General features: G+C 36.7%; 40 protein-coding genes and 7 tRNA genes (2 of these 47 cut by a window edge). 34 read left to right on the forward strand and 13 right to left on the reverse strand.

Annotation, left to right across the window (positions count from 1 at the left end; all coding sequences use genetic code 11):
• The 7 genes in view from rimO to NZ923_04680 are tightly spaced (at most 17 nt apart) and all read right to left on the reverse strand, a layout consistent with a single transcriptional unit that may run on beyond the window.
• Nucleotides 1–68: the beginning of a 30S ribosomal protein S12 methylthiotransferase RimO gene (gene rimO, locus NZ923_04650; GenBank protein ID MCS7229311.1), read on the reverse strand. The gene continues 1,231 nt to the left of window position 1, outside the view; 68 of the gene's 1,299 nt are visible here — the first part of the coding sequence; the start codon lies at nt 66–68; the stop codon falls past the left edge of the window.
• Nucleotides 69–80: 12 nt separating this feature from the next.
• The gene (locus NZ923_04655) at nt 81–902 is read right to left on the reverse strand and encodes a phosphatidate cytidylyltransferase (protein MCS7229312.1); all 822 of its coding nucleotides are present in this window, start codon (nt 900–902) and stop codon (nt 81–83) included.
• Nucleotides 903–919: 17 nt separating this feature from the next.
• A complete protein-coding gene (locus NZ923_04660; protein ID MCS7229313.1) occupies nt 920–1,477 on the reverse strand; it encodes a DUF2007 domain-containing protein in 558 nt (185 codons plus the stop codon).
• A gap of 1 nt (nt 1,478) precedes the next feature.
• The gene (locus NZ923_04665) at nt 1,479–2,363 is read right to left on the reverse strand and encodes a CPBP family intramembrane metalloprotease (GenBank protein MCS7229314.1); all 885 of its coding nucleotides are present in this window, start codon (nt 2,361–2,363) and stop codon (nt 1,479–1,481) included.
• Nucleotides 2,364–2,371: 8 nt separating this feature from the next.
• On the reverse strand, nt 2,372–3,325 hold the full coding sequence (locus NZ923_04670; protein ID MCS7229315.1) for a hypothetical protein: 954 nt from the start codon (nt 3,323–3,325) through the stop codon (nt 2,372–2,374).
• Nucleotides 3,325–4,119 (reverse strand): DUF3108 domain-containing protein, encoded by a 795-nt coding sequence (locus tag NZ923_04675; protein ID MCS7229316.1) that lies wholly within the window; start codon nt 4,117–4,119, stop codon nt 3,325–3,327. The genes NZ923_04670 and NZ923_04675 overlap by 1 nt, the downstream gene beginning before the upstream one ends.
• Entirely contained in the window at nt 4,112–5,131 is a 1,020-nt protein-coding gene (locus tag NZ923_04680) for a glycosyltransferase family 9 protein (GenBank protein MCS7229317.1), read from the reverse strand. Before NZ923_04680 ends, NZ923_04675 begins: the two co-directional genes overlap by 8 nt.
• A 256-nt stretch (nt 5,132–5,387) precedes the next feature.
• Between NZ923_04680 and NZ923_04685 the strand changes: the two genes are divergently transcribed.
• Entirely contained in the window at nt 5,388–7,142 is a 1,755-nt protein-coding gene (locus NZ923_04685) for a LysM peptidoglycan-binding domain-containing protein (GenBank protein MCS7229318.1), read from the forward strand.
• A 94-nt stretch (nt 7,143–7,236) separates the two neighbouring features.
• Nucleotides 7,237–7,707 (forward strand): YbaK/EbsC family protein, encoded by a 471-nt coding sequence (locus NZ923_04690; protein MCS7229319.1) that lies wholly within the window; start codon nt 7,237–7,239, stop codon nt 7,705–7,707.
• A gap of 7 nt (nt 7,708–7,714) precedes the next feature.
• Here NZ923_04690 and NZ923_04695 read toward each other — a convergent pair.
• A tRNA-Ser gene (locus tag NZ923_04695) sits at nt 7,715–7,803 on the reverse strand.
• Nucleotides 7,804–7,981: 178 nt separating this feature from the next.
• Between NZ923_04695 and uvrA the strand changes: the two genes are divergently transcribed.
• Nucleotides 7,982–10,750, forward strand: coding sequence for an excinuclease ABC subunit UvrA (gene uvrA / locus NZ923_04700; protein ID MCS7229320.1), 2,769 nt, complete (start codon nt 7,982–7,984; stop codon nt 10,748–10,750).
• Between the two features lie 197 nt (nt 10,751–10,947).
• Here uvrA and queC read toward each other — a convergent pair whose 3' ends face one another.
• From queC to sprA, 3 genes are read right to left on the reverse strand one after another with little or no spacing between them, the layout of a single operon-like run.
• Nucleotides 10,948–11,649, reverse strand: coding sequence for a 7-cyano-7-deazaguanine synthase QueC (gene queC / locus NZ923_04705; protein MCS7229321.1), 702 nt, complete (start codon nt 11,647–11,649; stop codon nt 10,948–10,950).
• Between the two features lie 21 nt (nt 11,650–11,670).
• Nucleotides 11,671–13,107, reverse strand: coding sequence for a pyruvate kinase (gene pyk / locus NZ923_04710; protein MCS7229322.1), 1,437 nt, complete (start codon nt 13,105–13,107; stop codon nt 11,671–11,673).
• 23 nt (nt 13,108–13,130) lie between these two features.
• Nucleotides 13,131–19,739 carry a cell surface protein SprA gene (gene sprA, locus NZ923_04715; GenBank protein MCS7229323.1) on the reverse strand — a complete coding sequence of 2,203 codons (6,609 nt, stop codon included), beginning with the start codon at nt 19,737–19,739 and terminating at the stop codon, nt 13,131–13,133.
• 640 nt (nt 19,740–20,379) lie between these two features.
• Here sprA and NZ923_04720 point away from each other — a divergent pair.
• The 26 genes from NZ923_04720 (at nt 20,380) to topA (ending at nt 48,707) form a co-directional block, all read left to right on the forward strand.
• Nucleotides 20,380–22,386 carry a cellulose biosynthesis cyclic di-GMP-binding regulatory protein BcsB gene (locus NZ923_04720; protein ID MCS7229324.1) on the forward strand — a complete coding sequence of 669 codons (2,007 nt, stop codon included), beginning with the start codon at nt 20,380–20,382 and terminating at the stop codon, nt 22,384–22,386.
• Nucleotides 22,383–23,477: a hypothetical protein gene (locus tag NZ923_04725; GenBank protein MCS7229325.1), complete on the forward strand. Its 1,095-nt coding sequence runs from the start codon at nt 22,383–22,385 to the stop codon at nt 23,475–23,477. The genes NZ923_04720 and NZ923_04725 overlap by 4 nt, the downstream gene beginning before the upstream one ends.
• Nucleotides 23,467–24,288 carry a hypothetical protein gene (locus tag NZ923_04730; protein ID MCS7229326.1) on the forward strand — a complete coding sequence of 274 codons (822 nt, stop codon included), beginning with the start codon at nt 23,467–23,469 and terminating at the stop codon, nt 24,286–24,288. Before NZ923_04725 ends, NZ923_04730 begins: the two co-directional genes overlap by 11 nt.
• Nucleotides 24,248–26,179, forward strand: coding sequence for a glycosyltransferase (locus tag NZ923_04735; GenBank protein MCS7229327.1), 1,932 nt, complete (start codon nt 24,248–24,250; stop codon nt 26,177–26,179). The genes NZ923_04730 and NZ923_04735 overlap by 41 nt, the downstream gene beginning before the upstream one ends.
• On the forward strand, nt 26,176–27,753 hold the full coding sequence (locus tag NZ923_04740; GenBank protein MCS7229328.1) for a hypothetical protein: 1,578 nt from the start codon (nt 26,176–26,178) through the stop codon (nt 27,751–27,753). Before NZ923_04735 ends, NZ923_04740 begins: the two co-directional genes overlap by 4 nt.
• A 107-nt stretch (nt 27,754–27,860) precedes the next feature.
• On the forward strand, nt 27,861–28,379 hold the full coding sequence (locus NZ923_04745) for a type 1 glutamine amidotransferase (protein ID MCS7229329.1): 519 nt from the start codon (nt 27,861–27,863) through the stop codon (nt 28,377–28,379).
• 61 nt (nt 28,380–28,440) lie between these two features.
• Nucleotides 28,441–29,499 carry an AmmeMemoRadiSam system radical SAM enzyme gene (gene amrS / locus NZ923_04750; GenBank protein ID MCS7229330.1) on the forward strand — a complete coding sequence of 353 codons (1,059 nt, stop codon included), beginning with the start codon at nt 28,441–28,443 and terminating at the stop codon, nt 29,497–29,499.
• Nucleotides 29,466–31,937, forward strand: a complete 2,472-nt coding sequence (locus NZ923_04755; protein MCS7229331.1) for a TonB-dependent receptor — start codon at nt 29,466–29,468, stop codon at nt 31,935–31,937. The genes amrS and NZ923_04755 overlap by 34 nt, the downstream gene beginning before the upstream one ends.
• Nucleotides 31,938–32,001: 64 nt before the next feature.
• Complete coding sequence (locus NZ923_04760; protein ID MCS7229332.1) at nt 32,002–33,186, forward strand: cysteine desulfurase; 1,185 nt, start codon at nt 32,002–32,004, stop codon at nt 33,184–33,186.
• Nucleotides 33,187–33,240: 54 nt separating this feature from the next.
• The gene (locus NZ923_04765; GenBank protein MCS7229333.1) at nt 33,241–33,837 is read left to right on the forward strand and encodes a hypothetical protein; all 597 of its coding nucleotides are present in this window, start codon (nt 33,241–33,243) and stop codon (nt 33,835–33,837) included.
• Between the two features lie 78 nt (nt 33,838–33,915).
• Nucleotides 33,916–34,386 carry a hypothetical protein gene (locus NZ923_04770; protein ID MCS7229334.1) on the forward strand — a complete coding sequence of 157 codons (471 nt, stop codon included), beginning with the start codon at nt 33,916–33,918 and terminating at the stop codon, nt 34,384–34,386.
• Between the two features lie 81 nt (nt 34,387–34,467).
• Nucleotides 34,468–34,540 (forward strand) — tRNA-Thr (locus tag NZ923_04775).
• Nucleotides 34,541–34,548: 8 nt separating this feature from the next.
• A tRNA-Tyr gene (locus tag NZ923_04780) sits at nt 34,549–34,633 on the forward strand.
• Nucleotides 34,634–34,645: 12 nt separating this feature from the next.
• Nucleotides 34,646–34,718, forward strand: a tRNA-Gly gene (locus tag NZ923_04785).
• A gap of 7 nt (nt 34,719–34,725) precedes the next feature.
• Nucleotides 34,726–34,798, forward strand: a tRNA-Thr gene (locus NZ923_04790).
• Nucleotides 34,799–34,831: 33 nt separating this feature from the next.
• Nucleotides 34,832–34,996 carry a 50S ribosomal protein L33 gene (gene rpmG / locus NZ923_04795; GenBank protein ID MCS7229335.1) on the forward strand — a complete coding sequence of 55 codons (165 nt, stop codon included), beginning with the start codon at nt 34,832–34,834 and terminating at the stop codon, nt 34,994–34,996.
• Between the two features lie 7 nt (nt 34,997–35,003).
• A tRNA-Trp gene (locus NZ923_04800) sits at nt 35,004–35,076 on the forward strand.
• Nucleotides 35,077–35,111: 35 nt separating this feature from the next.
• Entirely contained in the window at nt 35,112–35,294 is a 183-nt protein-coding gene (secE, locus tag NZ923_04805; GenBank protein MCS7229336.1) for a preprotein translocase subunit SecE, read from the forward strand.
• Between the two features lie 7 nt (nt 35,295–35,301).
• Nucleotides 35,302–35,832, forward strand: a complete 531-nt coding sequence (gene nusG / locus NZ923_04810) for a transcription termination/antitermination protein NusG (protein MCS7229337.1) — start codon at nt 35,302–35,304, stop codon at nt 35,830–35,832.
• Nucleotides 35,833–35,851: 19 nt separating this feature from the next.
• On the forward strand, nt 35,852–36,277 hold the full coding sequence (gene rplK / locus NZ923_04815; protein MCS7229338.1) for a 50S ribosomal protein L11: 426 nt from the start codon (nt 35,852–35,854) through the stop codon (nt 36,275–36,277).
• Nucleotides 36,278–36,297: 20 nt separating this feature from the next.
• Nucleotides 36,298–37,005 carry a 50S ribosomal protein L1 gene (gene rplA / locus NZ923_04820; protein MCS7229339.1) on the forward strand — a complete coding sequence of 236 codons (708 nt, stop codon included), beginning with the start codon at nt 36,298–36,300 and terminating at the stop codon, nt 37,003–37,005.
• Nucleotides 37,006–37,094: 89 nt separating this feature from the next.
• Complete coding sequence (rplJ, locus tag NZ923_04825) at nt 37,095–37,625, forward strand: 50S ribosomal protein L10 (GenBank protein ID MCS7229340.1); 531 nt, start codon at nt 37,095–37,097, stop codon at nt 37,623–37,625.
• A gap of 36 nt (nt 37,626–37,661) precedes the next feature.
• Nucleotides 37,662–38,057, forward strand: coding sequence for a 50S ribosomal protein L7/L12 (gene rplL, locus NZ923_04830; GenBank protein MCS7229341.1), 396 nt, complete (start codon nt 37,662–37,664; stop codon nt 38,055–38,057).
• A gap of 135 nt (nt 38,058–38,192) precedes the next feature.
• Entirely contained in the window at nt 38,193–41,975 is a 3,783-nt protein-coding gene (rpoB, locus tag NZ923_04835) for a DNA-directed RNA polymerase subunit beta (GenBank protein ID MCS7229342.1), read from the forward strand.
• A gap of 29 nt (nt 41,976–42,004) precedes the next feature.
• A complete protein-coding gene (rpoC, locus tag NZ923_04840) occupies nt 42,005–46,354 on the forward strand; it encodes a DNA-directed RNA polymerase subunit beta' (protein ID MCS7229343.1) in 4,350 nt (1,449 codons plus the stop codon).
• 91 nt (nt 46,355–46,445) lie between these two features.
• Entirely contained in the window at nt 46,446–48,707 is a 2,262-nt protein-coding gene (gene topA, locus NZ923_04845) for a type I DNA topoisomerase (GenBank protein ID MCS7229344.1), read from the forward strand.
• Between the two features lie 47 nt (nt 48,708–48,754).
• Here topA and NZ923_04850 read toward each other — a convergent pair whose 3' ends face one another.
• Nucleotides 48,755–49,369, reverse strand: coding sequence for a hypothetical protein (locus tag NZ923_04850; GenBank protein MCS7229345.1), 615 nt, complete (start codon nt 49,367–49,369; stop codon nt 48,755–48,757).
• The gene (locus NZ923_04855; GenBank protein ID MCS7229346.1) at nt 49,366–50,325 is read right to left on the reverse strand and encodes a tetratricopeptide repeat protein; all 960 of its coding nucleotides are present in this window, start codon (nt 50,323–50,325) and stop codon (nt 49,366–49,368) included. The genes NZ923_04850 and NZ923_04855 overlap by 4 nt, the downstream gene beginning before the upstream one ends.
• Nucleotides 50,326–50,549: 224 nt before the next feature.
• On the opposite strand from NZ923_04855, the gene NZ923_04860 reads away from it, so the two are divergent.
• The 5 genes from NZ923_04860 to NZ923_04880 all read left to right on the forward strand — a co-directional run.
• Nucleotides 50,550–50,633: transfer RNA gene (locus tag NZ923_04860), tRNA-Ser, on the forward strand.
• Nucleotides 50,634–50,959: 326 nt separating this feature from the next.
• Nucleotides 50,960–52,630 carry a hypothetical protein gene (locus tag NZ923_04865; GenBank protein ID MCS7229347.1) on the forward strand — a complete coding sequence of 557 codons (1,671 nt, stop codon included), beginning with the start codon at nt 50,960–50,962 and terminating at the stop codon, nt 52,628–52,630.
• Between the two features lie 183 nt (nt 52,631–52,813).
• Nucleotides 52,814–53,170, forward strand: coding sequence for a preprotein translocase subunit SecG (secG, locus tag NZ923_04870; protein MCS7229348.1), 357 nt, complete (start codon nt 52,814–52,816; stop codon nt 53,168–53,170).
• Nucleotides 53,171–53,245: 75 nt separating this feature from the next.
• On the forward strand, nt 53,246–56,452 hold the full coding sequence (locus tag NZ923_04875; protein MCS7229349.1) for a response regulator: 3,207 nt from the start codon (nt 53,246–53,248) through the stop codon (nt 56,450–56,452).
• A 112-nt stretch (nt 56,453–56,564) separates the two neighbouring features.
• Nucleotides 56,565–57,671 carry the 5' portion of a tetratricopeptide repeat protein gene (locus NZ923_04880; protein MCS7229350.1) on the forward strand. It continues 381 nt past the right edge of the window, so the window shows 1,107 of its 1,488 coding nt (coding positions 1–1,107); the start codon lies at nt 56,565–56,567; its stop codon lies beyond the right edge, outside the window.

A 57,671-nucleotide genomic window follows, 5' to 3' on the forward strand; every position in this document is an offset into this window, starting at 1 on the left:
TCGGAATCAACCAAGTTTTTGGGGCAACCAAGCGTTAGAATGTGTATTTTCTTCGTTTTATTTCTCATGCGTTTTTAAATTTATTTGAAGATCACAAAGTAAATATAAACGAATGGGGCAACATAAATCAAACTATCAAATCTGTCAAAAATGCCACCATGTCCGGGGATGATGTTTGAAGAATCTTTAACTCCGACATCTCTTTTTATTAAAGATTCTACGAGATCGCCAAGTTGTCCGAGAACCCCAATTATTATCGCTATCACAATGGCATCTATTTCAGTCAAAAAATCCACGATGAAATACTTTGTGATAAAAGAAGATAAAAAGGCAAAAACTAAACCTCCGAGAAATCCTTCAACTGTTTTTTTAGGGCTGACTCTTTCATAAAGTTTTCTTTTGCCGAGCGATCCACCGATGAAATATGCTGCTGTATCGCAAATCCAGATAATTGCAAAGATTGAGAGCACGAAGACGCCAGATTTGAAATAGTCAAGATTTTTCATCTCTCTAAGTCCAATGAGCGTTGCCAATGACAAGCTAATATAAAAAATTGGAAACAAGGTCGTTGCGAAGTTTGATATTGCGGACCAATTTGGAAATTGTGGTTTCCTAAACAATTCAACAAGCCCGGTTAATAAAACTGTTGTGATCAAAATTACTAAAAGATATTGAAGGTTTCCAATGTAAAAAGTCAAATCAATCAACAGGGTAGAAAGCGCACCGATTAAAAAAATAGGCGCAGTATTTTTTCGCTTGACAAGGTTGTAATACTCATATGTTGCTAAAACTGATATAATTAAAACAAAGGCAAGAAAGAGAAGTTTACCATATATCGTTATAAAAAATATCAACGGAATGCCAATAAAAGCAACGGCAAGGCGAGTTTTTAAGCTGCTCAATTTTTCATTCTATTTTTTTATTCATAAAAGTTTTCATCTTGGTACCGAAGATCTTCAATTATCCTTAAAGCGATCTCTTTTTTGCTTTTTGGAACGAGCACCTTAACGATTCCAAATCCGATCGTCGTATAGTAAGCATGATCTTTTGTTGAGAACACGACGCATGGAATTCCAGCGCTTTCAATGTTTGCTTTTAACATTTCAGCTTCATATTCATATTGAGTGGTATAAACAACAACCCAATCTTCGTCATATTGGCGGTGGTTTCCTTCTTTACAATAAATTTTCCCATCAACTTCAACGGAACATTCTTTGCATACAGGTTTACCACAAACAACACAGATTCCAACGGCAGGTTTATCAAAATGTTCGTCGCACTCAATTTCATCCTCGGGTTCAAAAATTCGCGTGATGAAAATTTTGCCACATTCTGGGCAATAGGGAAGCCCAGGTTCTATTTCAGAACCGCAATAGATACAGATTTCTGGTTTTTCTTCAATTAAATTTATATCGCAATCTGGACAAGTAGTTACTCCATCAGGGTATGTGAATCCGCAAAGTGGACATTTCGGCATTTTAATTCTCGGATTTAATTTTGTTTAAATATATGACTTCAAAAGCATAAATTGAGCCGATGAAAATTGCTATTGAGAAAAACCCTATCATAGGCAAAAGCGAAGTTTGAGAAGAGATAATTCCTTCCTTTCCGAAGGCATAGTAAAAATAAGCGGCGCTGAAGTTATTAACAAAGTGAGCGATTATTGAAAGATATATACTGCCAGATTTGTAAACTAAATATCCGAAGTAAACTCCAAGCGCTATAAGCGGTATAAAGCTAAAAGGGTTTATGTGATACATTGCAAAGATCACTCCTGTTATAACAAAGCCAAGTTTGTAATTACTTGCTTTTGATATATTGTGTTGCACAAGCCCTCTGAAGAGAAGTTCTTCGCACACAGCGGGGGTAAATGCGACGACAAGAACGACAAATGCAAACTCAACCAATGATCTTGCTGATATTAAAATTGAATAGGTTTGTTCCATCATCTTGCGCAATGTTTCAAAAATGGGGGAAAGTTCCTCAATCGGTAGCAAAATATCTTGAATGTAGAGATAAATTTGGGCTATGTTTTGAAGCGATAAAGTTCCAACTATTGTGAGGATTATCTCGGGTAAAGTTGGAGCTTTAAGCTTGAAAATTTCTTTATATTCAGTTTCTTGCCATCGTGCGAAAATCAAGGTTGGGACAAAAATAAACATAAATTGCGAAAACATGGTTATCAATCTAAAGCCTTGGACATTTTCTTCGTCAAGTTCTCCAAATAAGAGGAGTGCAAGGCCAGCACCAAAAAATTGATAAAGGACAAATACAGTTCCAAGCGCAATCAATGTCATCGTGATTGGAGATGACTTAAGCGAGCTTTTGGGTTGAATTTTTTCTTGTTCAAAGTTTTCGTCCATGATTTATCTTAGATTTTACTTTTTATCATTGCAACAAAAAGAGGGATCATAATCTCATGATGTCCTGTTATCGTAAAACCTTGTCCGCCACCTTGGGTTGGACGCTGAACGACATTAACCGTTGGTCTGTAATGTCTTAGCATATCAAAGTTTGCAGTTGTGAAACCAAAGGCATTGTATCCAAGATTGCGGACAACTGTGAGAGCCTTCAGGAAAACCTCTGGCATTATAACTGCTGAACCGATGTTTACGACAACGCTTTCGGAATCAAGGTTTTTCAAAACATTGCATAAAATCTTGAAATCGCGGAAACTCATCTCGCCAGTGACTGCACCATTCATCGTCGGTTGTTGATGAACGATATCTGTCCCGATAGCTGCGTGAACCGTAACAGGTATATTCATGTTGTATAGTGAAGCAAGCACGCTGTAATCTTTATTTGGTGCATTAATATCATTTAGCTCTTTCCCGAGCGCTTCACCATAGCCAAGATCAGAGGTTTTGTAATAATGTTCAAGTGTGAGATTTATAAAATCACCTGTTTCTTTCGCCATTCCAAATGTTCCATCCATAATGTTTTCCGCTACATCCTCAGAGGTTTGTCCAAAAAGAGCTGTTTCAATATCGTGTATAGCAGTTGCGCTATTCATAGCGAGAGCTTTTAAAACTCCCAACCTCCCAAGCTCAATCAAAAGCGGGGCAAGCCCAACTTTTATAACATGAGCTCCTATTAGGAAAACGACAAGTTTATTTTTCCTATATGCGTTTACAATCTTATCAACAAGAATTTTTAAATCTTTTGCTACAAGTATTTCTGGGAGCGAGTCAACAAAATCAACGAAGCTTTGTGTTTTCGGATCAAATACTTTTGCGAACTCTGCTGTGTTAACTTTGCTCTTTCTATTTTTGATTGAGATCGTCTTGACCTTTGAAAGGTCAATTTTTTCATATTTTGATTTCATCAGTCTATTTTAGCACCTATCTTTTCAACACCTTCAAATGCTCTCAATTCTCCGTCTATATCTCCGATGGGTATTTCGGCGGTCATTTTTACTGGAATTTTTTTATCATCGTTCGTTATCCATAGCAAAAATCTACCTTTGGCTTTGAAAAGTCCTCCTTCTACTATAAGAGGTTCTACTACGACACACTTGAAAGTACCAGCTTTAACTTTTACAGTTTGCTCGCCAAGATATTTTATCTCAAGAGGATATGTTTTGTTTCTGTAGAAATTTTCAAGTTTCATTCTGTCGCCGGGCTTTTTATCAGAATAATCTTGTGTTCTTGCGTAGTAAAAAGCAGAGAAAACATCTTGTGCATATCGTGGGATCGGGAAAACTCCTTCAGATGTTCTCGCAATCAAGTTGACATGATCAAATTCAGCGTAAAAATCTCGTTTGTATCCTCCTTCCCTTATGCGTTGCTCAAATCTCCAAGGGAAAATTCCATCAACATCAATTAAGCTCTCGTACTTATCTTCAACTTTATAAAACACTGAAAAGAAAGGTAATGACCAAACTCTGAAGACAGCACGATAACATTTACGGCCATTATAATCAACTATCTCTGGGATGGAGATCTCGGCTTCGCCAACTTTGATAAACTTATATTTAACATCGTAAAGAAGTCGCTCTCCAACTTTGAAAGCGTTGTGTTCAATTTTCCTAATGTTAAGTTCAGGTGGCTTTTCAGTGATGTTCTGTTTAAGAGCTCCGAAAATAAACAGAGCAAAGATCAAAAAAACTTTCTTAAACATCAACCTTCATTTTTTCTTTTATTGCTTTTACAACATCATCTATTTTTATCATATCCATGCAGTCAAAGAAGGGACATTTCTTCCCGATGCATTTTTTGCACTCAAAAGGGACATTTGGTTTGAAAATAAGTTTATCTTCCGTGTAGGGACCCCATCTCCTTGGGCTCATTACTTTTACAGGTGCATAAAATCCAACGACGGGTGTTCCGAGAGCACTCGCTATGTGGATCGGTCCAGTTGAATTTGAGATAAAAAGCGAAGCATTTTTTATAAGTGCCGAAAGCTCCTTTAAATTCAATAGACCAGCAAAGTTGAAAACATTTTTTAAACCATCACCGACAAAATTTGCAAGTTCTTTTTCGGATTCACTTCCAGTTAAAATAATTTTAAATCCTTCATCAACAAGTTTCTGGGTAAGTTCTCTAAATTTTTCTGGCTTTAAATCACGCGCTGATCCTTTGCTTCCGGGGTGAATCACGATGTAGTTTTCATCGGTTATGTTTCTTGCAGTTAAAAGTTTCTTTACATTTTCAAATGCTTGATCAGGGATATAAATGTCAAATTTGATCTCTTTGATGCTTACGCCGATTGCCTTGATTAAGTTTAGATTATATTCAACCTCGTGCTTTTCTGCATATTTTCTATGTTCAAAAACCTTTTTGTTAAAAAGAAAGGAAAATGCTCTATAACCAGTCCCAACTCTCACCGGGACGCGAGCAAGCCATAATGCTAGGGCAATTTTAAAAACTGGGAAAACAACTATCGCGAGATCAAAATTTTTTTGCTTTATCCTTTTCGCAAGTTTAAAAACACTCTCGCTGTTATCATAAATCATTATCTCATCTATTGCTCTATGTCCTTCTAAAAGTTCAGAAGTATATTTGCTTGCAAGGAATGTTATTCGCGCATTGAAAAATTCTTTTAATGCGTTCACAACCGGCAATGTTAATATGACATCTCCAATTTTGTCAGTTCGGCAAACAAGTATGTTAGTTGCGTTTGATTTTCGCAATTCTAATGTTTACAGATTTTTTTCGCTTGATAAAATATAAGTTAAGCGTTATTAAAAAACAATTCTGTTTTTAACTTGTTGAGTGAATACAGGCAAGCAGTGAATGTAGAATGGGGCTATTTTGATGTTTACGTTGGTTTCTGAAATGATCGTTTGATATTTTCACGCTGGTTCGGCGTGATTTTATCTTGATTTTGTTTTTTGAAATTAATATCTTAACTGTTGGATAAAAATTGTTAAAAATTGTGGAGGTGAGATGCACAAAAGGTTTTTACTGCTTATTATTTTTCTTTATGGTTGTGCTGTAAAAGAAGCAACAATTAAAGAAATCCGCACCTCAAACCCATCAGATACATCCAGTGTTTGTGCACTTGTTGACTCAACCTTCACAGTTAGCCCTGATACTTTCGGTAATTTATCTCACGGACAAAAGGAACTTTTAAAGAACGATGTTTTGATTTATGATTCCCTGACGACTGCTAAGTTACTAAGCGAGATAAAAAGGGATTATGAACTTGCCCTTAGGTATATACAACAGGGGGATACGATATCTGCGCTTGATATAATACATTTAGCTGTGGAGAAACTTGATGAGGTTTCAAGGACGAGCGAAATTGAACTTAACAAAGACTTTGAAAACATAAGTGCGAATGTCCTCCTTCTTTATCAAAAGTATGTTTCAAAATTTGATTCACTTTTTCAAGAAACTTCTCTACAGGAGTATATCTCAAACATTCAAGACAAACTCAATCAAATAGCTGAAGCCGTTGACACAGCAAAAGTTAAAATTGATATTGAGGAACGCCCAACTCTTAAAACCACGGTTCCGCTTGTGATAAATGAGTATGTTCAAGGCTACCTTAATTATTTTCAGAACGAGGGACGGTATTACATGGAATTGTGGTTAAATCGCTTGGGGAAATACATGCAAATGTTTAGGCGAATTTTTGCAGAACATGGTTTACCTGAGGAGTTGATTTATCTTTGCATGATAGAAAGTGGGGTAAGTCCATTTGCTGTTTCAAGGGCAAGAGCAGTTGGAATATGGCAGTTCATAAGGGGCACAGGTAAACTATATGGACTTGAAGCAAACTGGTGGTATGACGAGAGAAGACATCCAGAAAAGTCAACGCGTGCAGCAGCGCAACATTTGAAAGATTTATACGATTTATTTGGTGATTGGCACCTTGCAATAGCTGCTTACAACTCCGGTGCTGGAAGGGTTCAACGAGCGATAAGAAGGGCTGGAGTATCTGATTTTTGGAAAATAAGAAGATATTTACCAAGGGAAACAAGAAATTATGTGCCTCAATATATAGCAGCAACTTTAATAGCTCTTGAGCCTCAAAAGTATGGATTTCAGCCGCCTGAACCACTTGATGAAAGAATTGAATATGATGAGGTTGTCGTTGATGCAAGCGTTAGTTTGAAAAAAATTGCGGAATGCGCTGAAACCGATTTAGGAACATTATTGGAGATGAATCCTGAACTTATTCGCGGATACACTCCGCCACATAAATATACGCTTAGAATTCCCAAAGGAAAAAAAGAAATTTTTATTGCAAACTATCAAGCCCTACCTGATGATGAAAAGAGAAATTTTATAGTTCATACTGTAAAAAGGGGTGAAACGCTAAATAAGATCGCAAGAAAATATGGGGTTCCGTTGGAGATTCTCTATAGTTTCAATCCGAAAATAAAACCGAGATCCTTGAAGGTTGGACAAGTTTTATTGATTCCGGATATTTCAAATTATCGTTCTAATTACGCTGAAACTTCAAAGAGAAAAAATATCAGCGTTAGCAATAGAAATGACTTTGTTAGGGCACAAAGTAATGGTAAAATTGTTCATCGGGTAAAGAGAGGCGATACTTTATATTCAATCGCCGAAAAATACAATGTCAGTGTCGGTGAGATCAAACGATGGAATCGTTTGAGGGGAAATTTGATAAAAGAAGGACAAAGAATAATCATTTACACAAATTCTTCGGCATCTGGGGGAAGCGATTGATTTTTTGAATTTTTGTGGATAAATTTTTTTAGGTTGAAATACTTCCTTGACTGACCTGCTGAAAAGATAATAAATTTAAAATGGAGGTTTCATCATGGCGATATGTGAGAAGTTGAAAAGTTATCTTGATTCAAATGGGGTGAAGTATATTACCATTATTCATTCAACAGCGTTCACTTCGCAGGAGGTTGCAGCGAGTGTTCATATCAAAGGTAAGGAGTTTGCAAAGTGTGTGATTGTTAAATCAAATGGGAAATTTTTCATGCTTGTTGTTCCGGCTGATCATAAGGTAAATTTTGAGAAAGCGAAGAAAGTTTTAAATGTTGAGCAATTAGTTTTAGCAAGCGAGGAAGAGTTTAAGCAGATTTTTCCGGATTGTGAAACTGGGGCGATGCCACCATTTGGAAATTTATACAATATACCAGTTTATGTTGATGAAAAATTTAAGGCGAATGATGAGATAAGTTTTAATGGAGGAACACACAATGATGTTGTGAAGATGAAGATGGCTGACTATATTCGGCTTGTTGATCCTGTATTTTGCGATATAAGTGAGCATTTGTAAAGTAAAGCGGAGGGGGTGGGATTCGAACCCACGATCCCGCTTTAGCGGGATAGCGGTTTTCGAGACCGCCCCGATCATCCACTCCGGCACCCCTCCTGATTGCGTTTCAAATTTAAAAAAATAAAGCCAAAGATACAATCTAACTCCATTCAAAACCTTATCACTTGAAGATTTTATGTTCTTCGCAATCAAACTCATCAAACTTGTTTCATTTTTTGCTTTAGATTAAATTAACGGCGAAATTGTGAAATAAAATCTTTTCCAGACTTTAAAGATGAGTGATAAAATTGTCATTAAAGGTGCTCGTGTTCACAATTTGAAAAATATAGATATTGAACTTCCCAAGAATCAGCTTATTGTCTTTACAGGCGTAAGTGGTTCTGGTAAATCATCCCTTGCTTTTGATACTATATATGCCGAAGGTCAAAGAAGATATGTTGAGAGTTTGTCTTTCTACGCAAGACAGTTCCTTGAGAGAATGAGCAAGCCAGATGTTGATTTAATTGAGGGAATTGCACCGGCGATCGCAATTGATCAAAAGTCAACGGTACGAAATCCACGCTCAACAGTTGCAACAATGACAGAGATATACGATTATCTTCGCCTTTTGTTTGCAAGGATAGGGAAGACATACTGCTCAAGATGTGGAAATCTTGTTCAGAAGGATACTCCAACTTTTGTTGTGGATAAAATAAAGCATCTTCCGGAAGGAAGCAAAATTTATGTTCTCTTTCCTTTGCAGATGCACAAAGGACATACGATTGAAGAGGAATTTGAAGCCCTTAAAGAGAAAGGTTTCTATAGGATTTTAGTTCGGGATGAACTTATTGATTTAAACAAGTTGAGCGATTATAAAAAACTTAAAAAAGAGGAAATTTATGTCCTCGTTGATCGGCTTACTGTTCGCTCTGATATGGATGAGACGAGGTTGTTTGATTCAATTGAAATGGGCTTTAATGAAGGACATGGTTATCTTGTTGTAAAAGTTCTTGATACCAACGAGATTTTCAAATTTAGTGCTCATTTTGAATGTGCTTATTGCAATGTAGAGTATGAGGAACCTGAACCAAGATTATTTTCCTTCAATAATCCGTATGGTGCATGTCCTCAGTGTCAAGGTTTTGGTAGAACAAGCGGGATTGATTGGGACGCGCTTGTTCCAGATAAAACGAAGAGCATAAAAGAAGGAGCGATTTACCCATGGAAAAGCGAAAAATTTTCATGGTTTCAAAAGGATTTATTGCGTATTGCTAAAAAAGTTGGAATTCCTGTTGATGTTCCGTTTAAAGATTTAAAATCAGAGCACATTGAAATTATAAAAAATGGCTACGATGGATTTGAAGGTGTAATCGGATTTTTCAGGTTGCTTGAGGAAAATTCATATAAAGTTCATTACAGAGTGATGCTTTCAAGATATAGAATCTATATCACCTGTGATTTATGTGGTGGTTCAAGGTTAAGGAAAGAGGCGTTAAATGTTAAAGTTGCAGGAAAGACAATTTTTGATGTTGTAAAAATGTCAATTGAAGAAGCATTTCTTTTCTTTCACGATCTTAAGTTAACAGAATATGAAGAGGCGGTCTCGGCAAGTATACTTTCGGAAATTAGAAAAAGGTTAAAGTATCTTAACGAGGTTGGACTTGGATATTTGACGCTTGATAGATTATCAGGTACTCTTTCGGGCGGGGAAGCACAGAGGATAAATCTCGCAACAGCGCTTGGCTCTTCTCTCGTTGGAACTCTTTACATTCTTGACGAACCAAGCATTGGGCTACATCCGCGCGATACCCATCGCCTTATAAAAATTTTACATTCACTCAAGGAAAATGGCAACACGGTCATAGTAGTTGAACATGATAAGGAAGTTATTGAATCCGCTGATCATATAGTTGATCTTGGACCTGGAGCTGGTGAAAACGGAGGTAGAATTGTCTTCCAAGGGAAATATGAAGATTTATTGAAAGATGAGAATTCCTTAACAGGGAGATATTTAAGTGGGCGTTTGCAAATACCTGTTCCCAAAGAGAGAAGAAAACCAAAACCAGGAAATTCAATAATAATTCGTGGTGCGAAAGAGCATAATTTGAAAAATATAGATGTGGAATTTCCTTTGAATGTGTTTGTTTGTGTCACAGGAGTAAGTGGCTCTGGCAAAAGCACACTTGTTCACGATATACTTTACGCATCGCTTAAAAAGATGAAAGATGGTAGTTATGAAGGTAAAGTTGGCAAATTTGATAAAATTGAAGGTTATGAATTGGTTGACGCTGTTGAAATGGTTGATCAATCACCAATTGGTAAAACGCCTCGTTCAAATCCAGTTACTTATGTTAAAGCATTTGATGGAATAAGAGAAATTTTTGCATCAACTTATCTTGCTAAGGTCAGGGGATATACTCCAAAGCATTTTTCATTTAATGTTTCGGGAGGAAGATGTGAAACATGTGAAGGGGAAGGATATGTCAAAGTTGAAATGCAATTTCTTGCAGACATTTATTTACCTTGTGAATCTTGCAATGGGAAGAGGTATAAACCTGAAATACTTGAGGTTGAATATAGGGGAAAGAATATAAGCGATGTCTTAGATATGACCGTAAAAGAAGCAATTGAGTTCTTCCGCGGGCATAAAAAAGTTGTTGAAAAGTTAAAAGTTCTTGAATCTGTTGGGCTTGGGTATATAAAGCTTGGCCAGCCGGCAAATACCCTATCTGGTGGGGAAGCTCAACGAGTGAAACTTTCCGCACATCTTCTCGTATCTGAGACAAGCCCACACACATTATTTATCTTTGACGAACCAACCACAGGGCTTCATTTTGATGACATAGCTAAGCTTCTGAAATCTTTCAATTCACTTCTTGATGCTGGACATTCAATCATTGTGATTGAACATAATATGGATGTGATAAAATGTGCTGATTGGATAATTGACCTCGGGCCTGAAGCTGGTGACAGGGGTGGATATGTTGTTGCTGTTGGCACGCCAGAGGAGATCGCACAAAATCCAAATTCGTATACGGGACAATTCTTGAGAAAATATCTTTAAAGTTGATATCAAAAATCTTGCCACACGATTATTCGTTTTGTGATTTTTGTCAATGAAACAAAGATGGAACATAAGTTATATTATTGTTGGAAAATTAAATTGATCATTTTGAAGCGAGGACCTCTGGGGGGAGGTTCTGCTTCGTCTTTTTTAAGGGTCTGGGTAAAGCTCCCGAGAGGGACTGAGCCCAGACCTTTCTATATGTAGACGGGTTTGATTTCGTATGGAATTGGATCCTCAATCCCAGCAAGTTGAAAACCACGAAGTCGCAGTGCACAACTATCACAAACACCACAGGCAACATCCTCTCTTTGATAGCAACTCCAAGTCAAATGTAATGGGGCATTAAGCTCAACCCCTTTTTTGACTATATCAACTTTTTTCATATCTATTACTGGCGTAACTATTTCAATTGGTTTTCCTTCTGCGCCAGCTTTCGTTCCCAATCTTATTACTTCGTTAAATGCTTTGTAAAATTCTTTCCGACAATCTGGATAGCCAGAAGAATCTTCTTCAACTGCGCCTATGAAAATTTTCGTAGCATTTATCACTTCAGCCCACGAAACCGCAATTGAAAGAATGTTTGCGTTTCTAAACGGGACATAACTTGAGGGAATAGTAGTTCGCTTTAAATCGGCTTTTTCAACGGGTATATTCTCGTCGGTTAGGCTTGAGCCACCAATTAATTTTAAATGTTCAACATTTATAACTAATCGTTTCTTTACATTGTAGTAATCGGCTATATCATGAAAGGCTTTTAGTTCTCTTTTTTCGGTTCTTTGCCCATAGTTTAGGTGCAAGAAGGCAAGTTCATAACCAAGCGAGTGTGCAATTGCAGCTGTAACGCACGAGTCAAGTCCACCGCTTACGAGAACAACCGCGATTTCCCTTTCAGACATATCTTTGAAAAAAATTAGTTTTTAAATTTTTTCAACCTTGATCATATTCGTTGAGCCTCTTTGGAATAGCGGAATGCCAGCTGTCATAATTATAAGATCACCGCTGTTCAAAATTTTACTTTCTCTCAATTGAATTTTTGCGTTTTCTATCGTCTTATCCGTTTCTGAAATTTCTTTGAGTTTAATTCCAACTACGCCCCAAATTAAGTTTAATCGCTTGACGACTTCGTCGCTATCTGTAAGGGCAATTATTGGAACTGATGGTCTGTATTTTGAGATAGCTTTAGCAGTTGCACCTGTATGTGTTATAGTAACGATTGCTTTTGCGTTTAACTGTTGAGCAAGTAGGCAAGCAGCTCTTCCTATTGCATCAACCTCGTCTTTTAGCTTAAGGTTTAAATCAAAAATTGGTTCATAAAATTTATATTGTGTTTCGGTCGTTCTTATTATTCTGTCCATAACTTTAACGGCGTCAATTGGAAATTCGCCAATTGATGTTTCGCTACTTAACATCACTGCGTCTGTTCCATCAAGGACGGCATTTGCAACATCTGTTGCTTCAGCACGCGTTGGCCTTGGGTTTGAAACCATTGACTCTAACATTTGCGTTGCAGTGATAACTGGTTTTCCAGCTTTGTTTGCCTTCTTTATCAGCATTTTTTGTAAAATAGGGACATCTTCGGTTGGAAGTTCAACTCCAAGATCACCTCTTGCGACCATTATCGCATCTGCAAGTTCAATTATATCATCTATTGCCTTAACTGCTTCAACTTTCTCAATTTTTGCAATAATTGGAACAATTCTTCCGAAACTTTCCATTTTGTGTAAAAGTTCAATTATATCTTCCTTCTTCCTGACAAATGACATCGCAACATAGTCAACACCGTTTTCAAGTCCAAACTTTAAATCTTCAATATCTTTCTCGGTAAGTGACGGGATACGAACATCAACACCAGGTAAGTTAACACCTTTATGTGATCTTAAAATTCCCCCGTCTACGACTTCACATTTGACCTTTCTCGTTTCAATCGCAACGACTTTAAGTTCAATCAATCCATCATCAAGCAAGATCGTGTCGCCAGGTTTAAGATCATCAGCGAGGTATTCATATTGGATTGGAATTATTTCACCATCTCCTTCAATCGGTTCAGAGGAAAGATATACAAATTTTCCTGATTTAAGTTCTATTGGTTCAGCTTTCAATTTTCCAGTTCTTATCTTTGGTCCTTGAAGGTCTTGAATTAGCGGGATCGGTTTTCCGGTTATCGTGGAAGCTTCTCTGAGTAATTTTATAAATTTCAAGTGTTCTTCATAATCGCCGTGGGAAAAATTTAATCTTGCTGCATCCATCCCAGCGTTTATGAGCTCAACGATTTTTTCAATCGTGTTTACCGCAGGACCAAGCGTGCAAATTATCTTCGTTCTTCTGATATTTTCAAAATTCAAAAATTTTTCCATTGCTTGAGAAAATTTGTTTTTGATTATGCCCCAATTGAAATGTTAAGATCAATTCCAACTTCGTTTATAGTTGAGCCTGGTATAAATGTGCTTCTTGAATCTGATTTTGATTTCGTCATCCGATAGAACAATGAACCTGTGACGCGAGTGCTTAACATATAGCGGAATCTTAACTCCATCGTTGTCCTCAAGATCCCATCCAATGGCAACGCTTCAGAAAGATTTCGCGCTTGATATGTCTTTCTTGAGTTTTTGGATGATGAATAAGTAAATGTTATATCAACATCGTTTTTGAGCGAAAGTCCAAAAATCGGTAAATTGAAACCACGCTTTGAATAATTAAAGTTGATAGCGATTTCTCTCCTAAATGTCTCAACGATCGCTTTCGCAGAAAAGTTGAGGTCATAATTAGTTGATGTGATGTATCTGAAACCGCCCGTTAGATTTCCCCGCCATAGTGGCTTAAAGGTAATGTTAAGTCCGATGAGTGGATTGAAATCATATCCAGCCCTTTCACCTTCAAATGTTTGCCCCTGTCCGATGAAACTCCTCCATCTTTTTTCAAAGTTAGAAGTATACGCATGTTCAAGGGAAACGCGCGTCGCAAATGATTGAAAGAGCGATAATCTTTCAAGTCCGTCCCATCTTAACCTCCAGTTGACTCGTGGGAAAAATCCGCCGAAAAGTTTGCTCAAAAGTGGCAATGTTTCAAAACCTTCTTCAAAAGCTTGTGCGAGCTTTTCGTCATCGCTTCGTTTATCTTTTGGATCAAGTTTGAGTTCGGAGTATTTTGATGCAACGGATTTCATCCCACTTTTGAAAACACTAAATATGAAAACTGGTGGTAGTGTGAAGAACGAGCGACTAATTGATGCAAAACTCGCAAATGAAGCAACCTTTGGAACCCCAAGTGAATCGGTTATAATTCTTTGATTTCTTTGATAATTCCATCCAATGTTCCAGCTTAGATCAAGATAAGCACCTTGCCAGAGGGAACGGGATGTGGTTATTGAAATTCTATTGTTTTGTGTGTAATTATCATCAAGATTTCCGTTCGGAGCTCTTAATCCTGGGGTTTGCTCAAATCCAAAAAATGGAAATCCTTTTTTCGGTGCAAGTTGAATTTTCCCGTTTGGATCGGAAACAAGCCCAAGTTGGTAAAGAAGAGATGGACCGTATTCAATTTTATCACTCATAAGCGGAAGCCATGACCATAGATTCCCCATTCCAGGTCTTTCGCCGTAAAGCCCTGTGTTTATTGATGTGTTTGATTGGGTAAATGTTATTTGAACATTTTCATAATCAAGAAATGGCTTTTTTATCAATGTTTTTAAAACATCTTTCAATGACAAAGTTGAAGGTTTTTGCGATGTATCTTTTTGAGTTTCAACAGCACGACCCCGACCACGACCAATGTTCGTTTCCTCTCCAAACCACGAGTCAACAAGAGATTTTAATCTGAATGATAATCCAAAATTTAAATTCGTTGAATATCCTGCGCTTCTACCAAGATCCCTCTGTTGGAAATTATTTTGCCATCTATACGCGGATGAATAGCTAAAATTTAAGTTGAGATATTTGTTTATGCCAAGTATAGGTGGAATTCGTGGATTTGTCCCTATGCTTATTTGTTGCGATAGTGTTGATGTTCTGCCAAAATTAATGAGTCCATCTTTGAAGAAAATATCGTCAAGGATTTCGGAAGTGCTTCTTTGTCTGCCAAGCGAATCAGTTTCAAGGTGAACTAAACTGCTTCCGATGTCAACTTGATATCTCAATGATGGATTTATTAAACCATTGTTTGAAAATCTCCAATCAAAAGAGAAACCTCTTTGTGCGTTAAAAACTCGTGTTGTCGGTTCAAATGTCGCTTTCGTCCTGAATTTTCTATTGTCATGTCCTCTGTCAAATCGCATCGTTCCTGAAAAGTTGGATGGTGTAAGCTGAATTTCCCAATCTTTATATGCGTCAAGTAATGGAACTCCAGCGAAAAGCGATTTAAAAGGTTTAAGAATTACTGGTCTTATGCTTGTTGAATAATTCGCTTGAAAGTTGAAATTCCATCTTTTGTTTATTTCGGTGTTTATGTCTCTAAAGCTTGAGCGATTGAAGTTAAAGCCCATGTCTATTTTGTTTATTATGTCCCTGACATACCATTTTTGCGAGTTTATTTCAAAGTTAAGTGAAGGGATAGCCCAAGTTTCTGAGACATTTATTTGTTGAATGACAGATAGCAAACTATCAGCTTTTCTATCCGCTTCTTCCTTTGTTCCGCCGTTTTCAATGACCATTTGCCTCAAACGATTTGCAGCTTCTACCGCAAGTATATCTTTGCCAGGGATATATTTCGGAATTCCGATGTTTTCAGCTCTTGAATATGTAAATGGGATTCTGATAGATGAGCTCAACGATGTTGGGAGAATTTTTTCAAGATTAAGAGTTGTCGCTATTGACCAATTTGTTGATAAAACACGAGCGAAGGAATTAACAAATTTATCGGATAATCCTCTAAACTCGGGACTTCTTCTTGCAATTCCAAAATTGAGGCTCATAAGTTCAGGGACATTAAGTTGTGCGGATAAGTTATATGCCCAGCCAAGTGCGTCGTTTGCTTTCAGAAGGCGAAGTTCATTTACCCAAACATCGCCAGAAAGCAAGATTGGTCCTTTGCTTTTAGGATTTGTAACGCCAATTGCAATGAATGTGACATTTGTTAAAGATGGATTTCCCTTAAGCCAATAAGTCGCTCCTGGAGGTCCATCTGGCACGGGGGTTCTTTTTACTGGTTGATTTACCGAGTCACGAGCTTGTTTTAAAGCAGTAAGATGATCAAAAACAATTTGAATATTATTCCTTGTATCCCAATCTGGCCATATCGGCTGACGATATTCATAATAATTTGAAGTGTCTGTTCCAATCCATACAAAAACTTCAGCTGAATAATCAGTCGTATCTCTAAAGTAGAAGTTTCTGTCTCCATGAACGAAGAGTCGCATAATTTTATAGTTGAAAAGATCAAGTCGTTGTGGAAATCTTCTCATTGCGAAGCGAAGGGTATCATCTGGTAAGTTGCGGATTATAAAGGCAAGTGATTGTTCATTTCCTTCAATTTGTTGATCTGGTCTTGTTCTATCTCTTGGTCTTTGTACGCCCGGAGGTGGAGTATAACCTGGATTATCTTCAACGCTTACGACGGTAACTTTGAAAATTTCATCGTTTTTGACAAGCTCTTCCCAATAATTTCCAACAAGATTAAATTCGGCAATTCTAATCATTGAGGTATTATCAAAGCCAGTAAACCAGACTCTTACAAACTCAATAAGTGTGAAGCTTGGATTTCCAACTATGCGAGTGTAAGATGAAAGTGGAATTTTGAGCTGATACCATCCATTTGAGCCACCACCAGCTATGTATGGATTATTTACGGTGTCAAGAGGAATTTCATATTCAAAATAGTTATTTACAAGGTCAAGTATGTGATTTCGGTTAAGGTCTTCTTGGTTTGGTTCTGGATAAAAGTTTCTATTTCCTTCAGTTCCATTTCTCATTAGAAAATTTGAATAGTCAAAATTGTCTTGGCTTGGGTCATCCCCGAGGTATGGGTATCTTGCTTTTTCTTCCTGATCTGTCATTCCATCAAGTCCAACATCTTCTTCGGGTTCAAGCCGGTAGTTGCCGTTTTTATCCTCTGTGTCAAGTTTTCTGTTTGGTATAACTTCTTCAGAGATTTGTCCGAGGTTTATTAACATTTTTGCGTTTGGTCCGGGATTTCCTATGATTTTGAACCAAATCTCAATGAATGTTATGTTCTCTGTTGTTAGGTCTGTGGAGAAGTATGGAAGAACTCGCATCATTCCTGCCCAATTTTGGCGAGGGAAATTCTTGATTGAGTCCCATCTATTGGTATAATTGTATTGACCGCGACGATCGGGGAAAAATTGAATGTCAAGTGGAGTTATAAATTGTTCCTCTTGTGCGACTCTTTTTTGTGGCCATACTTCGGTTATTCTAACGGATTGAGGTATATTAAACCAAGCAAGGTATGCTTTTCTTTGAACTTTTACCGAATCTGAGATCGCTTCTTTTCTGTTTTCTCCAAGCAAAGGCATAAGAGCAGGGGGGCTTGAGAAATGCCAATGGCTTGAAATTAAACTAAATGAAATAAGTCTTTTTGAGCCCTCAAAATCGTCAATATATACAATGCTTTCTTTATTATCACCAGCTATTGTGCTTTTTCTCGTATTAGGATCAGCAATTATAAAAGCTGATTCACCGCGAAGTGAGAACAATGCATCTTGCTTCGCTTGGTAGCCTGGAAGTATGTTGAACATCTCGGAAAGTTTAAACGAATTAAATCTCGTTGAGAAGTCAACACCAAGCATTGTATTACTTATTGGCTCCTCACCTAATCTAACTTTATCGCTTAGGCTTTGTTGCGCATAGTTCATAAGTGTGAAGCCAAATTTCGTGTTCTCGCTTATATCAATATCTCCGCGAGCCCCAAGCATTGTCTTTGATGCGAAGGAGAAGAGATCGTTCGTTTCGTATTTTATTCTTAAGTTCGCCCCCGGGAGCAAAGCCTCACGATTTGTAATTGTCAACTGTCCAAGTATATAATCAACTCTGTAATCAACGCCTTCGGTGAGCCGTCTATCGTTTAAGTAAACTTGCACGCTTCCTTCCGCTACATTAAAACCAAGGTTATAAGTTGCTTGGATATCGCTTGTTAATTTTGCTGAAATTACGAACTTTGAAGATTTGGCTGTGTTGTTTTTCGCTGCGACTTGGTTTGTGTCGTAAATATCATCATAGGCGATTGAGTTTATAAATTCATCGCTTTTGTCGGGGAAGATCTTTTTAAGTGTTTCTTTACTGAATGGCTTAAGATATGGGAATATGATCTCACCTCTTGTTGGATTAATGGTTTGATCTGAGAAGTCAAATTTGTTGTCCGAGCCAGTGGAGCCATCTTCAGTATATTTGTCAAAGCCAAAAGCTTTGAGAAGATTTACTCCTTCAATGTCCTCTCTTTCTTCTTGGTCGGGGCTTGGTTTATAAAGAAGTTTAAGCTCAAATCCTTCTTTTTTTATGTTTCTTGCTCCACCAAGAGGATAGATGTTTCTTAATTGCAAAGCCCATGCTTTTTTAAACGATGGTTGAGGTGATCTTGGTCTTACAAGTTTTAGGATAAGTGTCGCTGCAGTGTCAGTCAGAGAGTTGACAAAATCTCCATAAACTGTATCATCGCTTGCAAGTTGTGTTGGACCTTCAATTCTGTATGCAATTGCGAGCGCCTGATTATCTTGAATTTCCATGTTAAGCGAGATAACTCCAATGTCTGCGTTAATTGTGTAATCCTTACCTTGTTCAAGTTTTCTAAAGAGCCCAACTTCTATTCTACCTGGATCGCTTTGAAGAACTTGCGTCCTTAAGCTATCGTAGTATGCTCTGTTTGTTATGGGTGGGAGATTTATGTCAGCAACGACAAAACGCGTTAGCCCAGGTTCTGGTCTTTCAAGTTGGGAGATCCACACTTCTATATCTTTGACCTGCAGTTCTGGAGCAACTCTTAAAGGCGGGCTGTTTTGATAGTATGGTTCATATGTCCGTATGTATTTTTCGTCAATAAAATAGTGCTTTTGTGAATATTGGTAGAGGAAAACTTTGGTTTCTTGAGTTTGAGCTCCGCCAGTTAAAACTCTCTCTTGAGATTCACCTTTTTTCTGGCTTGCTATTGTTGTGAGCTTAAGGGGACCAATTTGCAAGTTTGATTTTATGCCGAAAAGCGCTTGGCTGCTTCCGATTAACGCTGATGGAGTTTGAAGAGAAACATTCCCAGCTTCAATGCTTTGTATCACTTCATCGTCATAACCTTTATATCTTATTTTAAGTTGATTTTCAAACTCAAATTGTCTTTGCGTGTTCCAATCGGCTGTTATGTTGAGTTTATCTCCGATTGTTCCGCCAACATTTATCTGGACTTGTTGATTAAAATCTGGCTCATTTCTAACGCTACCAAGTCGTGAGACGATAAGTTGTTCTGTTTTCTCGTTTCGCCAAGCTCCTGTTATATCTACTGCGCCTGAGATATGAAGATTTATGATTGGGGGACCAAATATGCTTAAAATTGGATTTGCTGGAACTGGTATTTGGATATTTGTTATGCTACCGAAGAGTCGTTCAATATCGTCTTTTTCTTCTTTTCTTTCGTATCTTTGTGCAATTTCAGTCCAAGATTTCCTTCTATTTTCTTCAAGGCGATGCTGGATATATTTCTCAAGTGGGATAACAAGTGGGAATGTGCGTTCTGTGCCAGCGATTTTTTCAACTACTTTGACAAACCTGCCTGTTGAATCAATTGAAACCTCACGAGTAACCAAGTTTGAAGGCGCAAAAAGCAATGGATGGGGTTTAGAAGAAGTTAGTTGGATATAAGATTTAAGTTTAAATTTTTTGTTGAAAATTTTTAAGCGGGCTGTAGAATCAATCTCGGTTGAATCAACGCTGATTAAAGTAGTATCAGATGGGAATAATTTATCCTGTGCGATATGGTTAAAGTTTTGCTTGGGATTCTCTGCAAGCAATAAAAGGTGCAAAGACATAAATAAAATTACATAAACTCTTGAAATCATACGACAATTTGCCTGCGATTATGTTTAACAGCGTAGCAATCAGCTATGTTCAACCTTTTAAGTTTGTTTTCAACTACTTAAAGATAAAATTTTAAAACTTCAATTTCAACTTTTGGATGAATCGCCGTAATAGTAAACAAAGCCGAAAAATTTTTCCTACCACCTGTTTAAGTTATTTTCCAACTTGTGTCTACTCAAAATTGAGTCTCCAAACTATTGGAATTGAGAAGATTTTTCATTAAGTTTTTAGCAAAAGAACTTATTGGATTGTGTCTTATGAAAAGGGTTATTTGGTGTATTGGATGTCTTTTATTTATAACAACTTTATTCACGCAATATATGGGACAACACTTATATTCCGATGAGGTTCGTTTCTGAGACTTTACAACGCTGGGTGAAATAAGATTCAAAGAACGTAGTTCCAGATATTTTCCAAAAAAGCCGTTTTATATCAGATTTAACAGGGCAAATGAATTTGAAGGTTGGCGAAGAATGGGATTCAATGCAATGTAGCGGGATTAAATTATGTAAATTTTGATGCCGATAATTTATCAAGCGGAGTTTATTTTTATTGTTTAATAACACCTAAGAAAGTGTTTGCAGGTAAAATGGTGCTTTTAAAATAAAAAACTTACCTTTGATGTTGAAAAGAATTCTTATCTTGATGCTCACCTTAAATATCTTAGTTAAATCTGAACGTATTTCGTTCACCAAGTTTGGATATTCCGATGTTGTACTTCAAGGTCCTTCTCCAGTTGCAACTTGGTTTTTGAAAGTTGGACGAAATTTAAATCCCGCTTTAAGTTATATTCTCATAAACATTGATGCATCCCCAGTTCTTGATATGAAAAATTCTTTCCTGACATTTGTTGTTTGGGATAAACCTGTATTAAGCGTTAGGTTGAGCCAAGTAGAACGGCAAATTAGGATTCCTCTTGATAAAGTTGATTTTGGTTTTTCTGACTTCATCAAACTTGAAGTATATGGGTCTTTAAAGATAAGTGACGATCGGTGCAAGGACATTGAGAGCGGGGGGCTTTATGTTACAATTGAAAAAACATCATACATTGAAGCATTTTATTTTGCTGGTAAAAAAATGAGACCAGGTATATATGACTACATTGATTATTTCAACGCAGGAGGTTTTATTATTATTCCAGATAGCTTAAGTGTAGCGGAAATAGAAGGATACATATGGGTCTATTCTTTTTTGAGAGAGAAAACAGGCTCTGACTTTGGGTTAGCGACTTTTAAAACTTTGCCCGATACCACCACAAATCTCGTTATTATATCCAGATTTGATAAGCTTCCCGAGGGATTTAAAAACCTTATCAATGGTAAATTTTTAAAAGACGATGGATTATTATATTTATTCACAAGTAAGGAAGGAAAAATTGAGAGGAAAATTTTATTTCTGATTGGCTTCAGCGACGAAGGATTAAGAAAAGCGTTAAAAGCATTTTTAAACCCCGATGTTATTTCTTCTTCCTTCAACTCGTTTCTTCTGGTTCGCGAGGCAGTAGAATTACCGAGCTTAAAACCTTTGCTTCCACCGTTTAAAATCAGCTTTAAAGATCTTGGTTTTTCGAGCACGCGCCTTGAAGGTATTGGGAATCTTGGAATGAACTATTCTTTTAGATTGTCTGATTTTGGAGTTTTACCAAATGAAATAGAATTTAACATATCCGCTGTTTACTCACCAGTTATTAAAAGAGAGGAAAGAGCCTTCTTCAATGTCTATTTCAATGGCACGCTAGTTGAAAGCAAGAGATTATCTGAAGAGGGCAGGGTGAATTATAAATTCAAAGTTGATAGATTTAATTTGATGAAGGTAAACACTATAAGAATTGAGTTTGTCTTTTATCCATCCTCTGAAGAATGTAAAAATTCTTTGTTCAAGTTTTTTGCCAAAGTTGATGATGATAATTCATTTATAGAAGTTAAAGAATCTTATAAACCAGATGAACTAAGTTTTCAATATTTCCCAGGTGTCTTCGGGTATGGCGAAACAGTTGCAATCATAAGTAAAAAAATCACTATTGAAAAGATGGAAGCATTGGCAAGAATTATTTATGTTGTTAATGCTGGGCTGAAAAATATGTATTTTTATCCAGCCGTTGTTTATTCTGATCTCGTGGACGAAGAGATTTTAAAAAATTTCAATATTGTTGGTGTGGTTGATCAAGATGATAAATTGTTTGAAAAATTTGATAAAATACCTTTAAAACCAAAGCAAGAATTCAGAATTATAAGTGCCGGAACAGCGAGAGTCCTTTATGCGCTGTGGGATACAACTTCTATTGGTGTTGTTCAAATTTTTTATGGTTATGGTGATAATTCCGTTGTGTTGATTACTGGAATGGGATCTAACGCTGACAGAAGAGCCCTTGATGTTGCTAAAGCAGTTGAGAAAAATTATGACCTTATATCTGGGAATATTGGGATCGCAGATTATGAAAAAGAATATTTCTTCAGGATTGAAAGCAGGTTGGTTAGAGTTCAATATGCTGGTGAGAAGACATTTATTGATTATTTCAATGAGTACAAGGTTTTCATCATAGGTTTAGTTTGGTTTATCGTGCTTGCATTTTTCGTTTATATTTTTATTCGCGGTAAACAACATGCAAAGAGAGTCACCAAAAGATGAAAAAACTTATTTTAATTATCCTCCTTGCACTTCAAAGCTGTTCAACTATCTATAGGGTTGATATAGATAAAATTCGTGAACTAAAGGTTAGAGCAACTGGTGAGTTAAAAAAACTGATTGAACAGGGATTGCCTTTCCGTCCTGATGGTTTTTGTTATTCTATTGATCTTGCAGAAATTATGCATATGGCTGTTGAAATAGATGATTCAATTATCTTTAGGCGAGCATATGAGATTATAAAGCGAAATTATATTATTCGTGATTCCTGGATAGATAGTTCTATCTTGTGGAGGTATAAGCCAGGCTCTGAGATTGAAGCTTCTGGGACAGCTGAAACAATACACTGCGCCTATGCAATTTTTCTTGCTTATAAAAAATGGAAGGTAAAGGAATATAAGCAAGTAAGTTATTCGCTTGCAAAGGCATATTTTAAGCATGGATATATGATTGACTCAAATAAATTTCTTGTGAAAAATTACTTTAATTATCAAACAAGAGCACTTTCCGAGAACACTTGGATTATAAATCAAAGACCTGATTTCTTGATGGCAATCGGGATTGAGAATAATGATGCTCAAATGATTGAAAAGGCACATTTTATGTATAATGCAGTGATGCAATCTTATGTTAAGAATGGTTTTTTCCACTCAATTTATGATATTGGAATTAGAACTGTCATCCCATCGTCAAATGGATATTACTCTCCGAATGGGATTTTCCCTTTGATTTCCTCAATTGATATTGGTATTTCAATCTTTCAATTCAACAGTAAACCATCACAACAAATCTTCAAGTTCATTCATGATAACTTTGGAGAATGGAGCGATTATTATGTCTTGGTTAATGGGGATTTTAAAGGTTTAGGCTCGGGAGATTTTGCTCTTAGCATACATTCAAAGTTAATTGACTTGTATTTTTTGCTTGGAAAACCATCAAGATACAAAATGTTAATCCAATATATCGTTGGTGATGTTTTGCCTGAGAAAATTGAAACTATCTTAAAATTAGGTCCACAGAAAGTTAGTTCATTTTATTTTGAATTAGCGGTTGCTTTAAGAACACTACAAAAACTAAGCGAAGATGCAATTTAGATTTATTAAATATCTTATTTTTGGTTTCCTGCTACTTGAGAGTGTATTTGCAGGTGCATGGACAAGGAGCGCAGGTAAAGTTTTCGTAGCGCCATATTATTACTTTTATAACGCAGAAAAGTATTACGATTTGAACTGGAGACAGAGGTATCTTAATAATGGAGGATATTTTGAAGGGCAGGGAATAGGTGTTTATTTTGAATATGGTTTAAGTGATAAGTTAAATCTGTTAGGTAATGTTCCTTTCATAGTAAATAGGTGGATTGATGATTTTACATACAAAAGTAATTACGGCTTTGGAGATATTGAACTTGGGTTCAAGGTAAAGTTTTACGATTCAAAAATCGTGCTTGGTTTGCAGACGCTTGGAATTATACCTGCTTATTCTTTGAACAAGGAACCATTGCTTGGTTATAGTGAATATGCAAGCGAGTTTAAATTTCTTCTTTCCGGAGGAATTAAACCTTTTGGTTTAAATTCATATTTCAATATTGAAACGGGATATCGTAAATTTTTTACTTCAAGAGTTGCATCACAGTTGAGGTTCCAAATCTTATACGGTTTCAACATTGGAAGTTTAACTCAATGTTTAATTCAGCTTGATGGGGTAAATTCGGTTGGGAAAGGTTATTTTGCAACTCGCTTTAATCCATCTGTTGAAACTGACTATGTTGAAGGTAAGTTAAGCATCTCGTTAGCGCACCGATTCACCTATAAAGCATGGTTGCAAGTTGGAGTTTTTCATGATGTTTATGGTAGGAAAATAGGGGTTGGGCGAGGTTTCTTTATCGCATCTTGGATTGAAATTTAATCTATTAAACAAAACTATGATTTCTGCCCCTGAAAAATCCGTTCGTAGTAAAACAATAGCTGAATATCTGCTTCAGAAAAATTTGATCACGATTGAGCAAATAGAGGAGATTGAAAGGTTTCGTGCTGAAATTGGCTGGTCATTTGCAAAGATATGTTTAACTTATGGTTATGTTAGTAGGCAGAAATGGAGTGAAGTTTTAAAAGAGATCGGTTTTGAACTTGTTGATTTGAAAATGGAAAAAATTGATAAAGGTGTGGTTTCATATCTCAATCTACTTGTTATGGATCAATATCTTGGAGTTCCTATAAGAAAGGAAAATGGTAAAGTTATTGTTGCAATGGTTGATCCCACTGATATTGAGTTTCTTGCTATTGTTAGGAAGCTTTTCAAAAGCGATGTGGAAGTGATTGCAGCAATGGATGTGGATATTATTTGGGTTTTGCATAAATATCTTGGTCCTCCGTTTTGCAGAGTTGCAATCTATAATTTATTGTGGAAGGATCCAGATAGATCTGCTGTCATTACGATAACAGCAACACAAACATTTGTAGTTGTAACTGTTATAACTCTTTATTTGCTTTACTTTTCATTTAGTCCTATATCAGCCTTGATTTTTGTAAATATAATCATCGGTTTACTTTACTTGTTTTCAATTCTTTTCAAATTTTTTCTTTCTCTGGTTGGTGCGAGGTATGAACTTCAGGAAGCTGTTTCAGCCGAGGAGATAAAAGCGATTTCAAATGATGAATTGCCTGTATATACGATTTTATTGCCTGTTTATAAAGAACCTAAAGTAATTTCAAAACTTGTTGAAAGTATAAGCCGGCTTGACTATCCGAGATTTAAACTTGATGTAAAGCTTTTATTGGAAGAGGATGATATTGAAACGATTGAAGCTATAAAAACAATTGATTTTCCAGCTATATTTGAGCCTCTTGTTGTCCCATCCGAAGTGCCCAAGACAAAGCCGAAAGCATGCGATTACGGTCTTCTTTTTGCCCGTGGTGTGTATTTAACAATTTATGACGCTGAAGATGTGCCTGATGCAGATCAACTTAAAAAAGTTGTTGCGCTATTTAAAAAACTCCCTGAAGAATATATCTGCGTGCAATGTGCTTTGAATTATTACAACAGAGAAGAGAACCTTTTAACGAGAATGTTTACGCTTGAATATTCATATTGGTTTGATTACATGCTTCCTGGTCTTAATAGGTTGGGTTTGCCGATTCCTCTCGGTGGGACAAGTAATCATTTCAAAAGAGACAAACTTGAAGAACTTGCTGGTTGGGATCCGTTCAATGTCACAGAGGATGCAGATCTCGGTATAAGAGCTTATGCAAAAGGATATAAAGTTGCGGTTCTTGACTCAACAACATATGAAGAGGCTAATAAATCAGTAAAAAATTGGATAAGACAAAGGTCAAGATGGATAAAAGGTTATATTCAAACTTATCTTGTTCATATGAGGCATCCCATTGAGCTTATTAAGAAAACCGGTTTGAAAGGGTTCATAGGATTTCAGCTTTTCGTCGGAGGAACTCCGTTTGTATTTTTAGCAAATCCAGTAATGTGGTTTATGTTTATTATATGGCTTTTAACGGAATCTGAAATTATAAGTATGATCTTCCCGGATTGGGTAATGTATGTTTCAATCTTTAATTTTCTTTTTGGGAACGCAATTATGATTTACATGAATATGATGTCTGTTTTCAGGCGGAAGTATTATAATCTTCTTCCATTTGCTCTTTTAAATCCATTATATTGGATTTTGCATTCAATAGCTTCATATAAAGCGTTAGGTCAGTTAATTTCAAATCCGTTCTATTGGGAAAAAACAGAGCATGGGATAAGTGAAGTTTTCAAACATATTCATCATCCGAGGAAATGAAAAGTTGGGTTATAATCGCTATATTATCGCTTTTTATTTCCGTTTACTATTTTACTTTAGGTTTGATGTTTATTTCGGCAGATTACTATAATCCTGAATCTTTTTTTCTTATTGAGAAAGGGTTGCTTGCATTAAAAGGGAATCCACCTCGGCTTGAAAATATAGGTTTAATTTATCCACCTATACCTTTCTTTGTGCTTTTTCCTTTCATTTTTATAAATCCAATTATTGCTCCGCTTTTCGCTTCATCACTTACTATGGGATTGTTAACGGCATTTATTGCTTACAGGATCTTGAAGAAAAACTTGTCGTTTGTATTTATTGTTTTTATGCTGTTGATATTTCTATTCAATCCAGTTATTCTATATGCTGGTTCTTCAGGTAGCAGTGCTTATCTTTATTTAACCTTTCTCACCTTGTTTTACCTTTTCATTTTTGAGTATTATGAAAGAAATGTTAGTTTTTATCTTGCTATTGCTGGAGTTTTTATTGGTGTTCTTGTTTTTATAAGGTATGAAATTATCTTCATTCTTATTTTTTGGTTATTCGTTAATGCTATCCTCACAATTGAAACAACACTTGAGGAAGGTGTAAGCTACAGAAATTTTTTTGAATTGCTTAAAAAATTGCCGGCATATAGACAAACATTCATTCGCAGATTGTTTGCGATTTATTTGATGATTTTCATCCCACCCGTTGCTGGTTTTTTATTTTGGTGTTATCTAAACTGGCTTTTTACTTCAAATCCTTTTCATTTTATAAACAGCCCATATTCATATTTTAGAACCTTGAGCACTTATGTGCTTTATAATCCATCATTAATTGAATTTAAGGGAAATGCTTTCAAAAGTTTGATCTATGTTTTGAATGAAATTTTAATTTACATGCCCGCATATATTGTCTTAATTTTTGTTTTCACACGACGACTTTTCTTTTCTCTTGCGTTGATGGCTCCAATAGTTGCTTTGTCTATAATTTCTTATTTAGGTTTGTCTCTTATGAATGTTGATTTTTATGCTCCTTTTATACTTATCGCTTTTGTGACAATGATTTATGCATGCGAAAAGAAACCCAGTTTGCGGAAAAGTTTGGTAATGGGTATTTTTCTTATCTTAATTTTGTTTTCCTTCTTTTCGGGATATTACAAACTTAAAAGCTCATTTTATCCTGAAGAGCGGAATTTTGCAAAGGTACTTCTTGGAGGAAATCCAGATAAACTTTTCTTTGAAGAAAGGAAAGTTGCGGAATTTTTGAAACGAAACGCGTCTTTCAACGATATCATTTTAATGGACGATGCAACGGGCTTTCCAATAATTGTTTTCTATGGAAATCCTAAAAATTTTATTCTTCCGTATCAGTATGAGTTTGCCTCTGTTGTTGAAAGACCGGAAGTTTACGCAGATTATTTAATTCTTTACAATCCAGAAAAATTTGAAGGTAAGCGTTATCTGATTAATCAAAGGCATCCGAATCTTTTCTATTCAGGTTCAAAAGAACTTTCACTTGTTTATAGCACTGATAATTGGAGAATTTTCAAATCAACTTATAGGAAGCGTGCGATCACAGAGAAGTGAACTTAAAGTTTTAATCGTTAAAATCTGAAAAAATTATTAAATTCAAACGATCCAAAAAAGAATATGTTGTTTGAATTGAGACAAAAATAAAACTCATTAGGTGAAACATGAAACTAAAAGGAAAGAAGGTTGTCATTTTCGTTGAGGACTTAGTTGAGGAAATTGAGCTATTGTATCCAAAATACAGATTGATTGAAGAGGGTGCTGAGGTTAAAATCGCTGGTCCAGAAGTTAAAATTTTTAAAGGGAAAAATGGTTATCCCATAAAGTCGGACATTAAATTTGATGAGGTAAAAGTTGACGACTTTGATGCTCTTATAATTCCAGGTGGGTATGCGCCAGATAGAATCAGGAGAAATAATGTTGCTATTGAGTTGACGAGAAAATTCTTTGAATCAGGCAAAATTGTTGCTTTCATCTGTCATGCTGGATGGGTTCCTATCTCTGCTGGAATTTTGCGGAATAAAAAAGTTACGGGTTTTTTCTCAATACGAGATGACCTTGTTAATGCAGGTGCTAAATATGTTGATAGTGAAGTTATAATTGATGGAAATTTAATAAGTTCAAGGATGCCAGATGATCTCCCAGCATTTTGCAAAGCTATAATTTCTGTACTTTCGGATTGAAACCTGAATCACTTTAAATATGTTGGAATTATTGAAACCTTAAAGAAATTTGAAAATTTTTATGCTTGGCGAGGTTCAAACACTCAAAGATATTTTAATGCGTAATTCAAAAGTTGGGGAGCTTTACAGAAAAATTGATGAGAAACGGATTGAGTGTTTTGCTTGTGGGCACAGATGTAAAATTCCAGAAGGAAGAAGTGGCGTTTGCAAGGTCAGGTTTAATGTTGATGGAAAACTATATGTCCCATGGGGATATGTGACATCACTTGCGCTTGACCCGATTGAAAAGAAACCATTTTTCCATGTTTATCCGGGAAGTTATACTCTAAGTTTTGGCATGCTTGGTTGTGACTTTCACTGTGATTATTGTCAAAATTGGGTGACATCACAGGCCTTAAGAGATCCTGTTGCTGGAGCAATTCCAGATTTTATAGATGCTGAAGAAATAGTTGATATCGCTATCAAATACAAAAGCAAAATTATAACAAGCACATATAACGAACCATTGATTACATCCGAATGGGCAGTTGGAATTTTAAAGATCGCAAATCAGCATGGGATTCGTGGTGCATATGTCTCAAATGGGAACGCAACTCCGGAAGTTCTTGATTACATTAGACCATATGTTGATTTTTACAAGGTTGATTTGAAGACATTTAATGATTTGAACTACAGAAAGCTTGGCGGACGATTAAATGTCGTTCTTGATACAATTAAGATGCTTGTTGAGAAGGGTTTCTGGGTTGAAATTGTGACGCTTGTCGTTCCTGGATTTAATGATTCGGAAGGTGAATTAAGAGATATTGCAAAGTTTTTGGCAAGCGTTTCTCCTAACATCCCATGGCATGTGACCGCTTTTCATAAAGATTACAAAATGACAGAGCCAGATAATACGCGTCCAGAGCAATTGATAAAAGCAGTTGAGATAGGTTATGAGGAAGGTTTGAGGTTTGTTTATGCTGGAAATCTGCCGGGTTATGTTGATAAATACGAGAATACTTATTGTTTTAATTGCGGAGCTTTGCTTGTTGAAAGGTTTGGTTTCAGAGTTTTAAAAAATAAAATTGTCGGGGGGAAGTGCTACAAATGCGGAACTGTTATACCTGGTTATTGGGAATAGTTTTGCTTTTTAATTTTGCTTTTGCTCAAGATGCAAGGATAAAAGGAAAGGTTATTGATTTTGAAACCGGGGAACCGATCCCAAATGTAAATATAGTGATTCTTGGAACAACGCTTGGTACATCAACGGATTTAAAAGGTGAGTTTGAAATCAGAGTGAAGCCAGGATCATATATCATTGAGGCAAGAAGCATCGGATATCAAAGTGAGAAAAGAGAAATTGACATAAAAGGTGGTATTGTTTTCGTTGAATTCAGATTGAAGCAAGGTTATGTTGAACTTGGCGAGGTTGAGGTTTTAGCAGATTACAAGAGTCGTCGCGTTGTTGATGTTAGGCCAAGTATTATTGAAGTTGAACCGCAGAATGTTAAAGTTGGAGCTGGCTTTGGGGAGGATGTTTTTAGAATGTTAAGGACTTTGCCTGGTGTTCTTTCACCGTCCGATTTCGCAGCACGATTTGTCGTGCGCGGAGGTTCACCTGATGAAAATTTAATAATCATAGATGGTGTTGAAATTTATAATCCATATCGGCTTTATGGTTTCGTGAGCATGTTCAATCCAGATATTGTTAGTAGTTTTAATTTTATGGCTGGTGGATTTCCTGCAAAATATGGGGATAGGTTATCAGCTGTCCTTGATGTCTCTGGACGCGAGGGGACGAGGGAAAAACTTTTCTCAAGCATGATGAATGTTAATTTGACAAATGCGAATTTGATATTTGAAGGAAAGCTTCCGTTAAATGGTTCGTGGATATTTTCAACCAGAAGGACATACTATGATTTGATACTTGGACCAATAGCTGAAAAAACGGGTCTTGTCAGCGGTGATGTGACATTTCCAAACTTTTATGATTTTCAAACTAAGTTGAGTTTCCAACCATTTAATAAGCACAAAGTTAATTTTTTCTTGATCCACAGCCGTGATGCGATGAATATTATAACTGGCAAAAATCTTGATAGACCTGATAGCGTTACTGTGAACGATTTGTCTTATAACAATACTCTTGCTTTCAATTGGACATATTCTCCGCAAAAAAATTTCGTTATTAAGTTTTTAACATCGTGGTATAAAAATTCAGGTGAAAGCAAGTTCGGTGGGGAATTGCTTGATCCATCTCAAGACGCGGACAGAAAAACTATTTCTGATGATGCAATCTTTTTCAAGGTTGAAACATGGTCAAATTATTCAATTCAAAAGTTCACAACATCGGTTGATGTGAGTTATGAATTTGGAAGAAATTTGGTTGAGTTTGGGGTTGGCAATAGTCGTGTCATTTCAGAGTTGAAATATGTTCTTAAGTTGGATGAAGCGTTAAAGATGTTTTTGATATCGCTCGGCTTTTTCTCGGCCCCAGAGTTTTTCAGATATGTTGAAAGATATAATCGCTCATATTTTTATATTCAAGACAGAATAAAGCTAAGCTCAAAACTCATTGTTCAACCTGGTTTGAGATTTGACTATTACGAGATAATAAAAAGAAGTTATATCTCTCCGAGGTTTAACTTTCTTTATAACATTGATGCCTTGACGAGTTTAAGGTTAGCGTATGGTTGGTATTATCAATCGCCAGGATACGAGAAAATTTATGATCAAAATATATTTTTTGATTTCACTCGGTCGGAGAATTTAAACGCTGAGAAAGCAACTCATTATATCGTTGGGCTTGAAAGATGGCTTTCTGCTGATATATTGGCAAGGGTTGAGGGTTATTATAAAAATTTTGATGATTTAATCGTAAGGAAGCGCGTGAATGGAACAAGATGGGTTGCTGATAGGATACCTGCATATCCGCCAACTGATATTAGAGGATGGAGCCCACCATATCAAATAGCGGTAGATGACTCAGTTACACCGATCCCGGTTAATAGAGGTGATGGAAAAGCATATGGATTTGAAGTTTTCATTGAAAAGAAGCAAACGAGGAATAGCAAAATCCATGGTTGGTTTTCTTACTCTTTTTCAGTTGCGAGAAGAAAAATTTATGATGTTGAATTGCCGTTTATTTTTGATCAGAGACATACAGTTAACATCGTATTAAATTGGAAAATCAGTAGAAAGTTTGATTTAAGCATGACCTGGATGTATGGTTCAAATTATCCCTATACCGAGCCAATTGGGGTGAAACCAAGAATTTTTGTATCTGATACCGCTGTGAAGATAATGACAATAAGAAACAAAGTTGTGCTTGATCTTGATTATGGAGGATTCAGAAACTTTTTGAATTCAAGGAAACCACCATATCATCGTTTGGATGTGCGAATTACTTACAACGCAAGATTTTGGGGCGCGAATTGGAGTTTTTATCTTGATGTTATGAATGTTTACAATCGTAAAAATGTTGTTGGATATGATTTTAGTATTTCAAACGGTCAGATAAAGCGAAGACCAGTCACGATGTTGCCTATCTTACCAACATTAGGCATAAGCGTCAAGTTTTAGGTAAAGCAATAGTGTGAAAAGTTGAACTGATTTTGAGTATTAATAACTTAAAAAATTAACGAGTATGCGAAGGGTTTACTTTGATCATAGTGCAACCACGCCTGTTGATCCCGCTGTTGTTGAGGCAATGTTTCCATATTTCACGAAAATCTTTGGTAATCCATCTTCCGTTCATCAATTTGGGAGAGAGGCCAAGGTTGCAATTGAAGAGGCAAGAGGAGAAATTGCAGATTTTATAAATGCTGAACGCTCTGAGATAATTTTTACAAGCGGAGGTACGGAATCAGATAACTTCGCAATTTTTGGTATAGCGCTAGCTGGTTTTAAAAAGGGCAAAAATCACATAATCACGACTAAAATTGAACATCACGCTGTTCTTGATGTTTGTCTTTATTTACAAGAAAATGGATTTGAAGTGACATTTTTAAATGTTGATTCAGATGGGGTTGTTGATCCTGATGATGTGAGAAAAGCAATAACTCCAAGGACTTGTCTTATAAGCGTAATGCATGTTAATAATGAGATCGGGACAATACAACCAATTCAAGAAATAGGATCAATAGCGAGAGAGTATGATATACCATTTCATACTGACGCGGTTCAATCTTTTGGTAAAATTGATATTGATGTTAAGAGATTAAATGTTGACCTTCTTTCAGCATCCGCTCATAAAATCTACGGACCGAAGGGAATTGGTTTTCTTTATGTAAGGGATGGGATAGAAATTGAAAAATTTCATCGTGGCGGGTCGCAAGAGGCAGGTAGAAGGGCAGGCACAGAGAGCGTGCCATTGATAGTGGGGTTTGGTAAAGCAGTTCAAATTTGCAAAGAGAGAATGAAAAATGATTATGAGCATGTAAGTAGATTGAGGGAGCATATGATTGAAAAAATAAGAGAGTATTTCGGTGAATTTGATGATGAGTTTTTGATTTTGAACAGCCCCTTTGATAAGACGATACCTTATATCTTGAATTTTTCAATAAATTCAAGTAAAATTGATATAGATGCCGAGGCATTGATATATGGGCTTGATTTGAAAGGTGTTGCGGTTTCAAATGGTTCTGCTTGCACATCTGGGAGTTTGAAACCATCGCATGTCATACTTGCTCTTGGAAGAGATGAGAAAACAGCGCTTGCAACTGTGCGTTTCTCGTTCGGAAGAGGAAATACAAGTGAAGAAGTAGATTACGCTGTTGTGAAACTTTTTGAGATAGTGAGAAATTTTGCTGAAAGAGTTATTTCAAAATAAACAAGTTCAATTATGAAGATCTTTAGGAAAAAGTCTTTCATCATTTTTTTGATTTTGGCTTTTATCATTTATGAGTTTTATCCTGTGGCTACATTTGCGAGGGATAAGGTAAGGGTTGGATTTATTGGTTTCAAATTTGAAGGGGTTGGGAAAAAGGCGCAAAGGGAGATAACCAATAGTGTTTTATATCTGCTGGCACAAAAACCGTCGGTTGAATTAGTTTCTCCAGAGGAAGCTATTTCCATAGTTGGTAGTGAAAAAATTAACGCTGTTTTATCTTTACCATCTGAAAATGAAGTTGTAATTTTATCACATATGCTTGGTGTTGACTATTTGTTTTTCGGGAACTTTGTGAATCAGGGAAGTGATACAAATAATGTAGCGCTTTATGGGACATTTGAATGCTTTGATAGACCGAAAAGAAGATTTCACACTGTTGAGATAACTTGGACATATGAAAACATCAATGAAGAGGTGAAAAGAATAGATAAGGAATTTATAAGCAAAGTTTTACCTGGAGGTAGATCAGCGCTTACGAATTTGTTTTTCATAATTGTGCTTGGTTTAATTGTCATTGGCACTTACACTCTCGTGTGGGGTTTGAGTGCTGGTGAGACGCAAGATACAGGAACACCACCAGTTGCACAATAAGAAAAAATTTCTAAGTGGAGGTAGGTCATGGTGTATTCGCAAATCAAATTTTTAGGAAGAAAATTAATAGTGTGCGTTATGTGTATTGTTTTGCTTTCTTGTAGATCTGGTGAGTTTGTTGATGGAAGGGGTGTTGTTTCGTATGATATTTCTTTCAACACCGATAAAAATTACATCATAAACGAGACGGCATTTATTTTGCAGATGTATGAATATACGCTTGAGATAGTTGATCCAATGAAGGATTATTATGTTATACAGACATATTGGAGAGTTCGCGATGGACAACTTGCTGTTGGGGTTGATACTGTTGGAGCGTTGTTCAGGGATAGGGTGTTGATTCATATTGTTCCTCGTGGTAGAAGTAGTTTTTATTTCAGGACATATCAAGTTTATAACACTATTTTTCAGTTTGAGTTTCAAGTTAGAATGGGTGCTGGGAACTGGGTTAAGTTTTCACCACCTGAGAATTATTTGAAGGAGTATTCAGCTATAATCAAGGAGTTAAAGATGCGAATGTTGAAATATGGTCCGAGTTCAGGTGGATAACTTGAAAAATTCTTGCATTTTTAAAAAGAAATGATTATATTTACGACTGCCTTTTAGTAGATGTGTTCTTTTATAAGTGGTGCTGGCGTAGCTCAGTTGGTAGAGCAGCTGACTTGTAATCAGCAGGTCCGGGGTTCAAATCCCCGCGCCAGCTCGGTTTGTGGGTGGGCGCCGGAGTTGGAGAGCCGGGCTGGGCTGTAAACCCAGTGGCGTGAAGCCTGAGGGGGTTCGAATCCCTCCCCACCCACGCCATCGTTAAGCGGGTGTAGCTCAGATGGTAGAGCGCCAGCCTTCCAAGCTGGTGGTCGCGGGTTCGAATCCCGTCGCCCGCTCAAGTTTGCTCGCGTAGCTCAGTTGGTAGAGCGCGTCCTTGGTAAGGACGAGGTCACCGGTTCAATCCCGGTCGCGAGCTCAAGCGAAGTTTTCAAATAAAAATTATAACTAAATGGCAAAATCTGAAGGTAGAGAGATAATTACGCTTGAATGCACTGTGTGTAAGCACAGAAATTATACCACTACAAAGAACCGAAGAAAACACCCAGAGAGGGTGGAATATAAAAAATATTGCAAATTCTGCAACAAACACACTATTCATAAAGAAACACGCTAAATGGGACACGTCCGTAGCTCAACTGGTAGAGCAGCGGTCTCCAAAACCGCAGGTTGGGGGTTCGAGTCCCTCCGGACGTGCTAATTTTTTATTTTAAAAATTATCGTTGATCCTGATGCGAGAAAAGATTATTAACTTTTTTACCGACATTTACAAAGAACTTCAAAAAGTCACCTGGCAAAAACAAGATGAACTGATTGAGTCAACAAAGGTCGTCTTGATTGCGTGTCTTATTTTCACTGTCATTATATGGATAATTGATATCATCATCACCGAAATTTTAAAAATTATCTTTTGATTAGTCCATGGCAAGGAGATGGTATGCGGTGAGAACATATTCGGGGCATGAGAATCGTGTTAAGAAATTTATAGAAAATGAAATCGCTGAAGGGAAGTTCAAAGACAAAATTTTTAGCGTTTTTGTCCCGACTGAAAAAGTAACCGTCGTGAAAGAAGGAAGAAAAAAATCTCGTGTCAAAGCATTTTTCCCTGGTTATATTTTGATTGAAGCGGAAATGGATGATGAAGTTAAAAGTTTTATTCGTAGCGTTCCATCAGTTGTAAGCTTTGTTGGTCCAAAGGGGAATCCTGTTCCCTTAAGAGAGGACGAAGTTGAAAGATTCATTGGCAAAGTTGAAGAGTCAGGCGTTGAAAGGATTGATGTGCCTTTCAGGGTTGGAGATTCAGTTAGAGTTATTGATGGACCATTTACTGATTTCAGTGGTATAGTTCAAGAGGTAAATTCTGAAAAAATGAAGCTAAAAGTTATGATCAATATCTTTGGTCGCAAGACGCCTGTTGAACTTGATTTTACACAAGTTGAAATTGAAAAATAAAAATTAACTTTACAGAGAAATGGCTAAAAAGGTAGTTGGATATGTGAAGCTTCAAATACCCGGTGGACAAGCAACACCAGCTCCTCCAGTTGGACCTGCGCTCGGTCAGCGTGGTATAAACATTATGGAGTTCTGCAAGCAGTTTAACGCCCGAACCCAAGATAAAATGGGTTTGATTTTACCTGTTATTGTGACTGTTTATTCTGATAAATCATTTACATTTGTTGTAAAAACACCGCCGGCATCTGTACTTTTGAAGAAAGCAGCTGGAATTGAGAAAGGATCGTCTGAACCGAAGCGAGTTAAAGTTGGTAAGGTTACTCGTCAGCAGATAAGAGAAATTGCTCAAATGAAGATGCCCGATTTAAATACGAATGATATAGAAGCTGCAATGCGTATGATTGAGGGCACAGCAAAAAGTATGGGAATTGAAATCGTTGATTAAAAAATAATTATGAAATGAAAATGCCAAAGCATAGCAAAAGATATCTTGAAGCTCTAAAAAAGATTGACAAATCAAAAGCATATCCACTTGAAGAAGCAATTCAAAAGGTTAAAGAAACCGCAACAGCAAAGTTTGATGAAACAGTTGATATAGCAATTCGCCTTGGTGTTGATCCAAGGCACGCAGATCAAATGGTTCGTGGGACCGTGGTTTTACCATATGGTACAGGAAGAAAGGTTCGTGTACTTGTCTTGACAAAGCAACCTGAAAAAGAGAAAGAAGCAATTGAAGCTGGTGCTGATTATGTTGGATTTGATGAGTACATAAACAAGATTAAAGAGGGATGGACAGATGTTGATGTTATAATTGCAACGCCTGAAGTTATGGGCGAAGTCGGGAAACTTGGTAAAATTCTCGGACCCCGTGGTTTGATGCCTAACCCCAAAAGTGGAACTGTAACAACCGATGTCGCTAAAGCTGTTAGAGAAGCAAAAGCGGGAAGAGTTGAATTTAGAGTTGATAAAGCCGGAAATATTCATGTGTCAGTTGGAAAGGTATCATTTGAAAATGAAAAGTTGATTGAAAATATAAAAACCCTGTTGTCAACGATAGTCAAATTAAGACCAGCAAGCGTCAAGGGACAATACATAAGGAACATTACCTTATCAAGCACGATGGGTCCTGGAATAAAAGTTGATAAGAATTCAGTACTTATGAATTTATCATAAATGGGTTGCTTCTAAGCCAACATCTCTGGTTGCAAAGACGCACTCTAATCGGAGATATTTTTTTAACTTAAAAAATTTTTGAGGATGAAATGAAAAAAGAGGAGAAAGCTAAAGTCGTTGAAGAGATAACTCAGAAAATTTCACATGCGAAAGGATTAGTTTTAGCTGATTTTACTAAAATGACCGTCGCTGAGGTGAACGAATTGAGGCGAGAACTTAAAAGCGCTGGCGTTGATTATAAGGTGGTGAAGAATACTTTGTTAAAGATAGCAATGCAAAATGTCGGCGGATACGATGGCTTATTCCGGTATCTTGAAGGGCCTACTGCTGTTGCTTTCGGATATGATGACCCGATTACACCAGTGCGACTGATAAAGAAAATAAAAGGTAAAATTGATAAACCAGCGGTTAAAGCGATTTATATTGAAGGGCAAATTTACGATGGTTCAAAGCTTGACGAGCTTGCTAATTTGCCATCAAAGTCCGATATTATCGCTGGAATAATTGGAAGCATAGCAGCGCCAGCAAGTGGTATCGTGTGGACATTGAATGCAGTTTTATCGGAGTTAGTTTTGGTAATTGATGCAATAGCAAAGAAACTTGAAGAAAAAGGTTCATAAGAATTTTTAAAAACAAAATTTTTAAGGGAGAAAGAAATGCCATCACAGATAGTAGAAGAAATCGTTGAAAGAATTGAAAAACTTACGCTTCTTGAAGCAGTAGAATTGAAAAAGATCCTTGAGGAAAAATTTGGTGTTTCCGCAGCAGCTGTTGCAGCTCCTGTTGTCGCAGCTGTTCCTGGTGCAGCACCTGCAGCAGCTCAACCAGCAGCTGAAGAAAAGACAGAATTTGATGTCATTCTTGTTAACCCAGGTGCTCAGAAACTTAATGTAATAAAGATCGTCAGACAAATAACAGGTCTTGGATTGAAAGAAGCAAAAGATTTAGTTGACAGCGCACCGAAACCGATAAAAGAAGGAATTTCAAAAGAGGAAGCTGAGAAAATCAAGAAAGAGCTTGAAGAAGCAGGAGCACAGGTTCAAATCAAATAAATTTTTCTTTACAAACTAAAATTGAGATTAAAAACTGAAATCAAAGCAAGCCGGTAACCACCTAAAAGTGTTAAACTTTTAGGGTTATCGGCTTGTTGCTTTTTTTAAAATCAAAATCTCAAGGAGTGAGGAAAATTGGCAAAGAAAAGAGAAATAACAGCAACGGGGAGAATTTCATTTGGAAAAATTAAACCAGTAATTGAACATCCCGATTTACTGGAGATCCAGCTTAAATCTTTTAAAGAGTTTTTACAGGAAGATGTTCCTCCAAGTAAAAGAGAGAACAAGGGGTTACAAGCTGTTTTCAAAGCGAATTTCCCTATCACCGATTCAAAGGAAGTTTTCGTTCTTGACTTTATTGAGTATTATGTTGATAAACCTAAATACACAGTTGAAGAGTGCAAAGAACGAGGTTTGACTTATGCGGTTCCTCTTAAGGCGAAGTTGCGTCTTTCTTCAAGGCTTGATCCAAGCCATGCTGATTATGTTGAAACAATTGAACAAGATGTTTTTCTCGGTAATCTACCATATATGACAGAAAGAGGAACATTCGTTATAAATGGAGCTGAAAGAGTTGTTGTAAATCAGCTACAAAGGTCTCCTGGCGTTTTCTTTGATGAAACCGTTTTCCCAAATGGCTTGAAGACATATCAAGCACAGATAATTCCTTTAAAAGGTTCGTGGATTGAGTTTACAACGGATGTCACAGATATGATGTATGTTTACATTGACAGGAAGAGGAAGTTTTATGTAACGACCCTTTTGAGAGCACTTGGATATTCTTCTGATGAAGATATATTGAAATTGTTTGAGCTTGTTGAAGAAATTCCAATTAATAACTCAACTCGTGCAAAGCTGATAGGCAGAATTATCGCATCTGATGTTGTTGATCTAAAAACAGGAGAGATAATAATCACAAGAAATTCTGAAATAACCGCAGATGATATTGAGAGAATTAGTCAAGCACATATTAAGTCATTGCTTGTATGGAAGGAAGAAGATTCAGAGGTGAAGGAAATAATACTTAAAACGATGGATAAAGATGTGATAAAAAATGAAAGGGAAGCAATTGAGCATATTTACAAGCAGTTGCGACTCGGTGAAGCACAAGATATGGAAACAGCAAAAAGCATAATTGAAAAATGGTTCTTTAATCCGAAGCGCTATGATTTAAGCGTCGTTGGAAGATACAAGATTAATACGCGACTTAATTTAAATGTCCCATTAAATCAAACAACCTTGACGAAAGAAGATATAGTTGCGATTATAAAATATCTTGTTCACCTACAAAGCGGTAAAGAAAGAATTGATGATGTTGATCACCTTGGGAATCGTAGAGTAAGAACAGTATCTGAGCAACTTGTTCAGGTTTTGAATGCTGCTTTTGCAAGAATGGCTCGCACGATAAAAGAAAGATTAAATTTAAGGGAAACAGATAAGCTTACTCCACAGGATCTTGTAAATTCAAGAATCATAGCCAATGCTTTGAATGCGTTCTTTGGGACGAGCCAACTTTCGCAATTTATGGATCAAACAAATCCGCTTGCCGAAATAACGCACAAGAGAAGGGTCAGCGCGCTTGGTCCTGGTGGATTGACAAGAGAAAGAGCAGGGGTTGAAGTACGAGACGTTCATTATACTCAATATGGAAGGCTTTGTCCAATTGAGACACCGGAAGGTCCAAACATTGGTTTGATTGCCTCGCTCGCTGTTTTCGCCAGAATAAATGAATTTGGTTTTATTGAAACTCCATATAGAAAGGTAAAAAATGGTCGTGTTACTGACGAAGTTGAATATCTCACAGCAGATGAGGAGGAAAGAGTTATAATAGCGCAGGCAAATGCTCCGATTGATTCAAATGGTAAGTTTCTTGTTGATAAGGTTAAAGCAAGGAAAGGCGGTGATTTCGTAGTTGTATCGCCGGAGGAAGTTCAATATATGGATATCTCGCCAAATCAGATAGTTAGTGTATCTGCTTCGCTTATCCCATTTCTTGAGCACGACGATGCAAACCGTGCTCTTATGGGTTCAAATATGCAAAGACAAGCTGTTCCTCTCTTAAGACCCGAGGCGCCTTTCGTTGGAACAGGATTTGAAGATAAAGTAGCTCGTGATTCAAGAATGATGATCGTTGCTCAAGGTGATGGTGTGGTTAAATATGTTGACGCAACTAAGATAATCGTTGAATATGACCATAAGAAAGGAAGCGTTGAGGAAATTTTGAGCTTTGATGATAAATACACAGTTGAATATAGATTGACAAAGTTTGCAAGATCAAACCAGGATACTTGCATAAATCAAAAGCCAATCGTTAAGGTTGGACAAAGAGTTAAAGCGGGTGATGTTTTAGCTGATGGTCCATCAATTGATCATGGTGAACTTGCTCTTGGTAGAAATGTCTTGGTTGCTTTCATGCCTTGGAGAGGTTATAATTTTGAGGACGCTATTATCGTAAGTGAGAAACTTGTTGCTGAAGATGCTTTTACATCCGTTCATATAGAGGAATTTGAACTTTCAGTTCATGATACACGACGAGGCGAGGAAGAATTTACAAGGGAAATTCCAAATGTAAGCGAAGAGGCGATAAAAGACCTTGATGAGAATGGTATTGTAAAGGTTGGCACTTATGTTAAGGAAGGTGATATTTTAATTGGTAAAATAACTCCTAAAGCAGAAACTGAGCCAACACCTGAAGAGAAACTTTTAAGAGCTATTTTCGGTGAAAAAGCAGGCGAAGTTAAAGATGCTTCTTTAAGAGCAAGTCCAGGATTAAGAGGCGTTGTTATTGCAACGAAACTTTTCCAACGCAAAAAGAAAGACGCTGAATCAAAGAAGCAAGAAAAGAAACTGCTTGATGGGATTGAAAGAAAACGAAAAAAGTTAATTAACGAAACTAAAGAGAAACTTGCTGAAAAACTTGGACAATTGCTTGAAGGTGAAGTTTCACTTGGAATTAGGAATAAGAAAGGTGAAGTTGTCATAAGAAGTGGGGTCACATTGAAGCCTGAGACATTTAAAGCGCATATTGATGAGCTTGATGACCTTGATTACGATGCTGAATGGGTTGAGAATTCAAAGAGGAACTTGCTCAAGAAGCAACTTTACGAGAATTATCTGAAGAAATTGCAAGACATTGAAACGCAGGCAAAAATTGAAAAATATAAAGTCCAAGTTGATGAGCTTCAACCGGGCGTCGTTCAGCTTGCTCGTGTTTATGTAGCGAAGAAGAGAAAATTGCAGGTTGGAGATAAAATGGCGGGTCGTCACGGGAACAAAGGTGTTATAGCGAAAGTTGCGCCTGTTGAAGATATGCCTTTCCTTCCAGATGGAACACCAGTTGATATCGTCTTAAATCCACTTGGTGTGCCTTCAAGAATGAACCTTGGACAGTTATTTGAAACAGCGCTTGGATGGGCTGCAAAGAAACTCGGTGTAAAATATGCAAGCCCAATATTTGATGGTGCAACTTGGGAAGATATACAAGAAGAACTTAGAAAAGCAGGATTACCTGAAACCGGTAAAACTATACTCTATGACGGAAGAACAGGAGAACCCTTTGACCAGGAAGTTACAGTTGGATACATTTATATGATGAAACTTATTCATATGGTTGAGGATAAGATCCACGCAAGATCAATAGGACCTTATTCACTTATCACACAGCAACCGCTCGGAGGAAAAGCACAATTTGGTGGACAGAGACTTGGAGAAATGGAAGTATGGGCACTTGAAGCATATGGAGCAGCTTATACTTTGCAAGAAATGTTAACTTATAAATCTGATGATATTCAAGGTCGCTCAAAAGCATACGAAGCAATAGTTAAAGGCGATAATTTGCCTGAACCTGGAATACCTGAATCATTTAATGTTCTTGTCCGCGAACTTCAGGGACTTGGTCTTGATGTCAGAATTGAATAAAAATAAATTTTTCTCAGGAGGTTTTAAAGATGGAAAAACTTCAAATCTTAAAAGAAGGTCTTTTAAGAAAAAGACAAATAACCAAAGTTTCAATCAAACTTGCAAGCCCAGATACGATACTCCAGTGGTCGCGCGGAGAAGTTACAAAGCCAGAAACTATAAATTACAGAACATATAAACCAGAAAGAGATGGACTTTTTTGCGAGAAGATATTCGGACCTGTTAAGGATTGGGAATGTCATTGCGGAAAATATAAAAGAATAAGATATCGTGGTGTTGTTTGTGATAGGTGTGGAGTTGAAGTCACGCAAAGAAGTGTAAGGCGAGAACGAATGGGGCATATAGAATTAGCAACTCCAGTCGTGCATATATGGTATTTGAGATCTGTGCCGAGCAAGATTGGAGCATTGCTTGGAATGTCAACCAAGGACCTTGAAAAAATCGTTTATTACGAGTCATATGTTGTGATAAAACCCGGAAAAACTGGACTAAAAGAGAAAGACCTAATAACGGAAGAGCAATATCAGGAAATAATTGAACAATTCCCTGAAAACGAAAAATTACCAGACGATCATCCTGATAAATTCATCGCAAAGATGGGTGGAGAAGCAATACGGGATCTCTTGAAAAACTTGGACATTGAAAAGTTATCAAATGAACTGAAAGAACAGCTTACGAAAGAATCTTCAGAACAAAAGAAATATGAGATTTTAAAGCGACTCAAGGTGGTTGAGGCATTTAATCAGAAGCAACCTGTGAGAGGAGGAAAAGAAGAGTTTATAAATAGACCTGAATGGATGGTTTTAACTATAATTCCAGTCATTCCGCCTGAATTGAGACCTCTTGTTCCGCTTGAAGGTGGAAGGTTTGCAACAAGCGATTTGAATGATTTGTATCGTAGAGTTATAATCAGAAATAATAGATTGAAGAGGTTAAAAGAGGTAAGGGCACCAGAGATAATTGTAAGAAATGAGAAACGAATACTTCAGGAAGCAGTTGATGCTTTACTTGATAATTCAAGACGAGTTAATGCTGTAAAAGCAGATACGAATAGACCTCTTAAATCGTTATCTGATATTTTGAAGGGCAAGCAAGGAAGATTCAGACAAAACTTGCTTGGTAAAAGAGTTGATTATTCTGGTCGTTCTGTTATCGTCGTTGGACCTGAGCTGAAACTTCATCAATGCGGATTACCTAAAGATATGGCTGTTGAACTGTTTAAACCATTTTTGATCCGCAAGTTGATTGAGTATGGCTATGCAAAAGCTTCACGATCCGCTAAGAGAATCATTGAAAGAAAAGAACCGATCATTTGGCAATTACTTGAGAAAATAGTTGAAAGTCATCCGGTTCTTTTAAACCGTGCTCCTACATTGCATAGGCTTGGTATACAAGCATTTCAACCGGTTTTGACAGATGCGAAAGCTATTCAGCTTCATCCGCTCGTTTGCGTTGCTTTTAATGCTGATTTTGATGGTGATCAAATGGCTGTCCATGTCCCGCTTTCTTACGAGGCACAGCTTGAGGCAAGAATACTAATGCTTTCAAGTCATAACTTACTAAAGCCTGCTGACGGTAAACCAATTACAATTGCAACTCAAGATATCGTTCTCGGTCTTTATTACCTTACAAAGGAAAGAAGTGGAGAATTAGGAGAAGGGAAGAGATTTTCATCACCTGAAGAAGTTATCATTGCACATAACACTGGAAAACTCGGACTGCATGCTAAAATTAAAGTACGAATCTTTAATCAAGAGACAGGAAAGTTTGAAGTCATTGAAACGACGACAGGTAGAGTTATCTTCAATCAAATCGTTCCCAAGGAAATTGGATTTATCAACGAGATTTTGACAAAGAAGAAACTTACCGATCTAATAGCGAAAATTTATAAGAGATTTGGAAATGTTCGCACCGCTGAATTCCTTGATGAAATGAAAGACATGGGATACTATTACGCAACTAAATCTGGAATTTCAATTGGTGTTCCTGATGTAATTGTTCCAGAGGAAAAAGAGGCGATAATTGCTGAGTATCAAAAGCGAGTTGATTCTCACTTTGAGGATTATCTTGCTGGAGAAATTACCGATTCCGAAAGATACAATAAAGTCATTGACGAATGGTCAGCCGCAACTGAGAAAGTTGCAAAAGTTTTGTTTGAAAAACTTTCCAATGTGAATCAAGGTTTCAATCCTCTCTTCGTCATGCTTGATTCTGGAGCTCGTGGTTCAAAGGATCAAATCAGACAGCTTGGTGGAATGCGTGGTTTGATGCAGAAACCACAGAAAGGTATGACTGGGCAACCTTATGAAATGATTGAATATCCAATTCTCTCAAACTTCCGTGAGGGTCTTTCAATATGGGAATATTTCCTTTCAACGCACGGTGCAAGGAAAGGGCTTGCGGATACAGCTTTGAAAACTTCAGACGCAGGTTATCTTACAAGGCGTTTGGTTGATGTAGCACAAGATGTCGTCGTAACAGAAGAAGATTGCGGAACTGTACGAGGAATAATCATGACCGCACTCAAAGAAGAAGGTGGTGAAGAGATAAGAGTTACGCTTGCTGATAGAATAATCGGTCGCGTCGCTTTGCATGACATTTATCATCCCGTTACTGGAGATATAATTGTTGAGGCAGGGCAAGAAATAGATGAGGATTTAGCTCAAAAGATTGAAGAAGCTGGAATTGAAGAAGTTGAAGTTCGTTCTGTGTTAACTTGTGAAACCAAACACGGCGTTTGTGTTAAATGTTATGGTAGAAATCTCGCAACTGGTAGAATGGTTGAGGTTGGTGAAGCGGTTGGCATAATTGCAGCACAATCAATAGGTGAACCTGGAACACAGCTTACGCTTAGAACATTCCACACAGGTGGTAGCGTTGCCGGTGCTGGATATAGATCATCAAAGATATTTGCGAAAAATGATGGTAAAGTTAGGTTTGTCAACATAAGATATATCCAATACGAGAAAGTTTCAGACGAAGGAATAGAAACTGTTTTACGTGTGATGTCAAAGCAAGGTTATATAATAGTTGAGGATGAAAAAAGAAGTGAACTTTCCAAAAAATATGCTGTTCCGTATGGATCTGACCTGAAAGTGAAAGACGGACAGAAAGTTAAGAAGGGAGATGAACTTTATGAAACAGATCCATATAACTCGTTAATATTGGCTGAGAAGAGTGGAATAATTGAACTTATTGACTTCATCCCCGATGTCACATATCGTGAGGAAGCTGATGAGACAACAGGACATATGCAAAGAGTAATAATTGAAGCAAAAGATAAAACAAAAGTTCCGAGAATTAAAATAAAGACCTCAACAGGGGAAGAGCACTATCAAGCGATACCTGCAAGAGCACTTGTAAATCCAGAACTTAATGACGGTGCATATGTTAAAGCTGGTGATGTGATAGCTAAAATCCCAAGAGAGCAAGCTAAGATCAGAGATATAACTGGAGGATTGCCAAAGGTTGTAAATCTTTTTGAAGCCAGGACTCCAAACAATCCAGCGGAACTTGCTGAAATAGATGGTGTTGTAAGTGTAAAGGTTGAGAAGAACTACTACATCGTTAAAATAACAAGCGATGATGGACAATTTGAAAGAACTTATCAGATACCGCAAACGAAGCATCTCATCGTTGAAGATGGGGATCGTGTTAACGCTGGTGATAGGTTAACGGATGGTCCAATTGATCCGCATAAGATCTTAAGCATAAAGGGAATTAATGCAGTTCAGCAATATCTTGTTAATGAAATTCAAGATGTTTACAGAAATGAAGGCGTTGAGATCAATGATAAACATATTGAAGTAATCGTTAGACAGATGATGCGTAAAGTTAAAATTACAAATCCAGGAGATACGAAATTCCTTGAGAGAGATATTGTTGATAAAGACGCTGTTGATGATGAGAATAACAGGATAAGAAACATGGTGGTCATAACGAACAAAGGTGATTCAAAGTTTAAGGTTGGGCAATTGAGAACAAGAGCTGAGGTTGAAAAGGAAAACGATATGTTAAGGAGAAGAAGGAAAAAACTTGTTGAATATCGTCCTGCGAAAGGTGCGGAGTTTGAACCTGTGTTGCTTGGGATAACGAGCGCTGCTTTAACAACAGAAAGTTGGATCTCCGCAGCCTCTTTCCAAGAGACGACAAGAGTTCTAACGGATGCAGCGATAGAAGCGAAAGTTGATTATCTGCGCGGCTTGAAAGAAAATGTTGTGGTTGGTCAACTCATCCCAGCTGGAACTGGATTCAGAAGCGCTGAAAAAGATTATCGTGATGTTAGGGTGAAACCGAAGGAGATCGCCAAGGAAGTTGAAGAGGTTGAAGAAGAGGAAGAGAAAGCAAAAGCTATGGAGAAAAAAGCATCTTCTTTGTGAAAATAAATCCTAACTCTTGAAGTTTAAACCTAAAGCGACGGTTGATTTATAACCGTCGCTTTTTTGTTAAAAACAAAAATTGTAGTTCCATATGTCTAAGAAAGAAGGTCTCGTTATAGTTGAATCACCTGCTAAAGCAAAAACAATAGGCAAATATCTTGGCAATGATTTCATAGTTGAAGCATCCGTTGGACATGTTAAAGATCTACCAAAGAGACCTCGGGACAAATCAAAACTTGGAATAGATATTGACAAAAATTATAAGCCGAGATATATTGTAATTCGCGGTAAAGAAGAAGTCATTGAAAGGTTGAGGAACTTAGCTAGCAAGGTTGGTAAAATTTTCATAGCAACTGATCCTGATAGAGAAGGTGAAGCAATAGCTTGGCATATAAAGACAGAAATTGAAGATGTAAATTCAAATGTAAAGCGCGTTCTTTTTACTGAAATAACTAAGAGTGGAATTGAAAAAGGAATGCAAAATCCTCGCGACATAGATATGAATTTGGTTGATGCACAACAGGCGAGGCGCGTTCTTGATAGGATCGTTGGTTATAGAATTAGCCCATTTTTAAAGAAGGTCGTGAATGAAAAGATTTCCCTTTCCGCAGGACGAGTTCAATCAGTTGCGCTTCGTTTAGTGTGTGAGCGTGAAGAGGAAATAAAAAATTTCAAACCGGAAGAATACTGGACAATTGAAGCGGAGTTTAAAACATCTTCGGGTGAAATTTTAAAAGCGAAACTTTTCAAGATAAACGGTGAAGATCCTAAAATCACTGATAAAGAAACAGCGGAAAAGATCTTTAACGATTTAAAAAGCAAAGTTTTTAAAATTTCCAATATCCAGAAGAAAGAGGTTTTGAAAAATCCCGCACCTCCATTCATTACGAGCACACTTCAACAGGAAGCGAGTAATAAATTGCGTTTCTCGCCTAAGAAAACAATGATGCTCGCGCAGCAACTCTATGAAGGTGTTGAACTCGGAGAGGAAGGGAGAGTAGGTTTAATAACCTATATGAGAACTGATTCAACAAGAATAAGCGATGAAGCGGTAAGCGCTGTTAGAGAATACATCTATAATAACTACGGAAAAGAATACCTCCCTCAATCGCCGAGGATTTTCAAAAAGTCAAAAGTAAGCCAAGATGCACATGAGGCAATAAGACCAACTTATATGAAATATGAACCAAGATTTGTGAAAAAATATCTTGACGAAGATCTTTTTGCACTTTACGAATTGATATGGAATAGATTTGTCGCTTGCCAGATGTCTTCTGCTGTGCTTGATCAAACAACAGTTGATATAGTCGCCGATAATTATCTTTTTAGAGCAACAGGTTCAGTTGTTAAGTTTAATGGTTATATGCAGATATATGAGGAATCAAAAATTGAAACCGACGAAAAAGAAGAAGAAAAAGAAAATAAAATACCTGCGAAAATTGAGGTCGGCGAAGTTTTGAACCTTACAAATTTAATTCCAGAGCAACACTTTACAAAACCACCGGCAAGATATACTGAAGCCTCACTTGTCAAGGAACTTGAGTCAAGAGGCATCGGTAGACCAAGCACCTACGCAACAATAATAAGCACTATCCTTGAGCGTGGATATGTTGAGCTACAGGATAGAAAACTAATCCCAACCGATTTAGGTTTTGCTGTAAATAAAATCCTTGTTTCAAACTTTCCAGATATAGTTGACTATAAGTTCACGGCAAGAATGGAAGAAGACCTTGACGAAATTGCTTCTGGAAAGAAGAAATATATTGAAGTGGTTGACTCGTTTTTCAAACCTTTTGAAAATTATCTTCAGGAGCTTGAAAAAAGAAAAGATGAAATAAAAGAGCAAATTCAAGAGGAAACCGACATATTGTGCGTTAAATGTGCTTCAAAGATGATCGTTAAACTTGATAAGTATGGGAAATATCTTGCTTGTTCAAATTTGGAATGCAATTATACAATGGCTTTTCCAGTAAATGGTGAAATTGAGCAAATTAGAGTTTGTCCAGAATGTGGTGGAAGATTAATTTTAAGACGCGGTAAATTTGGGAAATTTTATGGATGTGAAAATTACCCGTCTTGTAGGTACACTGAATCAATAACAACTGGAATCAAATGTCCTGAGTGCAATAAAGGTGAACTCGTGGAAAGAAAAAGTAAAAGAAAGAGAACTTTCTACGGTTGCTCAAATTATCCAGAGTGTAATTTCATACTTTGGGATAAACCAGTAGCAAAGCAATGTCCTGAATGTGGATATCCTTTGATAGTTAAACCTACACGCAAAACCCTGTCTTATTATAAATGTCCAAAATGTCAAGCAGAGATAAAAGAAGAGATAGTTGAAGTGAAAGAATGAGAATTGAAAGATTCCCTCTCCCAACGGGAGAGGGAGGATAAAAATTTTCATCTTTGTTTCCTTGCTATGGGAAGTATTTTATTGTGTAGATTTGGTACGATTTTCAAAGGTATAGGGGGCTGACTACCTCTTGCAAGAAATACATAATATGATTGAAATGAACCTCTTATTTGGATTGTCTTCGTTTTTGGCTCCCAGGTCTGTGGGTTAATTTCTTTCGGTCTAAGTTCAAAATTTCCAGCGATTGTGCGAAGTGTTAAGTTGTGTGAAGTTAGGTTCAAGATCCCTGTTCCAATTGGGCTTGATGGATTTCCAAGAGAATCAAGCGTTGCCGTTGAATATACATTTGATGTGTCCATGTAGACTGCTATCATTTCAATTGGAGTTTTGATCGCGCTGTATGTCTTGGGCGCTTGTGTCGCTGTTGAAAATTCAAATCCGATCGCTATTAGATGTTGTGTTCTTCCACCGCTATATTTTGCGCCAATCAAACTCATAACCCTTGCAGAATCATCATAAACAGCCATAACTGAGTCCATTCTGAAAGTTTTGTTATCAATTGAGATTTCAATATAAGGCAGAACTTGGCTTTGTTGTTCTTGTGTGCAGGAGTAGACGAAAAGCAGAATAAATGTTAAGATGTAGAATTTAATTAGTTTCATAATCTTTCTAACCTGTTTTTTGCTTTTCTTGCAGCGGGGCTTTGTGGGTATTCTTTTACGACACGGTTCATATAATCTCTGGCTTCTTTAATTTTCCCAAGTGCTGCATAACATCGTCCAAGCATGTATAGCGCATCTGGAGTTTTGGCTGATTTTGTTTGCGCAACATAATTGAAATGTTCCATTGCTTTTTCATATTGTTTTAAGGCAAAATAACTTTCACCAAGCCAATAAACTACATTTATTTTCAAATTTGTTTCATAAGTGCTTCTTAACAATGTATCAAAGTATGAGACGGCTAATTTATATTTGCGATTTTTAAAAGCATTAAGTCCAAGGTTGTAATAGTTTCTAAACTGTCTTTCGGTCATTTCAATTCTCGGTGCGTCAGCTGGAATACCAGGGTAAATAAATTTATCAGCACCAGCTAATTGAGTTTTAGTATCCAATGGTTGCGTTGCCAATTTGGTTTCAAGTTCGGCAATTTTTGCCTGCAAATCTCGTATTTGTTGCTTATATTCAACGATTTCACTGTCGCGCTTTGCAAGCTCGGACCTTAGTTCAAGTTCGCTTGCTTCTGGCCGAGTTTCGTATACTGAGATTTTTTGAGATAGCTCCCTTGTTTTTTGTTTTTCTGCCTCAAGCTGTGCTGCAAGGTCTGAAAGTTTTATTGTTAACTGTGAATTGTTTTCCTGTAAGGATTTTAATCTTTTCTCAAGTTCTGCTTTTTCGTTTTGCAATTGCGAATTTTGTGCTTGTAGCTTTGATATCTGTTCTTTTAAAGCTTTATTTTCCTCTGATAAAGCAGATATTTGCATAGTATCAATTCCTTCGGTTGTTTCCTCAACAACACTTCCGTATATATCTTCCTGTTCAGCGGTTGAAGCGCACCCTTGGATTAAAAGCAAAACCCCTATACTAATGATAACAATAAAAGTGAAACCCACTATTTTCATGTCTTTAACCTTGCTTTTGTTTAAACTTGATTTTAAGATAAAAAAGTATTGAGTAAAAGTCAAGTCGGCTTGGTTGCTTTGAAAATTTAATATGCTTTCCCAAGATCTTTATTATTATTTACCTTCAATTGTTCGGCAAATTTTTCGTTTGTGAAGGTGTATTTTTAAAAATTTGGCAAAAATCTTGATTTTGTTTTTAAAATTTTATAAATTTATAAACGCCTGGAGGGTTAGCCTAATTGGTAAGGCGGCGGTCTTGAAAACCGCTGGGCTTCGCGCCCTTGGGGGTTCGAGTCCCTCACCCTCCGCTCCCTCCTTTGTAATTTTTCTTAACTGTCTTGAAAAAATGTAAAACCTCAATTTTATAAAGCTTTTATTTTGAACAAATTTTGAAGAAAAACGCAGAGGTATAAAATTTGTAGAATTTTCAATTGGTGTGAGCTATATCACAATGTTTCCAACAAAAACATTGAGAATTTTAAGAAAAAATGACAATGTAAATTTGCAAGAGCCGTTGAATAACGCTTTAAATCTTGACACTGATTGTTAATTTTATTATATTTCAAATAAGAATTAAAAACGAAAGCCACAGATTGTGGCGAAATTTAAAACAAAACAATTAGTGGAGGTAGCCATGAAAAGGTTAATACTAACTTTATTTTTTATTTCAATTTTTAGTTCCCTTCTTATTGCTCAAGTGACAATTGGGTGGCATCAATCGCCTATTGAAGTTGATGCTGGTGTAGCAGGACAGCAAATTTTTGTGGTTTTGAAAAATAGTTATAGCGCTCAGGGTGTTTGGAGCTTTCAATTTGATATCACATCTACTTCAATAACATTGAACACGGGTAATGTTGATTTGTATACAAACTTAAGCACGAACTTTTTGTATTCCGAGTCAAATATCACGAACGGGGTTAGAGTAATAGTTTATGGTAGAACTAATAGTAGAATGTTTCAGCCCGGTTTTAATTCAAGCGTTATAGTCGTAACTTTACCGACATTAAGCGCTGGCTCGTATAGTGTGACGCTTAGTAATGCTTCCGCAATCATCCGAAATTACCCAGGTGGTTCGTCACCCGCAATAGTTACTCCAACTTTAAGCCCAGCTACAATAAATATAACAGCTTCTACCTTTGTGCCCCCGACTTCTTCGCCAACATTTACACCAACTGGTTATCCATCAACTGTATCACGCAAATATGGGGATATAGATTGGGATAATAATGTCAATATTGTTGATATTACTTCTCTTGCTGATGTTTTAGTTGGAAATTATACCAATGTTATTGTAAATGATGCAACATATAATTTTGATCCACCATCTGGTCCAAATAATAGATATTTCTATCAATCAAGCGCTTCTGAATCCCCAATTCAATATGATAACCAGAATCCAGATAATGCAGATAGAACAGCTGCAGATGTCCACGGTGGTGATGGAACACTTAATCTTATGGATCTTGCAACGCTTGAAGACGCTGTTGTAAGTGGTGTTTGGCCAAGTTATGCGATAAGTGCGGTCGCTGGGAGACCTGTGTTTAAATTTAACGATAAGGGTTTCGGAAATGGTGTGGTGATTGCTAAATTTGGTGAAGGTATTCAAAAACTTAATGCCGATGCTAAACTTAAATTTGAATTTTTCAATCCGGGTGGGAAAGCAAGCAAAATAAGAGTTAAACTTGAAAATAGCGAAGCTTTACTAAAAGGACTTCAGATTGAATTAACATCTTCAGTTTTACCAGGAAAACTTGATATATGGAAGATGCCAGATGCTGGTAAGTTAGCAGTTGCCTGGAAGCGAAATGAATTTAACAAAATTGTAATTGTTGTTTACGCTGTGGGTGGTGAATATATTAAAACTGGAGAGAGTGTTTTATTGACAATTGTCGCTCCTAATGTTACTGTTGAACAATTCTTGAACGCTGAACCTAATATCATAGCTAGCGTCAACAATTTCGGAAGCGATTTAAATTATAATGCTTATTCAATTGACGAGGTTTTGCCACTTGATTATATGTTATATCAAAACTATCCAAATCCATTTAACCCTGGAACAGAGATAAAGTTTGATATCCCAGAGTATTCCGCTGTTAAAATAATAGTTTGGAATGTATTAGGGCAGAAGGTGAAAACGCTTATTGATGCGAATCTTGATCCTGGAAGAAAGACAGTTAAGTGGGATGGCAGAGATGATAATGGTAATTATGTTGGCTCAGGAGTTTATTTCTACACTATGTATGCGAGATCTCTTGATAGCGATGGAGAATTCACAATGACAAGGAAAGCGATATTAATTAAGTAATTTTTTCTAATCTCACCTAAACCGTGTCACCTCCCCCACAATGTTGGGGGAGGTTTGATATTTTATCAATTCCCTCATTTAATGGATGCCCTTCAAATTTAACAAGGGGTATAATTTTTTGTTTTTAAAATTTTTTCGTAAATTTAAAAACCATTTGAAAACAAAAAGTATCTGTAGTTTAAAATGTATAGCGTTCTTGTTGCGATTGAAATAATAATTGGAGTTCTTTTGATAATTGCCGTTTTGCTTCAAGCAGGAAGAGGAGGTGGACTTGCTGGAGCGTTCGGCGGAGCAGGTTTCGGGACTGTTTTCGGAATTAGAAGGACAGCTGATTTTTTAAGCAAAGCGACGATAACCTTGGGTGCAATTTTTCTTTTACTTGCAGTTATAATCAATCTTTTCTTTCTTCCTGGTAAAACGCCAGAAAGTGTCCGCGAGAGCATAATTCAACAAAGGGCAAAATCAGTTCCACCAGTTACTGTTCCTGCACCTCAGCCTAATCAATCTCAACCTGCTGCTGTTCCGCAGGAGCAGAAGTAGATAACTAAACTCAAGATCTTGAGAGCTTAAATTTTTCGTGATTTGATTAATTAAAAAGTAAGTTATGGTGAAAGGTTGTTTTTTATAAAAGAGCACCTCGTTAATGTTATTACTGGAGCACTTGAATTTTTATATGTTCTTTTGCCCGTTTTTTCGCTTGTGGCTTTGGCTTATAGATTTACTATTGAAACAGGAAAAAGAACAGGTTCCTCACTTTTATTTTTCTCCGCTATTTTTTATCTGATAGGGGTTTATGAATCGTTTTACATCACTATGAGATTTGGTGTTATAACGAGTGGTGAGCTTATTCTTCTTCAAATAATTTACATTATTGGTGGATTTCTCCTTTTAATGGGGGTAATAGCTCTTTACAATTTTTTTGTAGCGCTTACGGGCTTTAAAAATTCAATATCTTTAGCAAGGAGAAGAATTTTATTTTTCGGTGCTATTTTTGCTGTGTTTTTGGTTTTATATTTTCTGACTCATTTAAACCAAGATGTTCTTTTCTCATTTACGGATATTTTTTATGCTATAATTCAATTTCAATTTTTCAGCGCATATACCATCCTCGGGGAAATAATGATGACAAACAAAGAAATTTGTGCTAAGGCACCGCGAAGGAGTCGGCAAATCCAAATAGTTTCGCTTTATTTCCTAATTGAGCCAATTTTGTGGTTATATATTTTGAACTTGGATCTCCCAGGGACGATTCTTACATATATTTTGTTTGTGCTTGAAGTAATTGGCGTCATAGTTGCGGGATTTTTGACATTTAACATACTTCATATTTTATTTTCACATTCCCCTCTTTTACTTGAAGAGTATAAATCCAGATACTTAGCCGTAGCCAAATCTGATATTATGAAACGACTTTCTATAATTGCTGGTTTAGCGGGAATTTCAATTGTTTTGTCTGGAACTCTTGCAACTGGACTGTTTTTTGACTTACAAGAACAGATCTTCAGGAATAAAGTTTTTAAGGATTCAGAAATTATAAAGGTTTTTGCTCGCGAAACCGAAAGGGAAATTGAAAGTCTATCTTTAAAAGTTCAACTTGTAATGAAAAACAATTTTAAAAGTGAAAAAATTAAGGATACGATAAGAAGTATAAAGGAAAGGTATGCTGAAGTAGTTTCAAATATATTTCTTTACGATAAGAATGGCAAAATTTATTACTCTTATCCTGAAACCCTTGATTTTCGGATACCTGAAAAGTTTTTAAAAGAAAAACTTGTAACAACGCCAATTTTAAGGGGTGGCGACGGGTTTCATAGCATCGCTCTTTATCCATATTTTGATGAAAATGGCAAGTTTCAGGGCGGGATTGGGGTTGATTTTAATTTTGAAAATTTGCATGGTAATCTAAAGAAAATTGTTGAGAAAAGCTCAAGGATTTTATTTGTTGAGCCGGATTCAAAAATCATTATAGCCGGAAAACAAAAAGCGATTGGTTTAGATCTTGTTGAATTTTTAAGCTCACAAGTTGATTCACCTTTAGGTATAAAATCCGACGATTTGCTAATAGGTGACACATTGATTTATAAAAGAGTTTATGCTAATTCAAGGCGAACAATTTTGGCTATTGCTTCAATCCCAATTAATTTGAACTCAAATAGATTTTATGTGCTTGATTATCATTTTCTTGAAGATTTTGGAATCCTTGAATTTATTCCGAGAACAGCTTTGTTCTGGATGATTTTAAGTTCACTTGGTATTTTGATAAGCCTTGTGGTGATTTTATTTTTGAGTTTTAAGTTCTCTGAACATCTTGAATATGAAATTGAGAAACGAACAATTGAACTTGTGAAATCTGAGGAGAAATACAGGTCAATTGTTGAAAACCCGTTCTTTGGGGCATATTTAATGGATATCTCTGGTTTTAAATTTGTGAACGATAAATTTTGTGAGATTTTTGGCTATACTAAGGATGAGATATTGAATTTAAAAGATTATTTTGTGTTAATTCATCCTGATGATAGAGAGAGATTGAAGAGGCAATTAAGAGATAGGTTAAGGGGCGATCTTGAAATAAACAAGTGGAGTGCAAAAGGACTTAGGAAAAATGGTGAAGTTATTTTTATTGAAGGTTATACGAAGCGAGTTGAATATGAAGGTAAACCTGCAGCGCAAGGAATGATCCTTGATGTGACTGAAGAAGTTAAGAGAAGAGAAGCATTGCAACAGATCCAAAAACTTGAGGCACTTGGTACGCTTGCAAGTGGTATCGCTCACGACTTCAACAACATTTTACAGATTATAATTGGTGCAGGTCAACTTCTTAAAATGAAGCTTAAAGATACAGAATATATGCGTTGGATTGATACAATTAACACAACTGCGCTGCGTGGAGCAGAACTTGCAAAGCGTCTTCTTACATTCTCAAGGAAAAAACCATCGGAAGAATTAAAGTCGGTTAATCTTCATCATCTGATTGAGGACGCTGTCAAAGTATTTAGGGAAACTTTCCCAAGAAATATTGAGATTGAAACGCATCTTGAAGCTGAAAACCACATAATACTTGGAGAGGAAGCGCAAGTTCAACAGGTTATTTTAAACCTCGCAGTAAATGCAAAAGACGCAATGCCAAACGGAGGTAAATTAATTTTTAGAACAGAGAGTCGTCTTGGAAATGGTTTTGAAGCGAATCCTGATATTGAGTATGTTGTAATGCATGTTATTGATACTGGAGTTGGGATGAGCGAAGAGGTCAAAAGGAGGATATTTGAGCCCTTCTTTACAACTAAACCTGTCGGAAAAGGAACGGGACTTGGACTTTCAACGGTTTATGGAATAGTGAAATCGTATGGGGGATTTATTAAAGTTTATAGCGAACTTGGAAAAGGGACAAAATTTTCAGTTTATATTCCTGTCCATAAAGAATTCCAGTCAGAGAAAAAGAATGAAGAGGTGAGAAAAATGATAAAAACTGGCACTTTACTTTTGATTGATGATGAAGAGGAAATAAGATTTTCGGGTAAAGAACTTCTTGAATCTGAGGGGTTCAAGGTTTATGTGGCATCTAACGGAATTGAAGGAATTGAAATTTATAAAAAACATAAAGACGAAATTGATCTCGTTATTCTTGATCTAAATATGCCGAAGATGAGTGGGAAAGAAACTCTAGCTCAACTTCTTTTGATAAATCCAAATGTTAAGGTTATAATTGCAACAGGATATATAACTGAGTCGGAGAGAGAGGAAGTAAAGGGTGTAGCAGGTTTTATTGAAAAACCTTTTGATTTAAGTAAACTCCTTAAAATGATAGCCGAAATCCTTGAATAGAGATATGAAAGAATAATGCAGAAAGGTTTGGCTGACTAATTGTTGTAAAATCTTTTGATTTTTGCTATATTTGGAAGAGAAAAATTTTTAAAAATTAATTTTTCCCAAGAACATGTTAAAAACAAGGTCGCTTTTAGTTTTATCCGCATTCGCAGTTATTTTAGTCTATCTTTCCACCACGGGATTTCAATGTGCAAGCCCTGAAGTTACAGGAGCAAAGGTCTATATGCAAAGGCAGGACTGGGTGAACGCTGAAAAGCAACTTTTAAAAGAGGTTGAGAATAACCCTAAAAACGATGAAGCTTGGTTTTTGCTTGGCTATGTTAGAGGGGAGCAAAAAAATTACAAGGGAATGATTGAGGCATTTAATAAGTCGCTTGAGATTTCCAACAGATTTGAAAAGGATATTAACAATTTCAAACTTAAATACTGGGTTGATAATTTTAATGCTGGCGTAGCTTATTTCACAAGATTTAGTAATAATCGTGATTCTGTCGTTTATATTGAAAAAGCAATTCAATCATTTAAAACTTGCACCGAGATAATTCCAGATAGCGGGGCAGCTTATAAGAATCTTGCTTACAGTTACCTTTCAAAGGGTGATATTGATCCAGCAGTTGAGCCACTCAAGAAAGCAATTCAACTTTCAAACGAGCAGGACATTGATGCAATGAAAATGTTAGGGAAGATTTACTACGATTATGCAGCAAGGCATACGATGAAATTTGATGATCCAGCGAATAAGCGCGAGATAAGAGTTGGAATGAAAAAGAGCGATGTTCAGAGCGCACTTGGAGCACCTGACATTGTTGACAAACCTCAACCGCAACCACAGCCGCAACCTCAAACAAGAGGCAGAAGACAGACAAGACCTGTAGCTCCGCAACCACAGCCACCACAACCTGAAAAATGGATCTATTCAAAATTTGGATTGACCCTTGAATTTGAGGGTGATGTCGTCAAGAAGATTGATTTTAAAGGTGAAAAATACGAAGAAGGTAGTGTAACGGTTGCGCTTGATTCAACAGAATTTTATGCAGCAAGGGAATGGTATGACAAGGCAATTGAGGTATTTAACAAGGTTAGAAATCTTGTTCCTTCCGATGAAGAAACACTCGCTTTTCTATCAAATGCTTATATAAATGCTGGAAGAAGTGAAGAAGCACTTGAAGCGTTCCGAATATCTGCTGAAGCTCAACCTGGAAATAAGTATTTCCGT

Source organism: Candidatus Kryptonium sp., from assembly GCA_025060635.1.
In the GTDB taxonomy this organism is placed as follows: domain Bacteria; phylum Bacteroidota; class Ignavibacteria; order Kryptoniales; family Kryptoniaceae; genus Kryptonium.

Coding starts and splice junctions, on each gene's coding strand:
- NZ923_04660 (MCS7229313.1), bottom strand. CDS start 1,477: ATGCCGAAATGTCCACTTTGCGGATTCACATACCCTGATGGAGTAACT.
- NZ923_04675 (MCS7229316.1), bottom strand. CDS start 4,119: ATGTTTAAGAAAGTTTTTTTGATCTTTGCTCTGTTTATTTTCGGAGCT.
- rpmG (MCS7229335.1), top strand. CDS start 34,832: ATGGCAAAATCTGAAGGTAGAGAGATAATTACGCTTGAATGCACTGTG.
- NZ923_04670 (MCS7229315.1), bottom strand. CDS start 3,325: ATGAAATCAAAATATGAAAAAATTGACCTTTCAAAGGTCAAGACGATC.
- NZ923_04720 (MCS7229324.1), top strand. CDS start 20,380: ATGTTGAAAAGAATTCTTATCTTGATGCTCACCTTAAATATCTTAGTT.
- rplJ (MCS7229340.1), top strand. CDS start 37,095: ATGAAAAAAGAGGAGAAAGCTAAAGTCGTTGAAGAGATAACTCAGAAA.
- secG (MCS7229348.1), top strand. CDS start 52,814: ATGTATAGCGTTCTTGTTGCGATTGAAATAATAATTGGAGTTCTTTTG.
- amrS (MCS7229330.1), top strand. CDS start 28,441: ATGCTTGGCGAGGTTCAAACACTCAAAGATATTTTAATGCGTAATTCA.
- pyk (MCS7229322.1), bottom strand. CDS start 13,107: ATGGAAAAATTTTTGAATTTTGAAAATATCAGAAGAACGAAGATAATT.
- NZ923_04755 (MCS7229331.1), top strand. CDS start 29,466: ATGCGGAACTGTTATACCTGGTTATTGGGAATAGTTTTGCTTTTTAAT.
- NZ923_04760 (MCS7229332.1), top strand. CDS start 32,002: ATGCGAAGGGTTTACTTTGATCATAGTGCAACCACGCCTGTTGATCCC.
- NZ923_04770 (MCS7229334.1), top strand. CDS start 33,916: ATGTGTATTGTTTTGCTTTCTTGTAGATCTGGTGAGTTTGTTGATGGA.
- rplL (MCS7229341.1), top strand. CDS start 37,662: ATGCCATCACAGATAGTAGAAGAAATCGTTGAAAGAATTGAAAAACTT.
- NZ923_04690 (MCS7229319.1), top strand. CDS start 7,237: ATGGCGATATGTGAGAAGTTGAAAAGTTATCTTGATTCAAATGGGGTG.
- uvrA (MCS7229320.1), top strand. CDS start 7,982: ATGAGTGATAAAATTGTCATTAAAGGTGCTCGTGTTCACAATTTGAAA.
- NZ923_04665 (MCS7229314.1), bottom strand. CDS start 2,363: ATGGACGAAAACTTTGAACAAGAAAAAATTCAACCCAAAAGCTCGCTT.
- NZ923_04850 (MCS7229345.1), bottom strand. CDS start 49,369: ATGAAACTAATTAAATTCTACATCTTAACATTTATTCTGCTTTTCGTC.
- NZ923_04725 (MCS7229325.1), top strand. CDS start 22,383: ATGAAAAAACTTATTTTAATTATCCTCCTTGCACTTCAAAGCTGTTCA.
- queC (MCS7229321.1), bottom strand. CDS start 11,649: ATGTCTGAAAGGGAAATCGCGGTTGTTCTCGTAAGCGGTGGACTTGAC.
- NZ923_04855 (MCS7229346.1), bottom strand. CDS start 50,325: ATGAAAATAGTGGGTTTCACTTTTATTGTTATCATTAGTATAGGGGTT.
- NZ923_04745 (MCS7229329.1), top strand. CDS start 27,861: ATGAAACTAAAAGGAAAGAAGGTTGTCATTTTCGTTGAGGACTTAGTT.
- rplA (MCS7229339.1), top strand. CDS start 36,298: ATGCCAAAGCATAGCAAAAGATATCTTGAAGCTCTAAAAAAGATTGAC.
- rpoC (MCS7229343.1), top strand. CDS start 42,005: ATGGAAAAACTTCAAATCTTAAAAGAAGGTCTTTTAAGAAAAAGACAA.
- NZ923_04865 (MCS7229347.1), top strand. CDS start 50,960: ATGAAAAGGTTAATACTAACTTTATTTTTTATTTCAATTTTTAGTTCC.
- NZ923_04740 (MCS7229328.1), top strand. CDS start 26,176: ATGAAAAGTTGGGTTATAATCGCTATATTATCGCTTTTTATTTCCGTT.
- rplK (MCS7229338.1), top strand. CDS start 35,852: ATGGCTAAAAAGGTAGTTGGATATGTGAAGCTTCAAATACCCGGTGGA.
- NZ923_04730 (MCS7229326.1), top strand. CDS start 23,467: ATGCAATTTAGATTTATTAAATATCTTATTTTTGGTTTCCTGCTACTT.
- secE (MCS7229336.1), top strand. CDS start 35,112: ATGCGAGAAAAGATTATTAACTTTTTTACCGACATTTACAAAGAACTT.
- nusG (MCS7229337.1), top strand. CDS start 35,302: ATGGCAAGGAGATGGTATGCGGTGAGAACATATTCGGGGCATGAGAAT.
- NZ923_04685 (MCS7229318.1), top strand. CDS start 5,388: ATGCACAAAAGGTTTTTACTGCTTATTATTTTTCTTTATGGTTGTGCT.
- sprA (MCS7229323.1), bottom strand. CDS start 19,739: ATGATTTCAAGAGTTTATGTAATTTTATTTATGTCTTTGCACCTTTTA.
- topA (MCS7229344.1), top strand. CDS start 46,446: ATGTCTAAGAAAGAAGGTCTCGTTATAGTTGAATCACCTGCTAAAGCA.